The sequence below is a fragment of the Holtiella tumoricola genome, from assembly GCF_027857615.1.
Taxonomy (GTDB): domain Bacteria; phylum Bacillota; class Clostridia; order Lachnospirales; family Cellulosilyticaceae; genus Holtiella; species Holtiella tumoricola.
This window is the reverse complement of record NZ_JAQIFT010000025.1, coordinates 1-57,671: the sequence shown is the minus strand read 5'-3', so window position 1 is coordinate 57,671 and position 57,671 is coordinate 1. Positions and strand designations below refer to the sequence as shown.

Below are 57,671 nucleotides of genomic sequence, written 5' to 3'. Positions count from 1 at the left end.
TCTAATAATGCATAGAAGATCATCATGATGCGCTCTGTTAAAGTGTAATGTTCATCTTGCATAAGTGTGAACATCATCTCACGAACAACATAAAGTAATGAAGACTTGCCTTCTTCTTCATGATAAAACTGGACTGGATTTTCATTTAGTAAGTCAATTACTACAGGGCAGGCTGTAGAAAGTGAATACTCTATTCTATCTTCAAATTGATTGATTTGTCTTGGAAAGGTTGTACATGTTTTAGATAAAGTTTCTTCTCCTAATTCTATAACCAATCTACAAAGCTTCTGAGTATTTAAGAATGGACATTTTTTCTCTTTGTTTAGGGTAATAATTTGACCATCCTCTTCTTTTTCTAAGCAATTACATAAACTCAACTCAGGTAACGTCTCACCTTCTAATTGCGTTTGATTTAGCCTTAACCCTTCCCAATTTTTAGCTGTCTTATCATCTACTGCAATACGCCATTCTTGGCAACAGCTGAAAGAACATTTATCTGCAATACAACGAAACGTTTCATAATCATTTACTTTAATTGTATGACTCATAGTACCTCCTAGGCTTACTCATAAAATTGTCTTTTGTCATTATAATACAAACGTGGCAGATACTCCATATAGAATATCTGCCACTCTTCATTTTTATCTATTGATTAGCTTAGTTGACCTTCTCTTACCTCTTTAATTTTTGGAGGAAATGCTTGATCAAATGCCGCTACATCCTCAGCGGATACTTCAAAGCCAGAAGAAAATCTAAAAGTTCCTGAAACATTTTTTAAAGCCTCTTGATTCAATAATTTCACCATAAAAAATGGTGCTTCGTCTTCTTGTGGTATGTCCTCTAAATGTATTCCATATTTACTTGCTGATTCAAATCCAAATTTATGATAATATGCTGGATTCCCTGTAATAAACACAACCTTATAACCTAACTGGGTAGCCACCTCTAGAGAATGTTCTATAAGCTTTCCACCAACACCTTTACCTTGGCACTCTGGCGCTACACTTAATGGTCCAAAAGCAACACATTCTATTGCATTCCCCTTATCATCAATAATTGTACCTTTGCTATATGCAATATGTCCTACTATTTCCCCTTTATGCCCTGCAACTAAATCTAATTCTGGGATAAAGTCCCCATGACCACGTAATTGATTTAATATAAAATGCTCATCACATCCTGGTTTATAGACATTCCAAAAAGCTTCTCTTGTCAAGTTTTCTACCGTTCTATAGTCTGCTTCTTGCTCTCTTTTGATGGTTAGATTCATTCCATTTCACTCCTATTATAATCTACTAATTACTTCTTGATTTAACGTCTTAATATACTCTACCGCAAGTTGAATGGATGCTTTGTAGTCTTTCATTGCTGAATACCCATAATGTGTATGTGCATAACGTACTGGTACACCAAGCACTAAACAAGGTACCGCACCTAATTCTAAATGAATTGGACCAGCATCTGTGCCACCCCCACTACGCACTGCACATTGATATGGAATTTGATGTGCTTTTGCTACATCTTTAGACTGTTGTATAAGGCGTGGATTGGCGATAAAACTCCTATCAAAATGTCTAATCTGTGTTCCTTTTTTCAAGCTACCTTGTGCACTGTAGCTGTCCATAAATGTATCATCTGCAGGAGAGCCTTCAAATATAATCGCTAAATGAGGTTTTATCGTTTTTACATTAACCTTTGCACCTCTACATCCTACTTCTTCTTGTACAGAAATAGAGCCCACTACATCTACATCTAGTTCTAACCCTTCTAATGCAAGTAATGTTTCAATAACACATCCACACCCTAAGCGATTATCAAAAGCTTTTCCCAACATCACTTCTGTTACTTTATTATAACTAAAAGTCGCATCTGGTGTCACAGGCGCACCTGCTTCAATCTTAAAGAGTTCAACTACCTCTTCATAACTTGTAGCCCCTACATCAATAATCATATCTTCTAACTTCTGCCCATCTCCGCCTCCAAAATGAGGTGGTTTAGAACCTATTACACCTTCTATATATGTACCTTCACTATTCTTAATCCATACTTTATGCCCAGGTACTGTCTGGGCTACCCATCCACCTAAAGGTAAGAATTTGAGCGTACCATTTGGTCTAATACTTTGCACAATAAAAGCCACTTCGTCTGAATGCCCATCTAACATAATAACAGGCTTATTACCTGAATGATTCTTTCTATAAATAACAAGGTTACGCATGCTATCTTCTTGAATATCAAAGATCTGCCCATATTTTTCTTTAATAATCTCTACTACTTCATCTTCAAATCCTGGTGCCCCTTTGGCATTAGACAATACTTCAATTAAAGCTACTGATTCTTCTTGTGTATAGTTTATCATCATGTATCCCTTTCTACTTTCAGCTTAAAGTTCTTGAAAAATCATAGATTATTCTTATTTTTCATCATATCATATTGTCTCTTCTTATTGCCACAATTGAAATTAATTTAATACTTTTAGCAAAGTTAATAGCCCAACCGTCGGTATGGTAGCAAATGTGGCACAAATCATAATAAATAGTGCTATATGCTTTTCTTTCTTCAGAACTTTTTCAATCATCATATAAAACCCAATACCAATAAGTCCTCCTAAGCTATTCATAAGAAGATCTGTTATATCTGTTCTACCAATTGCAAATATAAATTGGCTGATTTCATATAACAAACTTAGGTTTATACAAGCTATTAATTGCTTCCTAAATGACCACTTCTTACACAATATGCCTATATAAATTCCTAAAGGTACAAAGATAATAATATTATTAAGCGCTTCATTCATATGCCCTGTTCCTTTAAATGGAACTAAATTCAAACTTCTTACACCTACTATTTCATGTAAATTAGAAGGTAATGACATTTTAAAAACGATAATCCAAGTCATAGCAATGATATAAATAACAAACAATATTTTTAAACCTACATTAAGGCTTTTCTTCTCCATAGGATACCTCTTTTTCCATCTATTATATCTACATTTTATCTTTCACTTCTTAAATCTCTACAAATACTATTCTTAAGTTTTCGTAAGAAGTATATATTTGCGCTCGCAAATTAATTATTGCGCACGCAAACTTTTAGGTATATAATTAACAATCGAGGTGATTATATGGAACTTTTAAAATGGCTTTCTATTTCTGACCGCTATACTAAAATGCATCTAGACCGTGAACTTGCTCCTCTCGGACTTAATAGTAGTCAGCATATGTATATTCTGAAAATTTGTCAGGAACCAGGTATAACACAAGATAAATTTATTAATGTATTTTACATTCATCCAAGTAATGTAACACGTTCTATTGCTTATTTGGAAAAGGCTGATTTCATTAGAAAAGAACCCCATCCAAAAGATAAGCGTACCTGTTGTCTCTATCCTACTGAAAAAGGATTAGCAGCTTATGCTGATATTTTGAATATACAAAGTAATTGGCATGAACGACTTCTTGCCGATTTTTCTCCAGAAGAAAGAGAACTTTTCCTTGCCTTTCTTCATAAAGCAGGAAAAAAAGCTATTCTTGAAGTAACAAAAGAAATAGAAAATCAATAAATAAGAAAGGAAATATTATGAACACGTTAAAATCCGAAAATCCTCTTGGTTATGAAAAACTTCCTACGCTCTTAAGAAACTACGCTGTACCTAGTATCATAGCTATGTTAGTAAGTTCTTTATACAATATTGTTGACCAAATCTTCATAGGTCAAGGTGTTGGATACCTTGGAAATGCTGCAACTAATGTAGCTTATCCTCTTACCACCATTTGTCTTGCCATTGCCTTATTAATTGGTGTTGGTAGTGCTGCTCGCTTTTCTATGGCATTGGGTGCAAAAGAAAAAGAAAAGGCAGAACTTGCTGTAGGTAATGCTATTAGTATGATGGTCCTATTTGGACTTGTCTACTTAGTATTTATTCAGCTCTTTTTACATCCACTCTTAACTTTATTTGGTACTACACCTGATGTTATGCCTTATGCCAGAAGCTATACACGTATTACTGCCATTGGTATGCCACTCCTTATTATTACAAATGGGATGAGCAACTTAGCAAGAGCTGATGGAAGTCCTAAATTCTCCATGACTTGTATGATCGTTGGTGCAATTATCAATACCATCTTAGACCCTCTTTTTATCTTTGTCTTTAATATGGGGATTGAAGGTGCTGCCCTTGCTACTATTATTGGACAATTTATTTCTTTCTTAATGGCTATTAGTTATGTGCGCCGCTTTAAACATATTGACTTAAAGAAAAAACATTTTAAATTACAAAAAGTAGAATGTCTCAAGATTGCTTCTTTAGGTATGAGTAATAGCCTTAACCAATTAGCCATTACTTTTGTACAAATTGTTCTTAATAACTCTCTTACATACTATGGTGCCTTATCTATCTATGGTAGTGATGTACCTCTTGCATGTAGCGGGATTGTTATGAAGACAAATGCTATCTTACTTTCTATTATTATTGGGCTTGCTCAAGGCTCACAACCAATCATTAGCTTTAACTTCGGTGCTAAGAAGTATGACCGCGTAAGAGGCATTTATAAGTTAGCCATCTGTTATAGCTTGGTGATTTCACTTATCGGCTTTATTGCCTTTCAGTTTTTCCCAAGACAAGTCATCTCCTTATTTGGAACAGGTGATGAACTCTACTTTGAGTTTGCTGTAAAATTCATGAGGATCTTCTTATTTATGGTTCTCATCAATGGTATTCAAGTTATTACTTCTAACTTCTTTGCTGCAACAGGCAAAGCTATTAAGGGCGTGTTCTTATCACTTTCTCGTCAGGTAATCTTCTTAATACCACTTATTCTCATTCTTCCTATTTTCTTTGGAATCGATGGAATCTTATTTGCAGCTCCTATAGCAGATGCGCTTGCATTCTTTGTAGCTATCTTCTTAGTTAGAAAAGAACTTAATCATATGAAAACATTAGATACACCAGAAACGTTAAATACGCCAGCGTAAGTGTATTTGTAACATAAAAAGAAGGCACCTTCGTCATTACGGAAGGTACCTTCTTTTATTGATGAATATAAATAATCTTATATGTTGATTTCTATAATGTATAAGCTGCTTCAAATCCTTGCCTTACTGCCCCTTCAATACGGCCAACTTTAGCGGCATCTCCAATGACAAAGACACGGTTACAAATGCCCTTTGTAATTTCTTCTAATGGATTAACAGAGTGTACACCTAGCGCAAGCACTGCATAATCCACTGGATACATTGCTTGTTTGTTCTCTTCTATATTCTCTAAAAGTACACCTTCTTTTTGAATAGATATGAGTTTTGTTTTTGGCATATATGTTACATTATAATGAGATAATTTATCCATTGCATCTAAATAATGTTGTACATAAACACCTTTACCAATAGAGTCTAGCATTTCAACTATAGTAACTTCATTACCTTTACTACATAGAAATTCAGCTGTTTCAAGTCCTGTTGCCCCAGATCCAATAACAGCTACTTTCTTGCCTTCTAACTCCTTATCTTGGCAAAGCACTTCTTTAAAGGTCAAAGCTTTTTCTAGTTCTATACCTGGAATAGTGGCTGGTTTAATAGGTTCTCCACCTGTTGCTAATATAATAGCATAGGGATTAAATGCCTCTAGTACCCCTTCGGTGACTTCTGTATTGCATACAATACTTACCCCTAACTTTTGAAGTTGGTTAAGTTCATATTCTACAATCCAATCTATCTTTCTCTTATGAGGTGGTTTATCAGCAATATTAATCTGTCCCCCCACTTTACCTTCTTTTTCTACTAGGATAACTCTAAAGTCTCTCTCTGCCAACACTCTTGCTGCTTCTAATCCAGCTACTCCTGCTCCAACAACAATGACCGTACGTCCATCCCCATCTCTTTTATAGGCTGGGTAAAGTGATTCACGACCTGCTCTTGGATTCACTGCACATTTTACTGGTCCCTTTCCTGCAATAGCATCACTTACTAAGGTTTCAAAACAGAAGGTACAAGAAATACATCTATTAATTTCACATTCACGCTCTTCTAATGCCTTTATTGCCCACTCTGGATCTGCAACTACTGCACGACCTAGCCCAACAAAGTCAACCAAATTATCCTCTAACATCTTCTCTGCAAACCAAGGTTCTTTAATCATATTTACTGCAATGATTGGAATATGGACGGCTTCCTTAACTGCCTGAATAAGTGATGATCGGCAACCTTGAGGATAAGTCATAGGTTCTGATAGTGCGTTAAAAGATTCATAGATACCATTTGATACATTGATATAATCTATTCCTAAGCTTTCTAATGCCTGGCATACCTTAATACCCTCTTCTAATTTCAAATATTCTTCTACCCCATTTGGAGCTAATAATTCATCCACTGTAAGACGAACACCTACTACGAAATCTTGGTTACATACAGTACGTATACCTTCATAAATCTCTTTTACAAACTGAAATCTCCCCTCAAAAGAACCACCAAAACGGTCTGTACGTTGATTGGTATAAGGACTTAAAAATTGTGAGATTAAGTAACCATGTGCACCGTGTAATTCTACCCCATCAAGCCCTGCTTGGGTGGCACGCTTTGCTGCTTCTACAAATTTCCCTATTACTTGTTCCACTTCTTCTGTTGTCATCTCATGCGTTTCTTGATTACATACACCACAAGATTTATTTGAAGAAGACCATACTGGCTCATTACTATTTAAATTAGAAAATGTTTCACGTCCAGGATGATGTAACTGTGCCAGTACTTTTACATCATAGCTATGAATTTCTTCTACAACTTGCTTCATGGATGCGATTTGCTCATCTCGTGCAAGGCTCGCCTGCCAAGGCGCTGCAACGCCATGTTCATCATCTACTCTGGTATTTTCCAAAATGATCATACCTACGCCACCTTGTACACGTTCCATTAAATATGTACGAAATGCCTCACCTACACATTGCTTATCATCTGATATCCCCATTGCTAACGAACACATTACAATACGATTTTTAAGTTCTAAACTTCCAATCTTACCTTTTTCAAATAGCTTTGGATACTTCATCTTTTTTTCACCTCTATGACAGAATTATATCAATCTAGATACATCTCTATCTTACGTAGAAAATCTAGTGAAAATCACAATTTTTTCATATTTTCCTCATATTTACAATTAAAATATATTTATTCTTCTTTATGTCCACCAATTACTTATAAAAATAGAGGTTGGTATGAAATGATGTTTTCATACCAACCTCTATTACGATTTATTCTAAATTAAGATAATTTCTTAATATATAATTTGTTGCTTCAAACATACCTACTGTAAGTATTAATACAATGAGATTACCTATAAACATATTCATATTAACATTCGCTGTAAAGTCTCCTGCAAATATCGCTAAGCCTAATACCCAGTTGACTACTAGGTTAATCACAAAGAAAGCAATAAATGATGCTGCTGTACGATGCTTTTGGAAGTTAGGGAACTGTCCAATAGCTAATGCTAAGTAAATAGAAACAATAAATTGGATATAGCTTAAAAATCCTGCAACGATAAATTGTACAATAACGAGTATACTCACCCTACCAACTTCTTCTTGTAGAAGGTATATAGCTTCTGACATAAACTCTGATAAAAGAGGCATGAGTTCTGTTATAAACTCTTTGCTTATAAATAAGATTCCAAAAGCTGCTATTCCTACTAATCCACTTAAAATAATCCATACTATAGCTACAATCATTTTAGAAAGTATTAAACTTCTTGTTTTAACAGGTAAGGTAAACATGAGATAACCTTCATCTGATAAAAGATTCTTTTGGAAGCGTTGGATTGTTGCAACAATAGTTATGACCCCTAATGCTATAAATAATGCTACTAAAGCAACAACTGTGAAGTCACCTACTTTATTGAGTTCTTCAAATACACCTTGTGTATTTCTTCCTAAGAATCTATTTAATAAAGCTACTACCAAAATTGCCCCATATAAAGGTAAGAAAGTTCTTCCTGTAGCCTTAAATTCATATTTCATTAATTTCCCTAACATCTAAATACCTCCCTAAATAATGAATCAATAGATTGACCTTTTTCTGCTCTAATATCATCCACATTCCCTTGTAACATCACTTCACCATAACCTAAGAAAATAATATCATCGCAAATATTTTCCACTTCTTGAATAAGATGTGTTGCTATAATAACTGAACTATCTTCAGAGTAATTTTTAATAATCGTATTAAGAATATAATCTCTTGCAGCTGGGTCTACACCCCCAATTGGTTCATCTAGAATGTATAGTCTTGCTTTTCTAGACATAACAAGTATCAATTGAACTTTTTCTTTTGTTCCTTTTGATAACGTCTTAAGCTTACTCTCTTCATCAATTTTAAGTACACCAAGCATTTCACGTGCTCTATCTTTATCAAAGTCTTCATAGAAATCATCAAAGAATCCTAATAAGTCTTTAACTTTCATCCAATCATTTAAGTATGTTCTTTCTGGCAAATAGGAAATCATTTTTGTCGTTTCAATTCCTAGTGTCTTGCCTGCTACTATAATCTCACCACTTGTTGGTTGGATAAGCCCATTAATTAATTTAATTAATGTACTTTTACCACTTCCATTAGGTCCTAATAATCCAATAACCTTACCTGGTTCTATTCTTAAGCTAACACCTTTTAGCGCTTCCTTATTACCATAATTTTTTCTTACATCGATAATTTCTAATATAGGTTGCATTACTTCATTCCCCCTAAATAATGTTGGATCAATGTGATCACTTCATCTTGCTTGTATCCAAGTTGCATTAATGACTCAATAAATGATTTGACTTTTTCCTCTGCAAATTCATCTCTCATTTTTGCTAATAACTCCTTATCCTCTGTTACAAATCTTCCACTCGTTCTTTGACTATAGACTAATGCATCACGTTCAAGTTCTGCTAATGCTCTTTGCATTGTATTTGGATTGACTCCAGCTTCTTCTGCTAAATCTCTTACAGATTTAAGCTTACTTCCACTTGGTAACTCACCCGTTACTATCATTAGTTTGATACGTTCTACGAGTTGCATATAAATAGGTCTTGTTGTATCAAAATCCCATGGCATTGTATCACCTCTTTATTGTATTAATCACTTAATACAATAATATTATTGACTGATTGATTTGTCAACACAATTTTTTAAAATAAAAAGTGATTAGAAAGTAATGCCTTTAATTAGCTGTACTTTCCAATCACTTTTATTTGCTCAACTTTTATTATTTTTTATTGTTTTTTCATTACATAATAAAGTGGTCTAGCGCCATTAAATATATAATCTCCATTTTTGAATTCATAAAACATATATGTTTCTCCCTCTATTTCCTTAATGATACACTTAGATACTGTATCCTCATACTGATTTACAACCATATCTTGACTCCAATAAATTTCTTCACTCTCTACTAGTGAACCATCTTTAAACTTCGTAATGATTTCCCCGTTTTCCTTCAACTCCATCGATTTAATAAATAAATTTTCTTCTTGTTTATCATTAGGGTTAAAGACTTGTATTTCATCACTTCTTATATCTCAGAATATTTTTACTCTTTATCTAGCACCAATAGCCTAACTCTTTCATAATATAAAAATAATAAATGCGTGTGAGGTGAAACATGAACAATGCTCAAGCACAGCCCTCTGATCCTTCTAAATATACCTTGTCTAATACTAATCTTCTAGAAAGTGCTTCCTTTACAGCCCCCATTATAGCTGTCATACCTGCCAATGCTCTTGTCCAAGTTGTTGATAGTGCTGAAGACTGGTATTTAGTAACCTATGATGATCAAACAGGATACGTCCCTGCTTCTAGCTTATCAACTACCAAATATACCTGGTTAGATGTATTATTACGTTCCTATCCTTCTGCCGAATCTAATCCTATAGCGTCACTTCCTCCTAAATCTGAAGTAGAAGTTTTATCTGTAACTGGAGCTTGGAGTCTTGTTATGTATAACAGTGTAAAGGGCTATATCTTTAATTATTTTTTGACAGATGATGGAAACCCTCCAGCTGAATACGACTATACTTATTTCAATACCAATATGACTAGGTTTGTCAATGAAAACAATATTCAAAGTCCTACTGTGAACTTGATTACAACGGATTTAGAAAATAAGATTACCTATGTCTTTGAAAAAGTTAACGATGGCTCTTGGAAATTACTTTATCAATGGTTATGTACTGTTGGTAAACCTAGTACACCTACTATACAAGGTACTTTTTATGTAAGTGGGAGGAAGCCTTACTTTGGTACGGATAATTACAGAGCCAAATATGCCACTCGAATTAAAGGTAGCTATTATTATCACACCGTTTTATTTAATGCTGCCGGAACAGAAGTTATTGATGATCGCTTAGGAGTAGCTATAAGCCATGGATGTATCCGACTTGCAGTGGAAAATGCGCAGTGGATTTATGATAATGTATTAGATGCAAGTGCAATAGTCATTCATTAAGCAAGTAAGTTAATATAGAAAAAACATGGTATAAAGTTATTGATTAACTTTATACCATGTTTTTATTTAAAGATTTATATAGATTGATTATGCCATGCTATTTGCTACTTTATATTTATAAAGCATTTCAGCATGATTTTGTTCTTCTATTTGAATATCAGCTAATAATTTACGTACATCAGAGTCTCCAAATACAAATACATCTGTATTATATTCACCAGAAACTAATTTTTCAGTTCCTATACTGTCAGTAGCTAAGAAACAATCATGTTTTTTAGCATCTGATTCTACACCTGCTCCATAGCTTGCTACAGGAGTATACATTTTCCCTTTACTATCATTACAGTCACAACTTGGTACTTGTCCATTTAGTACTTGCCCTAAAGATTGATAGTGTTTTTCTTCATGTTGCTTTAAAGTAGTGAATAAGTCTTTAAGCACATGGTCTGTTGCTTCATTTGCATATTTATCGTATTTTTCAATACAAGCTTGTTCTTGAGTTTGTAAATCTTTAATTGCAGCTGTCTCTTTTTCTGTTAATACCATAAAGAATCACCTCACATATTATATTTCTTACACTTTTAATATGAGCAATTTTTATAGTTATATGCTGTTTTCTTTTATTTGGAATAAACTACTTAAGTTTTTTACTTATTCTTTCACTCGATAATTCTTAATCTCATCTATTTTTAGTGGCTTACTATAATAGTATCCTTGTATAGAAAAATTATCAGATGCAAATTTTTCTATTTTTTCTTTTTGCCATTCTTCTTCTACACCTTCTACTATTACTGCTATTGATAGTTCAATAGATAATTCATTGATTACTTTCATTACATTCTGTACTACTACTGACTGCTCTATATTATCAATAAAATGTTTATCTAGTTTAAGCTTATGAAAATCAAAGGAATCTAACAAAGAAATGTTAGAGTATTCTACACCAAAATCATCAATAGCAATGAGAAAGCCTACTCTTATTAACTCCTCAATATGTTCTTTCACACATTGCTCATCTATAATACTTGTATTCTCGGTAAGTTCTAAGCACAGGCATATTCCTCTCTTTCGTAATAGCTCTGCTTCTTTTTTTAGAATATCAATGAATTCTTTATGAGCAATTTCTTTATAAGATATATTCAGTGACACATAAAAATCTTTTGCATAGCCTTCTATTCCTTTAATCATAGAATAATTCTTTGTGATCTCCTGTATTTCCCAGAGTACTATTTCTTCCATCATATCTGTCTCTTCTATATCTGGAATCAATATATTTGGATAGACCATTTTGCCTTTATCCTCTAATCTTAACAAACACTCTAACCCCATAATCTGATTTGTTTTTGGATTTACAATAGGTTGATAGACTAAAAAATAATTATTATTTTTCATAAATCTTTTAATTTTTCTTTGCTTATATGCTCTTTTCCCCATTGGTAATAGACTGATCTTCGTCAATAGAAGAATAATACCTAATAAGATTACCAGATAAACCTGATTTTTTATATTCACTCTATTACTAGCTTGTTTCATTTGTGCTAATTCACATTTTTTATCTACATATTGATAGAGCATTTCAGCTTGGCCTTTTTTCCTCTTTTCACCTAGCTTTTCCCAATACTCTTCATATAAATAGTAATTCTCAAAATCTCCTTTCTTTAGGTAAATCTCTTTTATGCCATTAATGGCATTTTGATAATCACCATAGCTGCTACCCCTAAATCTTTGCTCTAAAATCTGTTTATAGTTTTCAATTGCCTTATCATAATCTCCTTGAGCTGTATAGAGCCTGGCAAGTACAGTCACATACTCCGTTTGGAATGTTTGATATGCCTGCGTACGGTCCCAAATATTAGAAACCTGTAATTCATCTAATAATACCTCAGCTTCTTCTATTTGTCCTTGTCCTATATAGATTTTAGCTTTATTCAAGGTACTAAAACAGGCAATTTCCTTTCTTTTTTCTAATGGAAGTTGATTTATATATCTATCTATTTGTCCTAAATCGTTAAGTGCCTTATCATAGTCTTCTAACTCTATTCTATTTTTCACCAAATTAAGTAACCTATATATTTCTAGGTCTGCCTGCCTAAGTTCGTCTATTGTATCTAGTTGAATATTCTCTAATATTTCAACTGCTGTCTCCATTGCACCTAAATGGTTCGCAACAATAGATAAATCGACTAATGCCTTGCCTCTATAATAATATTGTTCTGGCATTTCACTAAGTTCTAATATCTCTTCAATGCATTCGACTGCTTCTATATATTTCACGTTTAAAATACATAGGCCTGCCTTTTTTCTTAAAAAATATATTTCTGCATCTTTATCTAGTTGATTTGTGATTAAGATTACATCTAAATAGTCTATTAACTTATAGCTACTATTAGGAATCTTATTTAATACCATTAGAATATCCCATATACTTTGATAGCTACTGTTATATTCACTTATAGTGAATTCTTGAAAAGCCTTATCTATATATTCTAGCGCTTCTTGTATCGCTCCTTCTTGTATCTTACTTTCTGCTAAAGCTTTATACCTATATATTTCTTGTACTCTCTCAATGCTATTTTCTTTTTGTTCCCTAAGATACAAACTTCCCCCTAATACAATTATTAATAAACATATAATAATGATTACTTTTCTTTTAGTCATATTGCATTCTCTCTTTTTTCCCAGTATTTAGGTATCTTTAAGAATATCATACTTCTTCTATTTCATTCAATGCTTATATAATACTTTTATTTCCATCTTTCCACTTTATAATGCATTTTTAACTTAGTTTAATATAATCAATATTTCTTTTAAAATAAAAAATATGATATAAAATCATTAGCTGAATTTATACCATATTTTCCTTTAAGACCTCTTATTTAATTAGAACTAATAACTTATTTCTACTAGATGGAACATATGAAGCTTAGGTAAGCAAATAATTGTTTTACCATCTTCATATTCAACATGTATAAGTTGCTCTGAAGGTGTTTTTAGTTTTACGTCCTTGCATGCAAATGGTAATGTAATCGTAATTGCATCAATTGGATATACTGGTGATACTGTTTGTTGATTGATGATCCCTACATAGTCTTTATCCTCTTTATGCCAATGTGTAAGTTCTACAAAGGCTGGTGCATTACTTTCAATCTTTTTATTCTCTACTAATGAATTAATTAAACTAAATACTGCTTTTTTGCAGTAATGTGCATAAGCAAGTTCTAGAGGTGTAACAACCCAAAGAATTTTCCCTTCCCCTACTTGTTTTTCCATAACTGCTGGCATCTCTGTATGAATCCCTGGTGGATTAGAATGGATTGCAGAAAACTCTTTATCTCCAGCCTTTGTATATGGATAGGTAAGTGTTGCAAGGATTGTTGCCTCTTCCTTAAGCGTACACTCTATTGCTCTTCTCTCTATTGGATAAGGACTACTTGCATTAAAGGATTCAAATAAACCTTTGCCTGCTTCTGTAGGATTTAAATAGGTATAGCCATATTCGCTTCCTTTTAATTCTTTAATTCCTAATAATTCTTCAAAATGCTTATGTCCAAGCTTACCTGTAATAAATACTTTACCGCCACGTCTTACATAGGCTTCGATTGCATCCATCTCTTCATCTGTTATAGAATATGCACCATTGATAGCAAGTACCTCTGTCTTTATATCTTTCAAATTTTTACTACCTACTACATCGTAGAGCATATTATATTCTTGTAGTACTCTTGCAATTGCAAATGGAGACTGAATGAAATTGTCATTTGCCTTTAAGTTTGTATTATACCAAATAGATACATCCGCGATCATGTCTCCACTTACATACTGCTCATAATCACAACTGTTTCTAAAAACTGGTCCAATAGCATCGTGATAAACTTCTGTATTAATCGTTCCATTTGGATTCATCGCATCACACACAGAAAATGCACCATTATGTACTAATGCATTCATTGCATGGATGTACAAGTCTTCCTCACAACGACTTACAGTATGGGCATAGAGATTTGGATCACATCTAGATGTAATATATACAAAAGGCTTATTAGGTGTAACATTATTATAATATTTACACATAAAGGTCTGTTCTAGGTAGCCACCATAGTAATCCCCTCCTGCATAGTCACAAGATTCAAGTAAGTTTTCTGTATCACCATGAATCCACCCACAACCTACTGCTGCAAAATTATGTTCCACACTAACTGCACTCTTGACTTCTTTTATGGCTCTTGTGCTTTCTGCAACAAACTCTTCAAGCCATGCCTGTCTTCTATTTGCAAAATCTACCCATTGTGGGTCATTCCAATCTTCTCTACGTGGAATATAAGTCCCTGTTTCTTTCCAGTAACGTTCTCTACAGGCTGGACAATAGCAAGTACCTGGCCAGAATGGCATATCTAAAAACATCCCTCCAAAATCATAGGTAGCTACTAACTCTTGTAAGATTTCACGCACATAAGCACGGTATTCTAGATTATTAGGACATACAAGCCCATATCTTGTATTATTTTCTCTTGAAGTTGTACCTTCACTATTTACAATACGCCATGCTGGATGTTGCTCATAAGCATAATTATCATATATTTGTGAGAAGTACACGACAACACTAATATCATTTTCCTTACACTTTTTAATCATTTCTCCTACATAGTCAAGCCCGCGTCTTTTGAGTCCTTCATGCATTCTACCATATTTACTTGGCCAGTAATGTAAGCCTACATGTGACTTTGCCTTTACAACCACATTGTTTACATTTGCTTCTTTTAAAGTTCCTACAAAATGGTCTATATCTAATTTAGATAAATACTCCTCTGGTTGTGAATCATCTAAATGCATATCCATAAAAATACGTCTGTAATCTTCTTTATACCACATTTTTTAGTTTCTCTCTTTTCTTATATATATTTTTTAGTTATTAGTTTAATTATAACTCAATGTTATAAAATTTATCTTGACTTGCTGACTCTCTTGCATATAGGCACATCAATGCACTTAAAATACCATCTTGTAGTGACGCCTTCGATACACCTGTACCACTCATTACTTCCACAAAGTTCTCACATAATGCCTTATCTCCGCCAAAATGGTTAAGCCCTGATGTATCAACATAATGCTTTTCTACAGTACCAGTTGTATGAGAAAATACAGTCAATTCACTTGTTGCAAAATCAAATTCTAATGTACCCTTATAACCTATTAATCTTGCCCCTCTTTTTCCTGCTTTCTTTCTTACAACAAAATTCTGAGTATATACAGTGTGCATGCCTGTTTCATAGCGTGTTAATATACTTGCACTATCATGATTTCCAGTATCCTTTGCAAAGGCACACCCTTCTCCGTCTACTCCATCATGATATTGATGTCTAATGGTATAACTACTTTCTGGACATACTTTATACTCTTCACATTTACTACAAGTAATACCAGCGTCTTTATCACCCTTAAAGATTTGCTTAGACTCCATCGCACAAATTGCAACAGGCTTAGTCCCAAGTAAGTAATTAATATAATCCAGATCATGGGTACTCTTTTGTAAGAATAAGCCACCTGTTAAGCTTTCATCACGATACCAATCATGGTAGTACACTCTACCATAATTCACGTTATTGACTGCCTCTACATGTTCAATACGTCCTAATCTCCCACTATCTATGATTTCTTTTGCCAACTGACAAATAGGTGTTAATCTAAGTGGGAAGGAGACTACTGCCTCTGCTGTATATGACTTAGAGGCTTCTTCTAGTGCTTTAACTTGTTCCAGGCTAATGGCTACTGGCTTCTCTAAGAACATAGGAATATTGTACTTCATGACTTTAATTGCAATATCTGTATGAGACTTACAAAGTGTACCAATCATCACACCATCTAATTTCTCCTTTTGCATCATCTCATCTATATCGTCATAAAAAGTAACCTCTTGTGCCTTATAACCGCTGCTTTGAATACGTACCTTAGCTTTGTCAACGCAAGGGTCACATACACTGACTAGATTAACCCCCATCTCAAAATCATTAAAATTTCTAAGTACATATTCTGCTCTTAATCCATATCCTATAACGCCTATATTCATAGCTGTCTACCTTCCTATCCTTTAATTCCTGACGATGCCAGGCTCGCCTTAATATGTTTTGAAAAAATCACTGTCAAAAAGAGTACAGGGAGTATTGTTAATACCGATAATCCCATGACAAAGTTCTGCTTAACTGCTTTATTTTGCGAAATATTATAGAGTGCCACATTCAATGTCCATAAATTTTGCCTTTCTGTCACCATCCACGCCCAGAAGAAGTCACTCCAGTTAGACAGAAAGGTTTGTAAAGCAACAATGGAAATAATGGGCTTTGAAAGTGGCATACAGATCTTTGTAAATGTATAAAGGTTAGAAGCACCATCTATTCGAGCTGCTTCAAACAAGCTACTCGGTATACGATCAAAAAAGCCTTTATAGAGGTATACAAAGAAACCATAAGGTAATAAATGTGGCACTAAAAGTGCCCAATAGTTATCATAAAATCCAAGTCGTTTAAACATAGTAAACTGAGGAATCATAACTGATACAAAGGGAATCATTGTTGTTCCTAAGAAGAACAGTAACCAGAAGTTTGCTGCCTTCTTACTGAGTATCCTAGAAAGAGGAAATGCTGTAATAGCACCTAGCACCACTTGAGTAATAATTGCCCAAGATACTACGATTAAAGTATTAATAATAAAAATTAAAAAGCTATACTTAGCAACTGCTTCATTTTTGGGGTACATCCATGAAGGTAATTGGAAATAATAAATAAAACTTTCTAAAAGAAGTAAGTTATTTTTCTTCACCTTAGTACCTTTTAATACACCATTCGTCTCATATTTATCAGCTAAATTTTTAGATACTTTATCATAGATCTCATCTTTTTCTACATTGGTAATATTATGTACCTTTTGAATTCCATTTCTATCAAATGTATAGCCTATCTTATTTGATGCACGTATGTAACGGTCTTCATATAATAAAACCTTTCTATTAATACTTGCATTGGCATAGACACCTGTATCTTTTTCTAGCTCTAATTTCATACGATGTGCCCTTGAATAGAATATATTCTCTCCGTTCATAGTGCCTACAAACTTAAGTTCAAATAAAGAATCTCTTGTTAACTCATAAACAGACGAAAACATAGCCAAAATTTGATCCTGCTGAATCTTGTCTAATAGCTGATCATCTGTTAAATGTTCGAAGACCGAGTAGTCTATCTCTATGGTTAAACTCTGTGCAGTATCTGGTAATAGTTTAGGTGGTATATCATAAATCTTTACATTATCTTTCATTGAATTACTTATAATGTAAATTAAAGGATACAAAATTAATAATGCAAAAAGAATTGATACAATATATGATGTAATAGTCAAACTGGATTTTTTCATATTCTTCCCCCTATTCAACCTCTGATTGATCAAGTTTCATTTGAACAATTGTTAAAATACCTATTACGATGAAAAGTACACAAGCTGCAGCTGTAGACTTACCATAAGACAAGTCCTTATTGACCATATCATAGATATAAATCCCCATAGAGGTTGCAGCACCACTTGGTCCTCCTGAAGTATATTGATAAGGTAAATCAAGGATTTGCATTGTAGAAATCGTAGCAAGAATTAATTGAATAATAATGATAAACTTAATGTTAGGTAAAGTAATATGAGCAATTTTCTGCCATCCTGTACAACCATCTATCTCACTAGCTTCATATATATCATAAGACACGCCTTGTATAGCAGCTAAATAAAGAAGTACGCCTACACCTCCACCTATAATACCTGGGAAGATAATTGCAAACTTGGTGAGACTTGGATCACTTAACCACATTTGTGGCTCTGCTCCAAAGAATTTAAGAACTTGATTGGCAAGACCATAGTCAGGATGCCAAATCCATTTCCATATGATAACATTAATTGAAATAGGAATAAGGGCTGTAGTCAGATACACTGTTGAAAAAAACTTCTTACCTTTCGTCAACTCATTTAAAAAGATAGCTTGGACTAGAGGTATAAAGAATATAAGTCCTATATGTAAAAGTAAGAAAATAAAAGTATTTTTCCATGCACCCCAGTAAAATCCTGACTGAAAAATATTTTGATAATTTTGTAGTCCTACAAATTTTCCTGGTGGATTAACAGGGTCATACGTAAACAAAGACATATAAAAAGATTGTAAAATAGGATAATATCTTAACCAAACTGTAAAAATAATACCTGGTAATAAAAATGCTGCTGCCGAAAAAAGATCTTTTCTTTTTAAGTAACTAGACTTTTTCATTATATTCCTCCCATATTCCTAGATCTGTTTAATAACATTATATATTTTTTTAATTTTATCTTTAATGGTACATTTTAAAGAAAAAGGTATCTCTTTTTAATCTAATTCTTTTTATAAGTGAAGATATTAATTTAAGATACTTTTTACTTAATTATCTAGGTCACTCTTATTATTCAAAATTATTTATAATATTATTATCATTTACTTAGGAGGTATATTATGTTTAAAAAAGCAACTGCACTTTTAACAGCTACACTCATTGCAAGTATGGCATTTACTGGATGTGCATCTACTAATACCACATCTACTCCAACAGCAGACCCAAATACTAATCAATCCTCTACTAATTCCGATGATTCAACTTCTCAAGATGATCCTGTTACACTTACTCTCTGGCTTACAAGTAGAGAGCAAGATGATGTAGAGGAAAGCATTGAAGAAGAATTTCTTAAGCAGAATCCTAATATTAAATTGAATAAAGTCATCAAAGAAGGAGACCCTGGCAACGAATTTTATCAAGCTGTAGCTGCTGGCAATGCACCTGATTTAGTATCAACTTCTTTCACTATGATGGATAAATACATCAATGCTGGCATTTTAGAGCCACTTAATACATACTTTGATAACTGGGATGAAAAAGATAGCTATAATCCCCTTTATGTAGACCGTTTTACTAAAAATGATAATCTTTATGGTATCACGATTCTCTCAAGTACTTTCTATCTAGGCTATAATAAAGCACTATTTGAAGAAGCTGGCATTACTGCTGCTCCTACTACTTGGGATGAAGCCTTTGACGTTGCTAAGAAACTTACTAATCCTGACAAACAACAATATGGCTATGGTGTCCTTTCTTCTCAGTGGACCGAATGGTTCTTCCAATACTATGTATGGCAAGCTGGTGGAGACTTAACCGTTCAAAATCCAGATGATACATTAGAGCTTACCTTTACTGACCCTGCTGTTATTCAAGCAGCTGAGTACTACCAACAACTTAAACGTGAAAAAGTTATGCAAGCTGATCTTACCCTTACTTTTGATGATATGATTCAACAATTTGCACAAGGTAAACTAGCTATGATGCCATTTGCAGGTGACTGGATATCTTGGGCAACATCTCTTGGTGCAGATCCTGATAATATCGGCCTTGCTCTCCTTCCTGCTGGTCCCTCTGGTAAATCTGTAACAACAGATCTTGGTGCTTGCTATGTCATCAATGCAACTACCACTCAAGTTCAAAAAGATGCTGCATGGAAATACATTGAGTACTACACTTCTAGAGAAGTTATTGAAAAAAGACTTAAAAATCTAGAAAGTAAGGGCGCTGTAAATGCTGTTACTTATCCATATACTGATTTTGATATTTCCTCTGTTACATCTCTTAACCCTGAATATGCTCCTGTTATTGAAGCTGCTAGAGGTGGACGTCTAGAATTCTATGGTAAAGATATTATTGGAACCTATGTTGATCGTGTTGTTCAAAAACTTCTTTCTGATCCTAACGCTGATCCTCTTGTAGAATTTACAGCTGCTCAAGAAGCTGCATATAAAGAAGTTGTTAATGAATTTAATAAAGCTATTCTAGAAAATAAATAATTCCTCTTATTAATACAAAAAGGTACATCTATAGTTTGGACTTATAGATGTACCTTTTGTTTTATTTTTTATAATGTTATAATGTTATCAAAATCTACTTACAACTCTACTAGGAGGAGCTATGTTTAGTCCCAAAAATAGATTGGCTTTTACAATGTACAAGCTTATCTTTCAAATTCGTAAAGTAAATGTATTCAAGAGACTGATTATTTCTTTTCTTATCCTTATTACTTTACCAACCTTAGCCATTACCATCATTACCTATAATACATATACTGAAGAAATTGAAAACAATATCTCTACACTTTTATCTTATACAACACATAATGTAGCTCAATCTATTACCAAACAAATGCAGCATTATGAAAATCTAGTTTATAATCTCTATCTAGATGATAACCTTATGCAGCTTGTAATTGACTCATTAGCTGATAATTTGTCATTTGATGAACAACAGTCTATACAAGATACAATTAATAATTATCTTTATTCCTATATTCCCAACTCAGATAGTAAAATATTGAACTTACAAATTGTTACTCCAAAAGGTCAATTTACCCAAACCTCCTATTCTTCTAGCCAAAGAGGAGGATATCTTAAAGATCCTATGACTTTTGTTAATTCATCTTATTATACAAAGGCCAAAGCTTTTAAAGGCCATCCTATATGGTTTGATACCACACTAGAAGATAATCTCTTTTATAGACAAACAGTTAATAGGCCTATAGTTGACTCACTTTCTCTTATGCAATCTATTCCTAATTATTATTTAAAGGATTCTGTAGGTGTCATTGTAATGAATATTTATCTAAATGGGATTATTGAAGATATTAATGCATCATTACTTAACAGAAGTGGACATCTCGTACTGGTTAGTCCACAGGGTAGTTTAGCTTCTATCAACTCTAAGCTAAAAGGTCCTATTCCAACTAATGTGCCACAACTTATTTCAGAAATAGGCGATCAGCTTGAAGGCATCTTTTATACAGAAATAAATGATAGTACTTGCTTAGTTGCCTTTGAAAAGCTTTCTAATAGTGATTTTTACATTCTTAACCTTGCCTATTATGATGCTCTTATAAAAAATGCTAAAAGTATTAGAAACTTCACTCTTTTATCTATGCTAATTGTTATCTGTATTTCTATTTTAATTGCTTATATCGTAACACTAAGTATTACTGTTCCACTTAATAAACTTAAACATACCTTAGATAAATTACCTAGTAAAAGTTTTAATGCTACCTTTAATGATACTAATCATGATGAAATAGGTATACTTGGTCAACATTTCAATACAATGGTTAAGCAAATTCAAGATCTCATTCATAAGGTCTACTTATCTGAAATACAAGCAAAAGATTTAGCTTTTAAAAAGAAAGAGGCCGAACTCAATGCTCTTCAAATGCAAATTAATCCCCACTTTCTCTATAATACTTTAGACATTATTCGTTGGGAAGTCATTGCTCTAGAAGAAGGCAATGGTAAGGTCAGTGAAATGATTGAATCCTTTTCTGCATTTCTTCGACTTAGTATCCCTAAACATTCAGAACTGGTTACAATTTCCGAGGAAATAAAACATATTGAAAGCTATCTCCAAGTTATTAACTATCGCTATACATCTAAGGTTGTATTATGTAATAATTTAGACCATAATACCTTAAATCTTTATATACCTAAGCTTACCTTGCAACCTATTGTAGAAAATTGTATTGTACATGGGTTTAAAGGCCATTTAGATAATAAAATCATTACTGTAACAAGTCATATTACAACTGATATGTTACTTCTCTATATTACAGATAACGGAGTTGGTATGCCATTAGAACGTCTTAATCAAATAAATACACATCTATCTCATATTCATACTTCATCCCAAACAAGTATTGGCTTATATAATGTATGTGAGCGTATCCAACTATATTTTGGAGCTGAGTATGGTTTATGTATTGCAGAGAGTCCCTCAAAGGGAACAACAATAGAGCTTAAATTACCTCTTAACGGTATTATGCAAACAAAGGAGGCTCATCATGTTTAATCTTATTATTGTAGATGATGAAGATATCATCCTTAATGGTCTATCTAAATATGTTAATTGGAATATACTTAATTTCCAAGTTGTTGGAACTGCACATTCTATGGCCGAAGCCCTAGAAATTATTGAGTCTAATCCTGTAGATGTAGTCTTAACAGATATACGTATGGAATATGAAACTGGACTCGATCTAATTGCTCAACTTGCCAAAGATTATCCAGCTATAAAAACTGTTATTCTTAGTGGCTATGAAGAATTTGAATATGCTAGGCGTGCGCTTCAATATGGTACTTTTGATTTTCTCACAAAACCAGTTAATTTTAATACACTCCATGAAACATTTAGGCGTCTAAATGAAGTTTTAGAGGAGGATATGACTAAGCGTCAAGAAGATGAAGAATTTATAGAACTAAGAAAATCAACTTTCTTGAATAATCTTACTCGTAAAAATGCACTAATAGATCCTCTGCTTGCAAAGCAGCTAGAAATTCCCCTTACCTCAAATATGCTTCAAGTTGCTAGAATAAGAATAGAGCATATGGATGATGAGGATATGACTAAGGCTAAATCTATCTTAAGGCAAACACTCTCTGCTATCTTAATAGTGCCTTACTACATAAGTTTTAATAATACACTTAATGAAGTAACCTTAATCATCTACGATCTTCCTCAAGAAGTTGGCCTAGTCTTACTAGAGTCTTTCACCCAGGATCTACCTTATTTAGTTACTATAGGACTTAGCAAAAGCTTTACCCATTTAAATGCTTTTCATGCCGCCTACTTTCAAGCTGGTAAAGCTCTAGACTATAAAGTTATTAAAAAAAATTCTCTTATTATTGCATTTGAAGAGATTGAAAATATCCTTTATGTGGAAGATGTCATGTCTTATGAGCTAAGAGAAAAGTTACTCCATTATTTACTTCTCAAAGATATTTCTGCACTTACTCAACTGGTTATAGAAGAGATTAGACATATTGGTGAGCACAGCGATACATTGAACCTTGTTTACTCCTTTTGTATTGAGCTCTATCTACTCATCCATAACTTTTTAAAAAATCACCATTCAGAAATGGTGCATGACGAAATTCATGATTTATTAAGACAACTTATCTTTAGAGAAAATATTGAGGATATTATTGATTACACATTACTTTATATTGAAAATCAAAAACAATACATACAAGATATAAGTCCTTGCTCAGGAGATAGTATTAAGACAGCTCAAAATTATATTCATGAGCATTACGCCGAGAATCTTACACTTAATACTTTGGCAGACCTACTCTTTATCCATCCTATTTATTTAAGTAAGTTATTTAAAGAAAAAACAGGGCAAAATTTTATAGATTATCTTACTCATATTCGAATTGAAAAAGCTAAATACTTTCTTCGTGAAACTCATTTCAAAATTTATGATATTAGTGAAATGGTAGGTTATGAAAGTCCAAAATACTTTAGTAAGCTCTTTAAAGAAGCTGTGGGTACTACGCCAAAACTCTATCGTTGTAATCATCAACTTGATGCCTAGTACTAGGCATTAATATAATCTTGTAGCGAACCATGTTAAATTCTCGAAAGGAAATAAAGATGACATTAAAAGATAAGGATACGCCAATAATTGCAAAAATATTTGCAGCTATTACTGTTGGATATGCATTATCACCCATAGATTTAATCCCAGATTTTATCCCTATTCTTGGATGTCTAGATGATTTAATTTTACTTCCTGTACTGGTTACACTTACGCTACATTTCATACCTCATGAAATCTTTGAACGATGTAAATTAGAGGCTAAGGGGATCTGGAAAAATGGGAGGCCTAAAAAGTGGTATTACTCTATTCCTATTCTACTGATATGGTTATCCATAATTATAATGATTATAAATATTATTTGTTTCAATTAAAACACTGTACCATCGAGATCCTACAATAAATATAAACTCACTAAGAAAATATAACCTCCTCTTAAGATAATCCCTTAAGAGGAGGTTATATTTTCTTATATTTATCGTAAAATTGCTTCCATTCTACACTTTAAATCTAATATTTTCTCTTCTATCATCCTTGCTGTTTGAATAAATTCAGCATCTTCTTTTCCAGATGGATCATCAAGCCCCCAGTCTTCTCTGTGCTTACATGGTAAGTTTGGGCATTGTACATTGCACCCCATAGTAATAACAATGTCTACCTCTGGTATATCTTCTAAAAGTTTGCTTCTTTGTGTTTCATTCATATCTATATTATAAAGTTGCTTCATAATTCTAACCGCATCTTGGTTAATCTGACTTCTAAGCTGGGTTCCTGCAGAATAACTTTCAAATGTATCACTTGCTAAATGTTTTCCAAGTGCTTCAGCCATTTGAGACCTACATGAGTTATGTACACAGATAAATGCTACTTTTACTTTTTGCATATTGCTTTTTCCATATCTTTCTTTGAAAGCATTCTTCCTGATGAAATAACCTTTTCATCGACCATCAGCGCAGGCAAACTCATGATACCATACTTCATTTGTTCTTTAATATCTGTTACTTTATCAAGGGTTGCATCAAGGCCTTGCTCTTTAATAATCTCTTCTGCATAACCATACATCATTGTACATTTTGAGCAACATGCCCCAAACACTTTAATATTCATATCCCTATCACCTTTCCTATTTACATGATTAAAAATGAAAAAGCATTAAATCCATAACCAATCATCATGATACCTATTACAACAATCCCTACAAATATAGTAAGTAACTTGGGCTTGATTACATTTTTTAGCATAATGATTGATGGTAAAGATAATGCTGTTACTGCCATCATAAATGATAAAACTGTCCCTAGCCCTACCTCCTTATAGAGTAAAGCCTCTGATATAGGTATGGTTCCAAAAATATCCGCATACATTGGAACACCTACGAGTGTAGCAATAAGAACTGAAAAGATATTCTCCTGACCTAAAACTGCTGAAATTACCGATTCAGGTATCCAGTTATGAATTAATGCGCCTATTCCTACACCTATTAGTACATACTTCCATACTCTCACAAAAATTTCTTTTACTTGGTCTTTGGAGTAACTTAGTCTCTCTCTCTTTGTCAAAGTAGGGAGTGTAATATCTATTCTCCCTTCCACATGTTCAAAGACAAAAGGCTCTACGTACTTTTCTAATTTCAGCTTACTAATAATAGTTCCACCTACTACAGCTAAGATAATCCCAACGATTACATAAGCCATGGCAATATTCCATCCAAAAATACTGGCTAATAATAACACCGATGCCAAGTCTACTAATGGAGAAGATATTAAAAATGAAAAGCTCACCCCTATTGGTAATCCTGCTTGTGTAAACCCTATAAAAAGTGGAATACTCGAACAACTACAAAATGGAGTAACTGTTCCTAATAAAGCACCCATAACATTCCCGGCAATACCATTAAATCTACCTAGAATCTTTTTAGTTCTTTCGGGTGGAAAATAACTCTGAATATAAGAAATTATAAAAATTAGTGCTGCTAACAAAATAAAAATTTTTATAGTATCATATACAAAAAAGTGTATACTACCGCCTACTCGTGTTGCCATATCCAACTCAAATACATCTTCTACTAGCCATTGTATCAAATTATATAACCACTTCATCTGGAGCAACTGTTCATTGAACCATTCAAACACCATTACCCCTCCTCTATCTTACAACTACATTGTTCTTTATGTGATAATAGTTCATCCATAAATTCTTTATACTCTGTCACTTTAGTTTCATTAAGTTTATATTTCATCCATATCCCATCTTTTCTCGCAAGAACAAGATCACATTGTGTAAGCATCTTCATGTGATAGGATAAGGTTGGCTGTGTAATATTCAATCCTTCTAAAAGGTTACATGCACAAAGTTCACCACAAGAAAGCATATCTAAAATCCTCAATCTTGTTTCATCAGCTAGTGCTTTGAGTAAAGGGACATACTCACTATAACTATATTTCATCATCATTCCTCCTGTGTATAAAACACATAGATAACCATCTATATATCAATATATTATCCAACATATAGATAAATGTCAATATGTTTAAAATATCTATCTTTAAAACTTTGTTTATAATAAAAATATATCATTACATAGTATCTCTAATAAGTGCTATATTTCTATCCTATCCCATAATATAATTTAATCATTTTTGCACTCTATAAAAGCCATCCTAAAATGTTATTTTTAGGATGGCTTACTCTATTCTCTTTATTTTTTTATATAGTCTACTTAAATTGATAAAATCTTATTTCCTGCTTTTAGAGCTTCTGTCAATGGAATCCCCATTCCAATCACCTCTATACCTTGATTTATTAATTCTGCTTCTACACCATATCTAGAAGCACATGTTGCACATGCACGTACTTCTACGCCTGCGTGCTTAGCCATTTGAATTTCTAACTGAATATCTTCATCTATAGCTGTAAGTTGAGCCGATGGCCCCCATATAATCACTTCTACTTCTTCCCACCATCCTTGAAGTTTTGCATTTTTAGCATACATAAATACCATATGCAAGGCTACTTCTTTGTCTCTTGTTACCCATAGTACTGTTAGCTTATTATTCTCCATAATCCCCTCCATAAGTAATTTATTATAATTGATCTTTTTTCATGATATACATGGCATCATCAGCTTGTTTTAATATTGTATCTAGGTACTTCTTCGAAATTTTAAAGTTTTCTGTATAGGTATACCCCCAGTCAATATCTACATGACTTTGTTCCTTAGATTCAAGAGGTATCTTCCTTATTTCATTCTGTAGTAATTTCATTTTAGAAACAATCTGATCTTTTGGGTAATTCACTAATACTATTACAAACTCATCCCCACCTAAGCGAATAACAGAATCTTGGCTTCTTATATTTTTCTTAAATAGAGAGGCGACTTCTATTAATACATGATCTCCTGTTTCATGTCCCATTGTATCATTAATTTTCTTAAATGCCTTTAAATCTACCATAATAAATGCTACTTGCTTCGATACTTCATTATTATTGTGATAAAGAAAACGGAATTCTTCTAAATATCTTCGGTTGTATACTGAAGTGAGCGCATCCTCATAAATCTTACGATAGGTATCTGTTATAAGTTCAATAATTGTTTTATCTCCTTCAGCACTCATTCCAAACTTTTCAAACAGTGAATGATCTGCAACTCCATTAACAATTTCTAATATTAACTCATGGACCTTTCCCGTTTCATCCACTACCTTAACAGGTCTTGAAACAACGTGATAAACTTCATCATCTCGAAATTCGTATTTTTCTTTTGGACTTCCTGTTAAGAGAGCATTCATACTTGTACAATTCTCACAGCGTGCTTCCTTATTCCACATTTTATAACATTGATGTGTCTTCTCTATACTCTTTGTCTTTGCCCTAAAGGACATTACCTTTGTTTCCCTAGTGTCAACAAGACGAACTACATCAAAAAACGGTTCCATATATTGTATTGCTTCTTTTATTTTATTTATATTTTGTATTTCTATCATTTTTATAGTATCCTCTAGTCAAATTCCATATTTATGGTTATATACTGAACGCCTTTATATTTAACGGTTAAGAACTAGACATTTTATATTATTTATGTATTCTATTTATAAACTTATTATTTTTATTATACTAAACCTCACGATTGCATACAACTTATGATTATTTACTTCTATCCTACTTATTGTATTTTTAAGTATTAAGCTATGGTATCTATATGATGAAATGATTATATATGGTATTGAACCTCCCAAATACATATTACTTCAAAGTACTAGAAATATTAAAAAGCATAAATCCATGTAGATTTATGCTTTTTAATACTCAATATTCTTATTGCTCTTTTTAAAGTGATAAAATGGTTTTTTATAAATAATTTTTTCAATTGCTTACATAGAATTCCATCATATCATCTAATCTTAGACAGCCAAGTTTCTTAGATTCATATGATCCACAATCAATTCCTATTTTATCATTATATTGTTTTTCATCATCCTCTATATAGCTATACCATATTTTATGTTCATTACATAGAGACTGGGTAAAAGTATGACCAAATATAACTGTTATATCTTTTCTACAAGGGGCCTGAGTAAACTCATCCCTTATCCAAATCATATCCCTTCTACTTTGTTGATCTATAGCCTTTTCCAATTCATACTCACCAAAAGCACGAATTCCACCATGTACTAGCAAGAACTTTCTATTATTCACTTCTATGAATTTATATAAAACAGCCTGTGTTAAAAAATCTTTAATTTTTTCTTTTTCTTCTACTTTTAGCCTATTATATTGCTCTAATGTTACCTGCCCACCATTACAATCTCTTAACCAATTATTAAAGATTTTTTCTTCTCCCGTATATAGACTAAGCATCATATCTTCATGGTTACCTATAATAAATTCTATATTGGGATGCTCCATTGCTAATTTAAGGGTCTCTATAGACTTTTCTCCTCTATCTATTAAATCCCCTAGTATATATAATGTATCATCTACTTTTAAATTTATCCTTTCTAGCATTTTTTCAAATAATTCTAATTCCCCATGTATATCACTCATGACATAAATCATGGCTTTATCCCCCTTACACTATGCAATTATATATTGTAGTATATTTTTAAAATACATTTACTTTAATATATCATATAAATTTTTATAATGCATTATTTCATAACTTGTATCAATTTCTTTCCACTGGTGATGGTTCAATCCATATACTCTCAAAACTAAAAGACAAGGATTTTTTAAGAGTGAACCCCTAAAATATTTACTCTCCAATTATTAAGTAATGCCATTCGCTAGACTACGTTACGCTCATGATAGCTAGCGTCATATACTTTCCAAAGTCATATTGCTCACACTCAATAATATTACAAAAATCATGTAATATTACTGAGTGCACAGGCTTCGCCCTATGCTGACAAAATAAAAAAGTTCCAAATGAGAGCTAGCTCTCATTGGAACTTTTTTATTTTGTCAGCGCGTTGCTAGTAGCTTTCGCGACTATTCAAACTCAATAGTTGCTGGTGGTTTGCCTGTGCAGTCATAGAGTACACGGTTAACACCTTTAACTTCGTTTACAATTCTTGTTGTTACTTTCCCAAGTACTTCCCATGGAAGGTCAGCTGATTCTGCTGTCATAAAATCACTTGTTGTTACTGCTCTTAATGCGATAGCGTAATCATATGTTCTTTCGTCACCCATTACACCTACTGAACGCATGTTTGTAAGAGCTGCGAAGTATTGACCAATTTCTTTGTCGATACCTGCATTTTTGATTTCTTCACGATAAATCCAGTCTGCATCTTGTACAATGCGTACTTTTTCTGCTGTTACTTCACCAATTATACGGATACCAAGACCTGGGCCTGGGAATGGTTGACGGTATACTAAGTATTCTGGAATTTCAAGTTCAAGTCCTGCTTTACGTACTTCATCTTTGAAGAGAAGACGAAGTGGCTCGATGATTTCTTTGAAATCTACACAGTCAGGAAGTCCACCTACGTTGTGATGTGATTTGATAACAGCTGATTTACCAAGACCGCTTTCGATAACGTCTGGGTAAATTGTTCCTTGTACTAAGAAGTCTACTGCACCAATTTTTTGTGCTTCTTCTTCGAATACACGAATGAATTCTTCACCGATGATTTTTCTCTTAGTTTCTGGATCTTCTACACCTTTTAATTTTTCGTAGAATCTTTCTTGTGCATTAACACGGATGAAGTTAAGGTCATAGTTACCTTCTGGTCCGAAGATTGCTTCTACTTCATCACCTTCATTTTTTCTAAGTAAGCCATGGTCTACAAACACGCATGTTAGCTGTTTACCAATTGCTTTTGAAAGCATAACTGCTGCTACAGATGAATCTACACCACCTGATAATGCACATAATGCTTTTCCGTTACCTACTTTTTCACGAATAGCTTCAATTGTTGTTTCTACAAATGAATCCATTCTCCAGTCACCTTTGCAACCACAAATGTTGTTTACAAAGTTAGCAAGCATTGTCATACCTTCTTGTGTATGCATAACTTCTGGGTGGAATTGAACTGCGTAAAGCCCTTTCTCAGCATTTTCCATTGCAGCTACTGGACATACTGGTGTGTGTGCAGTAATTTTGAAATCTGCTGGTGCTGTTTCAATATAATCTGTATGACTCATCCAACAGATTGTTGAGTCAGAAACATTTTCAAATAATTTTGATGTTGTATCAACTTTTACTTCTGTTTTACCATATTCACTTACTGGTGCTGTTGCAACTTTACCACCTAAAAGGTGTGCTGTAAGCTGAGATCCGTAGCAAATACCAAGTACTGGTATGCCTAGTTCAAAGATCGCTTTATCACAGATTGGTGACTCCTTGGCGTATACGCTATTTGGTCCCCCTGTAAAGATAATCCCTTTTGGATTCATCTCTTTGATTTTTTCAATACTTAAGTTATAAGGATGTACTTCACAGTATACATTGTTTTCGCGAACACGTCTTGCAATAAGTTGGTTGTACTGTCCACCAAAGTCTAAAACGATAACTAACTCGTGGTTCATTTCTATTTCCTCCTCAGAATATGTGCTAATCTCTTGTTGTCTATATCTTTATATTACTTAACAAACTATAGCCTAGGCACCTATGTGCCTAGGTTATGTTTTCTTAGTATTCTACACTGTAGTTTGGAGCTTCTTTTGTAATATGAATATCATGTGGATGGCTTTCTTTAAGACCAGCACTTGTAATACGTACGAAAGTAGCTTTTTCTTGAAGTTCTTCGATTGACTCTGCACCTGCATAACCCATACCAGCACGTAATCCACCCATCATTTGGAAGATTGTATCTGCCACGCGACCTTTATATGCAACACGTCCTTCAACACCTTCTGGAACGAGTTTTTTCGCATCATTTTGGAAGTAACGGTCTTTACTTCCGTTTTCCATAGCTGCAATAGATCCCATACCACGGTATACTTTGTATTTTCTTCCTTGGTAAAGTTCTGTAGCTCCTGGACTTTCTTCACAACCAGCAAGCATTGATCCCATCATACATACGCTTGCACCTACACCAATTGCTTTAACGATATCTCCTGAATATTTGATACCACCATCAGCAATAACTGGTACACCGTAAGGTTTAGCTGCATTTGCACAATCTTCTACTGCTGTGATTTGAGGAACACCTACACCTGCAACAACACGTGTTGTACAGATTGAACCTGGTCCAATACCTACTTTAACTGCGTCTGCACCTGCTTCAATAAGTGCTACTGTAGCTTCTGCTGTTGCTACATTACCTGCAATAATTTGAAGGTCTGGATATTTTGATTTAATAAGTTTAACAGTATTGATAACACCTTGTGAGTGTCCATGAGCTGTATCTACTGTAATTACGTCAACTTTTGATTTTACAAGAGCGTCTACACGTTCAAGAACATCGCCTGTTACACCAACAGCTGCACCAACTAAAAGTCTACCTTGCTCATCTTTTGCTGCTTGTGGATAAAGAATAGCTTTTTCAATATCTTTAATTGTAATAAGTCCTTTTAAGTTACCTTCTTGATCTACAATAGGTAATTTTTCGATACGGTGTGTTGAAAGGATTTCTTTTGCTTTTGCAAGATCTGTTCCTTCCTCTGCTGTAATAAGGTTTTCACTTGTCATAACTTCTTTGATTTTACGATTATGATTTGTTTCAAAACGTAAATCACGATTTGTAATAATACCTACTAATTTTGTACCTTCGGTAATAGGAACTCCAGAGATTCTGTATTTTGCCATTAGTTCATTTGCATCATATACATAGTGGTCTGGTGTTAAGAAGAATGGATCTGTAATAACACCATTTTCAGAACGTTTAACTTTATCAACTTCTTCTGCTTGTTGGCTAATAGACATATTTTTGTGAATGATACCTATTCCACCTTGGCGAGCAATTGCAACAGCCATACGTGTTTCAGTTACAGTATCCATCCCTGCACTCATGATTGGAACGTTAAGTGTAATTTTTTTAGTAAGCTGTGTTTGAAGTGATACTTGATGTGGTAATACATTTGAGTAATTAGGTACAAGTAAAATATCATCAAATGTAATGCCTTCTTTAATAATTTTTGACATGTGAAGTTCCTCCTAGTGTTTGTTGTAATAATAGACGATATAAAAAAATTCCTCCAGCGTGCTTAGAGGAATGTACAGGCAACCAGCAACTTATGTTAACCCTATAAGCTACAGTATACCTTATTAACTTCCTCGTAGTCCACTTATTTACGGTAAGTGGGTAGATACTCTCGGCCCAATTGCCAAGTATATACGAAAAATGTTGTTTCTGTTTTTATTATCGACTATTATAGCATATCCTTTGTAAAAATGTTAGTAGTGTTTTTTAATATAATAATAACAAGTTTATACAAGAAAAATATGGACTATATACAACTAGTCCATATTTTTCTTAAATTTTTCAAACTATTCTTTTTATTAACCTCTATATTTAAAAACTTTATTAGGCGCTTGTTTGTACATAAGATTTAGCATTTCTTCATTTGGTGTAATAAGAATTTTTTGTAATTGACCATCTTTTGGGTACATAATCGCATAAGTTTCTTTTGTTCCATTACCATCACTTGCATTAATTACTTTTTGACCACGTGCAAGTTCATCTTGGTGACGTTCATCTTTAATACTAGCCATAGCATTCATCTCTTTTAAATCTAATTCTATAACACGTTTTCTTTTTTCTTTATTATAGATTACATCAATATCTAAAAGATTATTAGTTAAACTATATTCATGCTCTTTTTTTAATTTACTTGATAAAAATGTTGCTAACCAAAGTACTGCTAAAACTAAGATTGGTGCCATAAAAATAGGAAGTACAAAAAATAAAATTAAAGATACTAAAACTGCAACAGTCCATATAATTCCTTTTTGTGCTTTATCATTTTTACTCATTGTCATCGGTACTAATTGCTCTTTAAAAACATCACCCATTACTGTTTCTCCTTTTATTTTACTATGTTTTTTATTATTTTATTTTACCATAGCTTTATATTTTTTTCAAATTACTCTGCCTTTACAATTTGTCGAAATAAAGATGTTAAAAAACTTAAACTTTTTAAAATTAATGTCGTAAAATCAGTAATTTTATACTATAATATAAGAGATGTTTAATATCTAAATATTTTTAAGGGGAGTAGTCATGTCCAAATTTACAATGGAAAACGATCAATTTATCAATAATTATTTACATAGACATCTATTGATTATAACCACATTTACGTTACTACTTATTTTTCTTTATACTTTTAATTCAGCACTGTTTATATCAACCAGTAAGTTTATTATGTTTGTTATGGCAATCTATTTACTTATTAACTCACTTTCAACTAGACATATCACTCAAAACCCATTTCTTTCATATACATCTATATTTTATGGTGCCATTAATACATTACAAGGACTTCAATTTATTTTGACTTCTATTTTAGGCGTAAAAGTCAATAGCTACTACCTATCTATGGCAACTTATCATGCTGGGCGATTAAGCTTTGCTTTTATTCTCGTATTGCTTGCCTATTATTATGTACATCGTAAAGATCAATTAGAACGGGTAAGTTGGTACCTCATGGTAGTATTTATTCTTACTTGTATTGTAGCAATCCCTGCCATGATGACAGACAACTTTATTCTATTTATTAAAGGAAATTCTCTAGGTGCACTTTTCTTTAATTTACTAACTAATCTCTTTACACCTGTTGCACTCTTTATAACCTTTAAAATTTTATTTCCTTTACGCCACCAATTTCCATATACGCATAAATTGATTATGATTATCTTTTTAGTACTTGCTAGTATTATGGAACTTATTGATTTCTTATATTTTGAACCCTTAACTGCACCCCGTATTATTCCATATCTTTTCAAAATCTCTACACTTTACCTCTTTATCATTGGTCAAATTGATTGCTGTATTTTAAGACCTTTTAAAGAACTATATTCTGAACATAAGATACATGAAAAAGATATAGAAGACACACATAAAGAACTTTATCAATATTCTATCTACGCTAAACAACTAGAACATAATTTAAAAGCAAAAACGACTCATTATGAACGTATACTAAGCTTATTTCCTGAGCCATTTCTTCTTTGTATAGATGATAAAATTTTAGATACGAATCAAGCTGCTTTAGATCTTTTCCATTCTGTTAATAAACATGATTTAACAGGAAGTAGCTTATTAAGTTATTTGAAATTAGATGATGATTTGTTAGAAGCCTATAAACAACTTCCTGCTCATCCCGGTAGCCTTCTAAAAGGTGAAACCTCTCTTATTACTTTGAATAATGAAATTTACGACATTGAGTATTTGTTTACAACTACATATTTGCATGAATCTATAAATATAGTATGTATTTTGCGTAACATTACAGAGAAAAAGCAAAAAGCATTAACAGAAAAAGCTCTTGAAAAACAAAACTTAAAACTAAGCTACTTTTCTAATATTTCTCATGATATTAAGATGCCTATTAATATTATTTATAGTGCACTTCAAATGCAGTCTCATGCTACTACATTGACTGAATGCTTACATTATACTGATATGATGCAAGCCAATTCTCTTAGATTACTCAAATTAATTAACAATATCTTGGATGTCACCAAACTTGAAAATAACATGATTAATTTCGCTCCACAAATATTTAATGTAGTCGATGCCGTGGAAACGCTTTGTGAAATGTCTTATTTGTATATGCAAGAAAAAAATATTACGTACGTTTTTGATACTGACTTAGACGAGAAATTTATCCGTACCGATGCTGCTGCATTTGAACGTATTATTTTCAATCTACTTTCTAATGCCATTAAATATACACCTAATAATGGTGAACTATTTATTGCGATAATAGATTTAAATGAAAACATTGAAATTCATATCAAAGATTCTGGTATTGGTATTGCATCTGATAAAATAGATAATATTTTTGATAGATTTATCACTGCTGACCAAGGTACTAGTTCTAAAGAACATAGCTGCGGCATAGGCTTATCTATAGTAAGGGATCTTATCCACCTCATGGGAGGATCTATTCACTGTGAAAGTGTATTAGGTGAAGGTACTACTTTTATCATTCAGCTACCTACTCCTACTTTAGGGGATATAGAAATCGATTATCCTTACCAAGCAACTTATACATCACATAACATTAAAATTGAGTTCTGTGATATTGCTTAAGTTACATGTACATAAGGAGGTTATAACTTGGATTTTCTAATGATGCTTAAAGCGGGCATTCTTGGAATCGTAGAAGGTCTTACAGAGTTTTTACCTGTTTCTTCAACTGGTCACTTGATTATTTTTTCTAATCTTATTGACTTCTATAAGCACTCTGATAAAGCCTTTGTAGACTTATTCAACATGATTATTCAATTGGGTGCTATCCTTGCAGTAGTCGTTTATTATTGGAAAAAGATTTGGTCTACTGTGACTCACCTTTTTCCATCATCTAAAACGCCTTTAGCTGAAAGTGGATTATATTTCTGGGGTATGATTCTTATTTCATGTATTCCAGCAGCTGCTATTGGTCTTCCTTTTGATGATATGGTTCAGCAGTATCTTTTTAATCCTCCTGTTGTAGCCTGTACCCTATTCTTTGGTGCACTCTGGATGATTTACGCTGAAGGTAAATTTAAAGGAAATACAATTACACCATTATCTGCTACACCTGTTACACCAGGAAAAGCATTATGTGTAGGACTCTTCCAAGTTCTCTCAATTATTCCTGGTATGTCTAGGTCTGCTTCTACTATCATTGGTGGTTGGGCATGTGGTATGTCTACTGTAGCCGCTGCTGAGTATTCTTTCTTCCTTGCTATTCCCGTGATGGTAGGTCAAGCTCTTCTTCACTTTATTAAGCTTCTTAAAATGCCTACACCGCTTAATGCGAGTCAGTGGGGAGCCTTAGGCGTAGGATTTATTGTATCCTTTATCGTTGCCTTACTTGTCATTGATGCCTTCTTAAGCTTCCTTAAGAAGAAACCAATGCGTTACTTTGCTTTCTATCGTATTATCTTTGCATTTGTTGTGCTAATTGCCGGTCTATTTGGTCTTCTTGCTATTTAGACAGTACATATTAATAAGTCCCCAAGCAATACCATCTCCATAAAAGAGGCAAGAGCTAACACTTTCTATAAGTGTTCTCTTGCCTCTCATATTTATTCTAACTATTCTTACTATCTGCTACTCATCTTAGCTATTGGTATCTATATTCTTGCGTCTAAGTTCTTCTATCATCATCTCATATTGTAAATCTCCAAGTCCATATTGAGAAAATGTTGTTAACAATTCCCTTAATAATTCCTTTGTATCTTTATTGATGTTTTTGATAATATATCTACTTATTTCACTTGTTTCATCCCTATACTCTAAATATAACTTAACCATTTGATAGGTAACAGGTAATAGCTCTAGAGCTGGCATTTTGCGCTTACATACTATATCTCTATATCGTTCTAGACTTCCTTCTAATTCAAGCTCATAAGCCTCTGGTAATATTTCATCCATACTTTCGCAAGCCATACACAGCAACAAATCACCTGTATAACTTATTTGTTCTAAAAAACCTATTACTGTCAACATATTGATTTGGCAAAACATATCGTCGCCAAACCATAAGACTATCGTATCAAACTTCTCTTTAAATAGCGGTTCTAATGGTTTGAGTACAATATCTTCATACTGTTCTTTGGTTCCCTTTAAAGACCTTACTCTATTCTTGATAAAGGCCTCACTAAATATGACTTCATCAGCTTCTCCCCAGCACATGGCTTCATTAAATGAGATATATGTACACCCTTCTCGCATTTTACCTTCTCTTTGAAACCGTTCTAACATACAACCGCCATTTAGTATATGTAATACCTTACTAGAGTACTTTGCCTCTACGTCTTCTTGAAGTTTATCAATTACATAAGTAGTGATCATTTTTTCTTTCATCCCTTCATCTGGATTAGTTCCAACATACTTAGAATAGTATCTAGAAATAGGTCTTCTTTTTTGTCTATATTCATAAGGTGAGATGCCATAAAAAGTTGAAAACGCTCTTGAGAATGCTTCTTGAGAGGAGTAGCCATATTGATATGCAATATCTATAATTCTTAAATTGGTATTACATAAGGATTCTGCAGCATATTGCAATCTCTTTTTTAAAATATAACTTTTTATGGAAGTTCCTATGCTCTCCTTAAAACATACTGAACAATAATAAGGTGAATAATTAACATGCTGAGCAACATTTGTTAAAGAAATATGGTCGGTTATATGTTCATCAATATACTTCACCATTTGCCTAATATCCAATTCTTTCATGTCATCCCTCCTCTTTGCTGTATTGTATATAATTTAGACTCATCTTATATGATATTACTTGTGATTATTAATCACTTTATTCAGATTCCTAATATCCAAAAATATTCGGCCCCTCTATTCCCTTTCTCTATCCACTCTGTAATCGTTGTAAAGAATTTATCTACTGATGCATTATCCTCATAATCTGCTCTACATCTTTTCTCAATTTCTTGCCATTCTAAAAGAGTTATCTTTTGATCACCATAGTACGCATACACTTTAAAAATATCATCAAAATACGGGCTAAGTACACCTATTCCATCTTCTTCATCTGCAAAATATAAAGAGTCTTTTGACCAATGTTGCTTAGGATAAGAATGTGCATAGGCTATTTCATAGGTATCTCCACCTATTACTTTATCTGGTGTAAATACTCTTAATTCTACCATTTTATCTTCCCCCTTATTATATTACTAATATAATTTTGCTATCTCTCAATTCGTCCTAAGATATATTTTATAGTAAACATTTCTTTACCACATGGTATCACTTCTGAATCATTTATACAATTACTCATTCTCTAATCTAAATGATTGCACAAAAAAAGGACTGTATTATACAGTCCTTTTACTTTTATTACATCATACCCATTCCGCCCATGCCTGGCATTCCGCCACCTGCTGGCATAGCTGGTTCATCAGATTTGATATCTGCAACGATACATTCTGTTGTAAGGAATGTAGCTGCTACAGATGTTGCATTTTGAAGTGCACTTCTTGTTACTTTAGTTGGGTCAATGATACCACCATCGATCATATTAACATATTCTTCTGTAAGGGCATTGAAACCAACACCTACTTCTGAAGCTTTAACTTTGTCAATGATTACAGCTGCTTCAAGACCTGCATTTGCAACGATTTGACGAAGTGGTGATTCAAGTGCTTTTAAGATAATACGTACACCAGTTTTTTCATCACCTGTTGTTTCTTCAAGAAGTGGTTCTACTGCTTTAATGATGTGGATGTATGTGCTACCACCACCTGCAATGATACCTTCTTCTACAGCTGCACGTGTAGCTGCAAGAGCATCTTCAATACGAAGTTTTCTTTCTTTCATTTCTGTTTCTGTTGCAGCACCAACTTTAATAACTGCTACACCGCCTGCAAGTTTAGCAAGGCGTTCTTGAAGTTTTTCACGATCGAAATCTGAAGTTGTTTCTTCGATTTGACGACGGATAAGACCTACTCTATTAGTGATTTCTTCTTTATTTCCAGCACCATCTACGATTACTGTATTTTCTTTTGTAATTTTAACGCTTGCAGCACGTCCAAGTTGTGCTACTGTAGCATCTTTAAGATCAAGACCTACTTCTTCAGAAATTACTGTACCACCTGTAAGTGTTGCAATATCTTGAAGCATTTCTTTTCTTCTATCACCAAAACCTGGAGCTTTAACAGCTACACAGTTGAATGTTCCACGAAGTTTGTTTACTACTAATGTAGCAAGTGCTTCACCTTCTACATCTTCTGCAATGATAAGAAGTTTTGCTCCTGATTGAACGATTTGTTCAAGAACTGGTAAAATTTCTTGGATGTTTGTGATTTTCTTATCTGTAATAAGGATGTATGGATTTTCCATTACAGCTTCCATTTTTTCTGTATCTGTAACCATGTAAGCAGATAAGTATCCACGGTCGAATTGCATACCTTCTACAACATCAAGTTCTGTTGTCATAGTTTTTGATTCTTCTACTGTGATAACACCATCATTTGATACTTTTTCCATAGCATCAGCAATTAAGTTACCTACTTCATCATCACCAGCAGAGATTGCAGCAACTCTTGCAATATGTGTTTTGCTATTTACTGTTTGGCTCATACCTTTGATAGCTTCTACAGCTTTTGCTGTAGCTTGTTGCATACCACGACGAATAATGATTGGGTTTGCACCAGCTGTAATATTTTTAAGACCTTCTGTAATCATTGCTTGAGCAAGTACTGTAGCTGTTGTTGTACCATCACCAGCAACGTCATTTGTTTTTGTTGCAACTTCTTTTACAAGTTGTGCACCAATGTTTTCAAATGGGTCTTCTAACTCAATTTCTTTAGCAATAGATACACCATCATTTGTAATAAGTGGAGTACCATATGTTTTATCTAATACAACGTTACGACCTTTTGGTCCAAGTGTTACTTTTACTGCGTTCGCTAATTGATCTACACCTGATTGAAGTGATTGTCTTGCTTCCATTCCAAAACGAATTTGTTTTGCCATTTTTAGTACCTCCCTGTGCTCTTTCTATATAATAAAGATTAATTATTCAACGATTGCTAAGATATCGCTTTGTTTAACGATAATATACTCTTCTTTATCTAAAGTTACATCTGTGCCAGCGTATTTTGAATAGATAACTTTGTCGCCTACTTTTACTTGCATTTCAACTTTTTCACCGTCCACGATTCCACCTGGACCTACTGCAATAACTTCAGCTTCTTGTGGTTTTTCTTTAGCGGCACCTGTTAAGATAATACCTGATTGAGTTTTTTCTTCAGCCTCTAAATGTTTAAGTACGACTCTGTCGCCTAATGGTCTTAAATTCATAAAAATACCCTCCTTCTATAGATAAAGTATATGATTTTTTAATTGTTAGCACTCACCTATCTAGAGTGCTAATTACATCTATAATATTATGCCATTCTCTCAAAGATTGCAAGTCTAAATTTAATTATTTTCTAATTTATTTACTACAATTTTTCATTCTTACTATGGCTTCCTTTAATTCTCTTATTCTTTCGTGAATTTTTTATGTTTATATCTATTTTTAATAGATATAACTTCTGTAAAAACATAGGTATTCTGCTAGGTTTTGAATAAAAATCTACTTTTATTAGAAAGCGTAGACCTTATTCTATATTTACATATATGATTAAGCTATCTCATTACTTATTTATATAAGTTGTTCTCTCTACCATAGAAGAAGAGATACTGTTGTGCATAGCCTGCTAAGTCACCATAGTACTCTCTTGCAAAAGTTTGAATCGCCTTTAAAGAAATTTCCTTCCCTTCAAAGTACATACCTTCTATAACACGCTTAATCCATACATCTGTAGGGAACAAATCCATTTTACTGTAGGCAAAAAGTAAAATACAATCGGATACCTTAGGTCCCACTCCCTTAATTTGCATAAGCTTCTCTTTTGCCTCACTAGCAGATAAGATATAGAGTTCATTAAGATCTACTTCACCACTTGTTACTTTCTTGCAAGCATCTACAATATAAGGTGCTCTAAATCCTACCTTACATTCTCTAAGTTCTTCCTCTGTAGCTCTTAAAAGTTGCTCTGGTGTTGGAAAGGTATAGTAAGTCTTATCAGTATCATGGTCATAACCAATCTCATCACCATAGCGTTCTGTAATGTTAGCAATACATTGCTTGATATGAGGAATTGCTTTATTTTGAGAAATGATAAATGAGATAAGCATTTCCCAAGGATCTTGTTTTAATATACGGACACCGTAACCAAATTCTATCGCGGCTTTCATATAAGCATCCTTATCAGATAACGTTTTACTTATTCCTTTATAATCCGTATCTAAATCAAAGTATGCTTTCCAAATCTCATCAAACTCACCTACTGTTGTATGATGGATCATAAGATTATTACTACCTGGCTGCTGAACTAACTTAATGCGCTTTTGCTTAGCTATAAGGATATAACTATTTTCATTAATTTGTTCAAACCTAAAAACCTGTCCACTTTCTAATATCTGTCCAATATCAAAACACTCTACTTGTTCTACTATTAGATTACTTACCATCGACTCACATCCTTCAGTAAAATGCTTGAAAATACTTTTCATATTATTACCATTTACTACTCTTTTATCCAAAATAATCTTTTTTAAATTTGACTTTAATATTCTTAATAAGTCTATTCAATATGTTATAATAGGGCTATACCCTAAATACCATATAGAGTTGAGTTCTAGAGCAGATTAATATACTTACTTTACTCAAACTCTGTTTATTATACTATGATAGGAGACCTTTATGAAAGATAACCTTTATACCATACCTCTAACAGATGCTTTTACTGCTCATGATGAGTGCCCTTTTTGCTTTATTCATCGTACTCTTGAACAAGATGCCATTAGCTTTACTCTAGGTGCCTCTTATATGGAAGATGATATACGTGCTGAAACAGATCACCTAGGCTTTTGCAAAGACCATTATAAAAAACTTTATGACTATGGTAACCGTTTAGGTCTAGCTTTTATTTTGCACACTCATTATCAAAAGCTCGAAAAAGATTTAGATAAGCTTCTTAGTAGCACTGAGCTGCCAAGCCCTGGTTTCTTTGAACGTATGAAACGTTCAACGCCAGCTTCTTCACCTACTACAGATTCTTTACACAAACAATTAGATAGTTGCTATATTTGTGAACGTATTGACCGTAACTTTACACGTTATATGGAAACTTTCTTCCACCTTTTACAAACGAACGATGAGTTTAAAGCACTCTTCTTAAATAGTAAGGGGATGTGTCTAGAGCATTTCACTATGCTTCTTGAAATGGCACCTTCACAATTAAAAGGAGAAAATAAAACATTCTTCTTAGAAACAAGTAAAAAAATGATGAAAGAAAATCTTAAGCGTATTGAAGATGAAATTGGTTGGTTTATCGACAAAAACGACTACCGTAATGCATCTGCTCCATGGAAAAACTCACAAGATGCCCTTCCTCGCGGTATTCAGAAGCTAGCTGGCATTTATGTACAAGATGAGCCTTTCAAAAAAGCACATTAAATGCTTCTATAAAATAATCCCTAGTTACACTTCTATATAGACCTGTAACTAGGGAATTTTTCATTTACCTGCTTATTTTGTTTGGTAATGTCTAGAAGCAAATCTCCATGTGTCTTCACACATTTCATCGATATTTTTCTTAGCTTCCCAACCTAATAATTCTTTTGCTTTTGTAGCATCAGCATAACATGTACCGATGTCACCTGCACGTCTTGGAGAAATTTGATAATTTACTGGGTGTCCACAAGCTTTTTCAAAAGCTTTAACTACTTGAAGTACGCTGTAGCCATTACCTGTACCTAAGTTAATTGCTTCTACACCTGTGTGTTTGATTGCATAGTCTACTGCCGCAATATGGCCTGCTGCAAGGTCACATACGTGGATGTAATCTCTTACACCTGTACCATCTACTGTTTCGTAGTCATCTCCAAATACACTAAGTTTTTCAAGTTTGCCTACTGCTACTTGAGCAATATAAGGAAGTAAGTTATTTGGAATACCATTTGGATCTTCCCCGATTAAACCTGACTCATGTGCACCGATTGGGTTGAAGTAACGAAGTAATACAACACTCCAATCTTTGTCTGCTACATTAAGATCTGAAAGAATCATTTCTGTCATAAGTTTAGTACTTCCATAAGGGTTAGTTGTACTAAGTGGCATTGTTTCTACGAATGGTGCTTCGTTGTTCATGCCGTATACTGTAGCTGAAGATGAAAATACGATTTTTTTACAATCATATTTTTGCATCATTTTACAAAGAATTAATGTACCTGTAAGGTTATTGTGATAGTAAGTTAAAGGAATTTGTACTGATTCTCCTACTGCTTTAAGACCTGCAAAGTGGATAACTGCATCAATTTTATTTTCTTTAAATACTTGTTCTGTTGCTTCTTCATCTAATAAGTCTGCTTTGTAGAAGGCTGGACGTTTACCTGCAAGTTGTTCGATATAGTCTAATACTTCTACTTTTGAATTACATAAGTTATCTAAGATTACAACATCATATCCTGCTTCAATAAGTTGTATTGTTGTATGACTTCCGATATAACCCATACCACCTGTTACGAGAATTGCCATTTGATTCACTCCTTAAGTTTACATGAATTTTTTAATGATATTTTCTAGTTGTTCCCATTGTGCTTCCATATCTTGAACTAATTTAAATTGTGTTCTTGCACGATCTAAATTATGGTTTTCTCTATGAAGTTTGAAGTAATGGTCCCCTTCAAGGTAATCCGTTAAGAAACGCATACCACATTCTAATGTCATTACTTTTGATCCTACTAATAATGAATAGATTTCTTCTTTATCAAAGCTATCTCCAACTGCTTCTAAGAATCCTTTTGTAAAGGCTTCAAAGCGATCAGGCATAAATCTAATAAGGCTTAAATCTCTTTCATCTTCTTCTCCAGAAGTTGCACCTGTACGGATACAATCACCAAAATCATAAGCTGCAAGACCTGGCATAACTGTATCTAAGTCAATTACACAAATACCTTCATGTGTTGTTTCATCTACCATAACGTTATTAATTTTTGTATCGTTATGTGTAACACGAAGTGGTAATTTGCCCGCTTCATATAAATCTAACAGTCTTTCTGTATCTGCTTTATGATCAAGCACAAATTGAATTTCATCTTTTACAAATTCACTACGTCCAAGTGCATCTTTTTCATAAGCTGCCATAAAGTTTTTGAAACGATTCTTTGTGTTATGGAAATAAGGAATTGTTTCATATAAACTTGATGCATCAAAATCTGTTAAAAGCTTTTGGAATGTACCAAATGTCTTTGCACAGTTATAGAAAATTTCATTACTTGGAACTACATCATAAGATACTGAATCTGTGATGAATGCGTATGCTCTCCAATAGTAGCCTACTTCATCTTGAACGTAAGTTTTATTTTCTACAGTTGGAATTAATGTAAGTACCTCGCGAGATACATCTCCACCTGTTGCTTCGATTTTTGCACGTACATGATTACATACTTTCTCAATATTCTCCATAAGTTCTATAGGTTGTTTAAAAATATGGTGATTGATACGCTGAAGAATGTATCTTGTGCCATCTTCCATTGTTACTAAATAAGTATCATTGATATGCCCATTTCCTGTTGGTTCTGTACCCTTAACAGTACCTTCAAATTTAAATTTACTTACCATTTGATTAAGAACTTCTGATGTGACTTCTACTTTCATACTATCTCTCCTCCCAAAGTTTTAAAGGATAAATGCCTTGTGCTTGGAAACCTTGGATAGCTGCTACTACAACTGGTTTATCTTCTTTGTAAGTTACACCATACCATTTATCCTTTGAGTGTAATACGGTTACGGTAGCTTGATCCTTTTGAATAAGTGCATCCACTACAGAAGGTAAGAAGAATTCTGATTTAAGAGGATTATTTGTAAGCTCTCTATCTAAGAACTTTATAAACTCTTCTTCTAAAGTATTAAAGATACTTGGTGTAAATCCCCATAAATTCATAGATACAATAGAATCTTTATCTACTGGTGTCCAAGTCTCACCTTCTAAAAATTGTGATTGCCCTTCATGATAAGCAATGTGTGTACGTTCACAAATAGATTCAAGTTGGTCCCCTATACAGCTACAAACCCCTCTCGCTACATGACCGTGCTCTGTAAGTGTATTACTTAATGTATATCCTACCATTGCATAGCGGTATTTGTCATCATCTTCTGCTTCTAATAAGAAATTATAGATTTTCTTAAAGGCTTCTGGTCCATAGTAATCATCTGCATTAATAACTGCAAAAGGTTGATCTACCTTTTCTTTACAAGAAAGAATAGCATGACCTGTTCCCCATGGTTTTGTACGCTCACTTGGTGCACTATAACCTGCAGGTATATTTTCTAAATCTTGATAAACATATTCTGTCTCTATGTATTTTTCAATACGATCTCCAATAGCTTCTCTAAATGCTTCTTCATCTACTTTTTTAATAATAAATACAATTTTTTTAAATCCAGCCTGAATAGCATCAAAAATAGAAAAATCAATAATAAGTTCTTTGTGTGCTCCTACTGGATCAATTTGTTTTAATCCTCCATAACGACTTCCCATCCCTGCTGCCATGATTACTAAAATAGGTTGTTTTTCCATTGTTTCTTCCTCCCTTGGTATACTTTAAAGTATTGCTTTTTCTGGACATCCTACAATAAGCCTAGTCCCATCTGAATAACCTTCTCGTCTATCTTTGAGCTCTTGAATGAGAATATTACGTAATTGTCCTATTCTTTCTTGATACTCAGGTGTATCTATATGATTAACCACTTCATGTGGGTCATCTTTTAAATCAAAAAACTGTTCTTTGCCTGATTGGGTATACCAAATATATTTATCACTTTCTGTAACGATATATTGATTCCCCATATGACCACCTGAATGCTCACCATGAATATAAGTTCTCCAGGATGTCTTACTTTCTTTTACCTTGTCTTTAGGTTGTATTCTGACACTTTTTCCATCTACACTATCTGGAATATCCGCTCCAGCAAAATCAAGTAATGTTGGCATTACATCTCTTAGTTCAACTAAGTTCGTCGTAACTTCACCATTTCTTGGCACAAGCCAATCTGGTCCTGATAAGATAAATGGTACTTTAATGCTTCCTTGATAAGGTCTTGTTTTTCTAAACATATGATGATCGCCTAATAATTCACCATGATCCGATACAAATAAGATTATCGTATTATCATAAATTTGCTCTTCTATTAAGGCTTGAATCAATCTACCTATTTGATGATCGATATGGGTAATACATGCATAATATCCTACTTGTGCCTGCCTTAATAATTCTGGATCGGCAATACCTTCTGAAGAATCATACACTCTTCCCCATTTCTTATAGCTTTCTTGATCTGCCCATTCTCCTACATATGGTGTGGCTAGTTTTTTATCTCTATACATATCGAAATAACATTGTGGTGCATCAAATGGTGGATGTGGGCGTACAAATGAAGTCATTAAGAAGAATGGTTTTTGACGGTCTCTTCTTCTTAAGAAATCCAATGAACGATTGATTACCCAATTGGTTGGGTGAAGCTGTTCATCATACATCCAAGGTCTTGCTACCCATGAATTACATTCAATACCTGTATCTATTATGTCACAAGAAATACCTTTTTCTTCTTTTAACCAATAAAGATAATCATCTGCTACTTTTTGATTTTCATAATAAGGTGTTGATGCATAACGGTTATGATGTAAATATCCGTCATGTAATTCTATATGATGAAATCCTAGTAAATTTCTTAATGGACTCACATGCATCTTTCCGACACATTGAGTATAATAACCCGCTTTTGAAAGTTCTCCTGCTAAAGTATGTTCATAATCCCATGTTACTCCATCTTGATAGCCTACACGCTTATGATTTTCCTGAGACATTCCAGTCATAAGTGCTGCTCTAGCTGGTATACATGTTGGACATGCACTATAAGCATTCTCAAACAATATCCCCCTCTGAGCTAAACTATCGATGTAAGGTGTTTTAACATCTGGATGTCCTGCTATCCCTAGACAATCACCCCGGTGCTGGTCATCTACTATTAGTATAATATTAGGTCTTGTCATTTCATTCCCTCTCTCAAATTGATCTGAACTTACCTTTACTAAAGGAGGATTTGTTTTTTTACTTTCATCCTCTCTTATATTATAGTTGAATTAATCTGAAATTACTACTCATTAAGTAAATTTTTTTTCATTTTTTTAGTGTTTTTTACTTATATGTAAAATAAGGTATGAAAGTCTCCTTTCATACCTCTATTTGTATACCTATTTAATTCTGTTTTAACCCTTTAAACCACCTATACTAAGACCTGATGTTAGTCGTTTTTGTACCAATGCGTAGAATAACATAGTAGGTACCATAACTATTACAAGTCCTGCAAACATTGCACCCCAATCTGTTGCATACTTTTGAACTTCCATCAAGTTCTTAAGCCCTACAGGTAAAGTATATTTGTCTGGTTTAAGTACAGTTAATGCCATAATGTATTCATTCCAATAAGACATAAATGCAAAAACACCTATTGTTACAAAACCTGGTTTTGACATTGGAATAATTACCTTGAATAAAGTTCCCCAATAACCACATCCGTCAATCTGTGCCGCTTCCTCGTACTCCTTTGGAATACCTTGCATAAATCCAGTAAGAAGATAGGTATTAAACGGCATGGTTGTTGCCGCATATACAAAACATAAAACCCATAATTTATTTAATCCACCAAGATCTTTTAAAATCATAAAGATTGGAACAACAATATAATTGGAACTAATGAATAACCCTGCCATAAAAAGCATGACAATCCATTTATTTAATTTAAATTCAAATCGTGACAAAGCATATGCTACTGGTACTATTAGGATAAATAATAAGATTAATGACCCTAATGTAACCCCTATAGAATTGATGAAATAGCTTCCCATATTTGCTTTATCAATAGCATTTGCATAGTTTTGCCAATTCAGTGTGCTTGGAAGTGCCCAAGGATTTTTGAGGAATTCTGCACTTGTTTTGAAAGACGTGTAGATTACCCAAGTAATAGGCAATATGACAAGTACACTTGTTATAATAAGCACACATCGAAGTAGTGTGGTATTCATTATTCTCCCAAGGTTATGTGTCTGTTTCTTTTCCATAAGGTCACCTCCTATGCCCCTTTATTTTTAGTTAAAAGATTACTAATGATTGCAAGTGTAAAGGCGATTACAAAGATAATTACTGCAATTGCCATCGCATACCCAAAGTTTGAATTTGTAAATGCCTGTCTGTACATATATGTAAGAAGTACTTCTGATTGACTATTAGGCCCACCATCTGTCATAACATTTACAAATAAGAAACTCATATTAAGTGTTGAAGTAATGAAGAATACCATAGTTACACGAATGATACTCCAAATCATTGGAATGGTGATTTTAAAAAACTGTGTTGCTTTACCAGCTCCATCAATATCTGCAGCTTCATATAACTCAGGTGAGATACCGTCCATACCAGCCATGTACATAACCATATAGTAGCCAACTGCTTGCCATACCATAGCAATTGCTATTGCCCACAGTACCGTGCTCCCTGATCCTAACCATGGTTTTGCTAAGTTATCTAGTCCTATCCCTCTTAATAATGAATTTAAGATTCCTGTATTCGGTTCATAAATATTACTAAAAAGTACACCAATAACTACGATAGATAGAACATTGGGGAAGAAGAAAAGTACACGGTAGAAATTTTTCTCCTTAAGTTTTGTTTGTGTAAGTGCTGCTGCAAAAAATAAAGATAAAAACATTGTAATAATCGTACATACGACTAATAAGAACAATGTGTTTTTAAGTGCTAACCAAAATTTGGGATCATTAAATAGCCTGATAAAGTTATCAAATCCTACAAAAGTCTTAGTTGGTGATAATCCACTCCATTGAAAAAGAGAGGTTTTAAATACATCAAACGTTGGATAAATCACAAATAAAGTGTAGAGGCATAACGCAGGTATTAATGATAGCGCAATGGCTATGTTATTGCGAGTACGTTGTTTTTTAGGCATAAGCTTTTTTAGACTGATCATATCGCTATCTCCTCCATTAAACTTAGTATTCTGGGCAAAAAAAGGAGAGGTGGCAAAAAACATACCTCTCCCGTTACTTGCTCCGATAAATTATTGTTATTTTACTACGTAATCTCTAACTGAATCAGATACACTTTCCATATGCGCTGCCCACTGTGCTCCTGTCATTTCACCATTCATAACAGATGCTGCTTGACCAAATAATTCATTTCTTGGGCTAACTTCTGTACCTTGAACACTACCAAATCTTAAGATAGATGGTTCATACCCTTGGTCAAATAATTTGTATGTTTCATAAGTTGCTGGTGATACAACATCTTTAAGTTGTTCTGCTGCATCTTTTACTGGTGGAATACCTTTAGCATTTTGTGCATTAAGTGCTACTGCTTCATCTGAATATTGGAATTTTAAGAATTCCTTTGCAAGAGCTACATTATCAGATGCTGCTGGAATAAACATTTCTTCTACTGTAGTAAATACATATTTTGTATCATTTTTATCAAATACTGGTGCAGCTGTGAATCCCCATTCAAATCCATCTTCTCTTGGAGAATCTGCCATTTCACCTTCTAACCAACTACCACATGGAATGAAAAGAGCATCTCCTTTTAACCATTGTTGTTGAGCTTGTGTATGGCTAAGTGCTACTGTACCATCCATTAAGTAACCACCTGTTGCAATCTGAGCAATTTTATCCATTGCTTCTACAATACCTGGTTGTTCCCAAGCACCATCTTCATAGTTAAGTGCTTTGATAAAGTTATCTGGACCAACTTTAGCTGTAATAGCTGGTAAAAGTACAGCTTCTAAGTAACCTGGTGCAAGACCTTGGTATGTAAAGAGTGAGCGTCCTGCTTCTTTCGCTTTATCTCCAAGAGCGAAGAATTCATCCCATGTTACTGGTACATCCCAATTATTTTGTTCGAATACTGTTTTGTTATAGAAAAGACCTGTTGTTGAGTAATAAAGTGGTGCTAAATAAACTTTACCATCTCCATAAGGTTGTGTTGCTACGTTATCAATAAATCCTGGTAACATTTTATCTTTAATCTCAGAATCCGCAAATACGTCTGAAAGATCTGCTAAAAGTTTATCTTTTACTAATGCATCTGTAATACCTGATTTATTAGTTGATGGTAAGTAGATAAAGTCTGGTGCATTGCCTGATAATAAGTCTGGACGAATGATTTCACCAATTTCAGGATTGGCATTTACTACTACATCTACATTTGGATTTTGTTTTTCAAAAGCTTCTGCTACTGCATCCCAGTAAGCTCTACCATATCCACCTTCAAATACTGCAATATCTAATACTTGTTTTTCTGCTGAATCTGCTGGCTCTTCTGTTTTTGGAGCTTCCTGAGTTGTTTGTGTATCTGGAGTTTGACTTGGTGTCTCTGGTTGTGTCGTACTTGAACATCCTGTAAACATTGATCCCATAACTGCTGTTGCCATTAAAGTTGCAATAAATTTTCTTTTCACAGTAATTTCCTCCTTAGATGAAGCTGTTTCGCTTTTCTAATTAGATTATAGTAAACATTAGGTTAATTTTAAATAAACTTTATTTACTACGTTTTGTATAATTTTTACACTGCACTTCATATAATGGTTATGTATTTGTACATTTTTTATACTCCTTTGGATTTACACCAAAGTATTTATTAAACATCCTATTAAAATAAGATTGTTCCTCAAATCCTAATGCATAAGCTACATCCTTAACAATCATATTCTTTTCACTTAAAAGTTCCTTGGCTTTTTCCATTTTGCGTATGTTTATATAGTTAATAATATTCATGCCTGTTTCATTCTTAAAAAGCCTACTTATATAGCTCTCATTCATATTTACTTGGCTGGCTATAGAGGCCAAAGTAATCTTTTCACCAATATGCTCTTCTACATAATCCATGATTTCTACAATCTCTTTGCGATAATGTTTATCCCTCACTTGTTCCATATAAGTACAAATAGTATAAATAAGTTCATTAATCAATGCATGATATTCCTCTAATAAGGTACTCTTTCTATATTTATCAATAATATTTTCTAAGTGCTCCTTATTTTTATCTAAGTAAATGCCATAGTCTAATATAAATCTATGCAAGATATTATTTAGAATCTGCTCTACTTGTTTTTGCGGAATATAGTATTCTCTTAACTTCTCTATATAGGCTTCTAACGTATGTATTGCTTCTGCATAGCTTCCCTTTTTCATAGCACTATGTAACTGCTTTTCATAGGTACTTTTATCTTTAAATTTATAGTCTTTAAGTCCATGAACTTTTTCTTCTTTTAATACATCTTGATACCCACAGTAAAAGGCCATTCCCGCAACTTGCATACATTTTTCTATAGAGTCTACCAAGTCATGAGTTGTATAGATAGACCTGCCAATTACCCCTATAACCTTTATGTTAGTATATAGTTTAATCAAATTCTGTATCTGTAGGCTAATCTTAAGGACCTCTTGATGACTCATCTCACTTGATGTTGGCAAACTATATAAGCACCAATCCCCTTCAAATACTAAAAAAGGTTTGCCTCTCTTAGGTAGAACCTCTGATATAATATTTTGTATAGCTGTACCATAATCTTTAAGTGTTCTATCCATATTTCTTTCTTGTTCAAACTTACTTTTGATATGTTTAATCACTAAAAATTGATAGCTCTTTCCAAATGCTGCTACTGGTGGTGTAAAGGTTGTATCTTTTAGTACCTTTGGAATAATCTCTTTTATAAGTTCTTGTTCTTTTTGCTTTCCTTCTTGGTCTACTTCTTGTGTCTTCGCTACTCTTTTCTTTAACTTAGGCTGTACAGCTTCTAAGGCCTGAGCAAGTTCAGAGGAACGTAATGTTCCTTTTAATAAATAATCATGCACACCATATCTAAGGCACTCACGTGTTAAGTCGAATTCGCCATAGCTTGTAAGCATAATAATTTGTCCTTCAAACTCTCTCTCTTTAAGTGCCTTCACTAGCTGTATACCATCCATCTTAGGCATTTTAATATCTGTTATAACTAAATCAATTTCTTGATTTTCTATAATCTCTAAAGCCTGCTCTCCATCACTTACAATTTCTGCTACCCTAAATCCATAAGCTTCCCAATCTATAATCGTTCTCATACCTATACGAATAATCTTCTCATCATCTACTATTAATACGTTATACATTTAAACCTCCCCCAGTTTTGGTATATATAGTTTAACCTGTGTACCTTCTCCTATTTCACTGTTAATTTGTACGCCATATGGTTCTCCAAAGTTAATACGTATACGATCAATAACATTATTAATACCTATACCTGATAATCTAATATCCTTTCCTTCACTACCCTCCATCTGTGTGATATCAAAGCCTTTACCATCATCATTTACTTCAATAAATAGCCCTTCTTTTTCTTCTTTTATGCTTATACTAATAGTCAATAAACTTTCATCTGAACGAATACCATGAATAATGGCATTCTCAACAATAGGTTGTAAAATAAATTTTAATGTATTATAGTTCATTAATGCTTTATCTACATGTAGATCTAATTTAAAAGAATCACCATAACGTAGTTTCTGAATAAGTATGTAGTTCTTAACATTTTCTAGTTCATTTGCAATAGTTATGTACTGTGCTTTTTGAATAATTGTATTTTTTAATAGGTCAGAAAGTGCTAAAATACCTTCACTTACACTATCTGCCCCACTCATCATAGCAATCCATCTTAGAGAATTTAATGTATTAAATAAGAAATGAGGGTTAATCTGAGCTTGTAACATATTTAACTCTAGTTCTCTACGCTCTTTTTCATCCCTTGCAATCTTCTGAATCATCTCATGCATTTCATTAGTAATCTGGACATAGTTTCTTCCAAGTACTCCTAGTTCATCTGGACTATCATCTATATAAGCTGTATTAAACTTGTCCTCCATAGCACTACTAATATAACCTTTTAGCTTTTTCAAAGGATCAATAATACTTTTACAAATAATCTTAGACGAAACTATGGATAGGAAAAAGCATATAATAATGATACCCACTACACTTCTTTCCATTTCTTTAATCTCTGTTAAAAAATGATCATTAGGGATAGTAGCTATACAATCTATTCCAAATGTCTTTATACTTCCTCCTACAACAGTATAGTGGTTTTTCCCTTCTACATACTCAAAATAATCCTGTCCCTGCTTTTTAGACTCTCTATAGCTCTTTAATAATCTTTCACTAAATATATCTTCTTCTACTTCATATTGTGATGAAATAATTTGTTGGTTGTTATCTACTAAATAAACATTTGCTCCTTTTCCTAAATCTATTTCCTCATAGATTACTCTAACAGCATCCTCTTTAATAATAAGAACAATATATCCTACTTCTTTTTGGGTATAGGCTGAATTAATCTTTTTAGATAGTACAATATAGTCTTCTCCATAAATCGATTGCTTGAAACATTGTACACCCCCACCTATATGATTTATAGAGTTAACAATACTTTTTATATGTGTATCATCATTTAACAAATAGCCACGTTGATAAATGACTTCTCCTCCTAGATTAATCATTTTCATATCTCGTATATAAGGATAGGATGACATCTTTGTAATAAGCATGTCATTAATTTGATTATTCATTTTCGCCTTATCTGCATTAGTTGCTATATCATCCACTTGAAAACTACGCTGTACTAATGAATTGACCATTAATTCATTTAGAAAACCTTCATACCCTTTTAATTTGTTTTGTAGATTATCTTCTACTGCATCCATGAGCTGAACAATATAATTGGTGCTCTTCTCAATAATAGAATGTTTAGCTATGGTCGTTGATAACATCCCTACAAATAATATTGGAATTAATGAAAGTAAAAAAAATGCATATGCTAACCGTTTTTCAATAGATATATTTCTCAATTTTAATTTAAGTCGTTTACGCAAAGTATCTTCCCCCAAGTTATACATTTTTACATAAATCTATTTATATATAATTTAAATTCTTTTATACAATTATATTCACCCTTAATTATACTTTATAAGCTTAAAATTAGCAAAATTTTATTATTTTATATTTATTTTTCTATAAATTACTTATAAATCCAAAAAAGCTATAACCTAATCTTTGTTAAGTTATAGCCTTTCTCTTTTTTCTATTTACTTATTTATTTAATTTTAGATATTAAACCATTTAATGCCCATTGGTTCAAGTGTAATTTCTTGCTTATTGCCGCCCTCAAAATATACCGTTGTTATTTGTTCTTCATAAGTGTTATTAATAACTGCCATTTTCTTCGTCTCTGGATAATATGTACATTCTGTATATGGGTTAGTCGTACTCCAACTATTAAATAACGCTTCCTTAGATGCTGCAAAGTAACATGCACGTAATAACAGTCTTGTATTTTGAGCACTATATGGCAATCCTGATATATAAATGCCTCTGCCTTTACCATATTGATTAACTGCTAATCCTACATCTTCTTTTTCTATATTAAGAACTGTAGCATTTGGCTTAGCATAGATATTCTTCATACCTTCTCCAAAATCTAAAGGCTCTGTTACATCTTCTAGAAGGAAATGATCTTTAATTGGTGTTTGATTGTACTTTCTTGTACTTAGTGTAAATCCTACTTCTTTATCTACACCAAGTAAATCAGCTAACTGGAAGAAATGACCACCCTTTAAGTAAGCTGATGGTTCTCCTACACCAATAAAGCCTCCACCATTATATACCCATTCACGGATTGTAGTAATAACCTTCTCATCATTCCAATTTTCTCCGCCACTCCATGCTGTACCGGCGTCACCAGCATTAATAATAACACCCACTCCTTCTGGTATACCTTCTTCTTTAATTTGATCAAAGCTAATAAATTCTACATCTACTGCCATACCACTTAAAGCTTCAATAATTCCAATATAAGAATAAATTTGTTTGTACCATAATGCATGAGCAACCATATGTGTTTGCCAACTTCTGAGTTTACCCCAAGAGTTTAATACCGCTACTTTAAATGGTGCTACATAAGGTTTTGTTCCATTAATATTCTCATAGATTTCTCTAAATTCATTACATACATGCTCTACATACTCTACAAAGTCAGGGAACTGTGCAGCTAAGCTTAAATAACCACCATACCCAATACGGTCAACAGGCTTACGCATAATCGCGCGTCTTGCACAAAGCCAGTTTTCTCTGGCCTCCTTTACCGGATCTCCCCCTTCATGGAATGTATCTGGGAAGAAATATGGAAGGAAACGCCCTTCTGTATATTTAACATGAGGAATATCTGAAATCATACGAAGTGTTGCACCACTTCCTACAGACCCAACTACTGCATCTAACTTAATTTTTTCAAAATGTTTACCATATGGTTCTGTTCCAATCCAGTTATCACCCAAAAACATCATGGCTTCTTTACCTCTTTCATGTGCCATTTCTACACATTTAGCTGCAAGTTCACATACAAATTGTTGCTGGAAATCTAACAAATCTAAATAGGCTTTTGAAGGTACACAAAATGGTGAATTATAGTATCCTTTGTTAACAATATCTTCTGGTGTTAATTTGTAACCTCTTTCTTGTTGAAAAGCTTCTAAAGCATCTGGACTAATACTTGCACTATATCCAAACCAGTCTACAAACTTCTCCTTAGCTAAATCATTAAATACTAATGTGAAATGATAGAAAAATGTTGTGAAACGAACTACTGTACAATCTTCATTTTCATTCAACCATTCTTTAAGAATTTTAAGCATGTGGTCACGTGTTTTAGGTTTTCTTGCATCATATGGCATCTCATGAAGCTTATCGCCCCAATCATTTGTAATATGATTATACATTTGAGTCGGATCCCAAATAGCATAAGATAAAAAGCTTACTGTATATTCATGCCAAGGAATAGCATTCTCAATGGTTACTTTTCCATTATTATAAGACCAGCTTTCTTTTGCTACACGTTCCTCTGTTGTACGGTCTATAACTTCCCACCATTCTTTAGCATCATGTAATTCATCAATACGAATTTGCTGCTCAAAAAAGCCCTTTAATAAATCAATTTCTAATGTATTCCCTTCAGCTAAGGTATATTCACTCATTAAATAAAATTGTTGTAGATCTTCTTGATTACTATAAGCCCATTCTTGGTCACCTCTAGTTAAGAAGTAAGTTGTATATACTTTTTCAACTTCCTTTTTAATAGAGTCTGGTAACTTAGTACCATCACAATCTCTTATTGCATCCGCTCCCCATCTAGCAATCAGCTCTATTGTTTCTTGGTCAAATCCTACTTGTGTAGGAATTGTAACTCTTCCCATTCTCTTTGTATTTTCCATATAGGCCTCCATATGCTTCATATAGATTTATTTAGTTTATGTTCTAATCATACTGGTAATCTCTATACTTGGAAATGCAATTTATTGACCTTAATATATATTTTTTTTACTTTCTCTCGATGTAGGCTTAAAAGTAATACTAACAAGATAAACGAAAAAGAGGAATTAAAGTAAATTCTACTTTAATTCCTCTTTTATATTAAGCCGACGATCGGACTCGAACCGATAACCTGCTGATTACAAGTCAGCTGCTCTGCCAATTGAGCCACGTCGGCACTTTTCTTACTTTTTGAGCAAAAAAATAACGTGCACAGAAGGATTCGAACCCTCGGCCTTCTGATCCGTAGTCAGACGCTCTATCCAGCTGAGCTATGCGCACATGATATTAATTATATATTCTTTTATATTTGATTAAAAGAAACGTGCACAGAAGGATTCGAACCCTCGGCCTTCTGATCCGTAGTCAGACGCTCTATCCAGCTGAGCTATGCGCACATAATATTATTTTTAATCTTTTTGGTAAATATGCCCGAGACCGGAATCGAACCGGTACGAGGGTTAGCTCGCAGGATTTTAAGTCCTGTGCGTCTGCCAGTTCCGCCACTCGGGCATATTAATGGTCGCTATAGGGCTTGAACCTATGACCCCCTGCTTGTAAGGCAGGTGCTCTCCCAGCTGAGCTAAGCGACCAAAACGACCCAGAAGGGACTCGAACCCTCGACCTCCGCCGTGACAGGGCGGCGTGCTAACCAACTGTACCACTGGGCCTTGCTGAAATATGTAATTTAATAGTTTTACAGTGGGCCCTCGGGGACTCGAACCCAGGACCGTCCGGTTATGAGCCGGATGCTCTAACCAACTGAGCTAAGGGCCCTCACTGAAGCCGACGATCGGACTCGAACCGATAACCTGCTGATTACAAGTCAGCTGCTCTGCCAATTGAGCCACGTCGGCGTATTCTGTGAACTGTTGCTATTAACTTACAATGACCCATAGGAGAATCGAACTCCTGTTACCGCCGTGAAAGGGCGGTGTCTTAACCGCTTGACCAATGGGCCTTATTAAACTCCCCGAGTAGGGTTCGAACCTACGACCCTTCGGTTAACAGCCGAATGCTCTGCCGCTGAGCTATCGAGGAATACTTGATAAGTATATCATTTCACTTGAACTATGTCAAGTAATTTTTTATACTTTCAAAACTAAACATAACCATTTTTTTAACCT

Annotated in this window: 50 protein-coding genes, 10 tRNA genes and 1 riboswitch (1 of these 61 running past the window's edge); of the genes, 10 read left to right on the top strand and 50 right to left on the bottom strand. The window is 33.5% G+C overall.

Features of this window, described 5'->3' with window-relative positions; genetic code table 11:
* The 4 genes from fliB to PBV87_RS06205 form a co-directional block, all read right to left on the bottom strand.
* Positions 1-548: the 5' portion of a flagellin lysine-N-methylase gene (gene fliB, locus PBV87_RS06220; protein WP_271011535.1), read on the bottom strand. Its footprint begins 610 nt before the window's first position; only the first 548 of its 1,158 coding nucleotides appear in the window; it begins with the start codon at positions 546-548; its stop codon lies off the left edge, out of view.
* Between the two features lie 104 nt (positions 549-652).
* On the bottom strand, positions 653-1,270 hold the full coding sequence (locus PBV87_RS06215) for a GNAT family N-acetyltransferase (RefSeq protein ID WP_271011534.1): 618 nt from the start codon (positions 1,268-1,270) through the stop codon (positions 653-655).
* A gap of 15 nt (positions 1,271-1,285) precedes the next feature.
* The gene (locus PBV87_RS06210) at positions 1,286-2,359 is read right to left on the bottom strand and encodes a M42 family metallopeptidase (protein ID WP_271011533.1); all 1,074 of its coding nucleotides are present in this window, start codon (positions 2,357-2,359) and stop codon (positions 1,286-1,288) included.
* A gap of 102 nt (positions 2,360-2,461) precedes the next feature.
* Positions 2,462-2,959, bottom strand: a complete 498-nt coding sequence (locus tag PBV87_RS06205; protein WP_271011532.1) for a VanZ family protein — start codon at positions 2,957-2,959, stop codon at positions 2,462-2,464.
* A gap of 165 nt (positions 2,960-3,124) precedes the next feature.
* On the opposite strand from PBV87_RS06205, the gene PBV87_RS06200 reads away from it, so the two are divergent.
* Together PBV87_RS06200 and PBV87_RS06195 are read left to right on the top strand one after the other, a co-directional pair.
* Entirely contained in the window at positions 3,125-3,562 is a 438-nt protein-coding gene (locus tag PBV87_RS06200; protein WP_053984852.1) for a MarR family winged helix-turn-helix transcriptional regulator, read from the top strand.
* A gap of 17 nt (positions 3,563-3,579) precedes the next feature.
* Positions 3,580-4,974 carry an MATE family efflux transporter gene (locus PBV87_RS06195; protein ID WP_271011531.1) on the top strand — a complete coding sequence of 465 codons (1,395 nt, stop codon included), beginning with the start codon at positions 3,580-3,582 and terminating at the stop codon, positions 4,972-4,974.
* 91 nt (positions 4,975-5,065) lie between these two features.
* Here the strand turns inward: PBV87_RS06195 and PBV87_RS06190 are convergent, their stop codons facing one another.
* From PBV87_RS06190 to PBV87_RS06170, 5 genes are all read right to left on the bottom strand, one after another.
* The gene (locus tag PBV87_RS06190) at positions 5,066-7,036 is read right to left on the bottom strand and encodes an NAD(P)/FAD-dependent oxidoreductase (RefSeq protein ID WP_271011530.1); all 1,971 of its coding nucleotides are present in this window, start codon (positions 7,034-7,036) and stop codon (positions 5,066-5,068) included.
* 202 nt (positions 7,037-7,238) lie between these two features.
* A complete protein-coding gene (locus tag PBV87_RS06185) occupies positions 7,239-8,018 on the bottom strand; it encodes an ABC transporter permease (RefSeq protein WP_271011529.1) in 780 nt (259 codons plus the stop codon).
* Positions 8,012-8,710: an ABC transporter ATP-binding protein gene (locus PBV87_RS06180; RefSeq protein ID WP_053984856.1), complete on the bottom strand. Its 699-nt coding sequence runs from the start codon at positions 8,708-8,710 to the stop codon at positions 8,012-8,014. The genes PBV87_RS06185 and PBV87_RS06180 overlap by 7 nt, the downstream gene beginning before the upstream one ends.
* Positions 8,710-9,078, bottom strand: coding sequence for a GntR family transcriptional regulator (locus tag PBV87_RS06175; RefSeq protein WP_053984857.1), 369 nt, complete (start codon positions 9,076-9,078; stop codon positions 8,710-8,712). The genes PBV87_RS06180 and PBV87_RS06175 overlap by 1 nt, the downstream gene beginning before the upstream one ends.
* A gap of 158 nt (positions 9,079-9,236) precedes the next feature.
* On the bottom strand, positions 9,237-9,464 hold the full coding sequence (locus PBV87_RS06170; RefSeq protein WP_271011528.1) for a hypothetical protein: 228 nt from the start codon (positions 9,462-9,464) through the stop codon (positions 9,237-9,239).
* Between the two features lie 161 nt (positions 9,465-9,625).
* Here PBV87_RS06170 and PBV87_RS06165 point away from each other — a divergent pair, with 161 nt between their 5' ends.
* Positions 9,626-10,468: a L,D-transpeptidase family protein gene (locus tag PBV87_RS06165; RefSeq protein ID WP_271011527.1), complete on the top strand. Its 843-nt coding sequence runs from the start codon at positions 9,626-9,628 to the stop codon at positions 10,466-10,468.
* An 87-nt stretch (positions 10,469-10,555) separates the two neighbouring features.
* On the opposite strand, the gene PBV87_RS06160 is transcribed toward PBV87_RS06165, so the two are convergent.
* The 6 genes from PBV87_RS06160 to PBV87_RS06135 form a co-directional block, all read right to left on the bottom strand.
* Complete coding sequence (locus PBV87_RS06160) at positions 10,556-11,014, bottom strand: ferritin-like domain-containing protein (RefSeq protein WP_271011526.1); 459 nt, start codon at positions 11,012-11,014, stop codon at positions 10,556-10,558.
* A gap of 105 nt (positions 11,015-11,119) precedes the next feature.
* Positions 11,120-13,126, bottom strand: a complete 2,007-nt coding sequence (locus tag PBV87_RS06155) for an EAL domain-containing protein (RefSeq protein WP_271011525.1) — start codon at positions 13,124-13,126, stop codon at positions 11,120-11,122.
* 228 nt (positions 13,127-13,354) lie between these two features.
* The gene (locus tag PBV87_RS06150) at positions 13,355-15,337 is read right to left on the bottom strand and encodes a family 10 glycosylhydrolase (protein WP_271011524.1); all 1,983 of its coding nucleotides are present in this window, start codon (positions 15,335-15,337) and stop codon (positions 13,355-13,357) included.
* Between the two features lie 49 nt (positions 15,338-15,386).
* On the bottom strand, positions 15,387-16,532 hold the full coding sequence (locus tag PBV87_RS06145) for a Gfo/Idh/MocA family protein (protein ID WP_271011523.1): 1,146 nt from the start codon (positions 16,530-16,532) through the stop codon (positions 15,387-15,389).
* A gap of 14 nt (positions 16,533-16,546) precedes the next feature.
* The gene (locus PBV87_RS06140) at positions 16,547-17,869 is read right to left on the bottom strand and encodes a carbohydrate ABC transporter permease (RefSeq protein ID WP_271011522.1); all 1,323 of its coding nucleotides are present in this window, start codon (positions 17,867-17,869) and stop codon (positions 16,547-16,549) included.
* A 10-nt stretch (positions 17,870-17,879) separates the two neighbouring features.
* Positions 17,880-18,761 (bottom strand): carbohydrate ABC transporter permease, encoded by an 882-nt coding sequence (locus PBV87_RS06135; protein WP_271011521.1) that lies wholly within the window; start codon positions 18,759-18,761, stop codon positions 17,880-17,882.
* A 219-nt stretch (positions 18,762-18,980) separates the two neighbouring features.
* Here PBV87_RS06135 and PBV87_RS06130 point away from each other — a divergent pair, with 219 nt between their 5' ends.
* From PBV87_RS06130 to PBV87_RS06115, 4 genes are all read left to right on the top strand, one after another.
* Positions 18,981-20,357, top strand: a complete 1,377-nt coding sequence (locus PBV87_RS06130; protein WP_271011520.1) for an extracellular solute-binding protein — start codon at positions 18,981-18,983, stop codon at positions 20,355-20,357.
* A 121-nt stretch (positions 20,358-20,478) separates the two neighbouring features.
* Positions 20,479-22,392, top strand: a complete 1,914-nt coding sequence (locus PBV87_RS06125; protein WP_053984867.1) for a cache domain-containing sensor histidine kinase — start codon at positions 20,479-20,481, stop codon at positions 22,390-22,392.
* Positions 22,385-23,917, top strand: a complete 1,533-nt coding sequence (locus tag PBV87_RS06120) for a response regulator (RefSeq protein WP_271011519.1) — start codon at positions 22,385-22,387, stop codon at positions 23,915-23,917. The genes PBV87_RS06125 and PBV87_RS06120 overlap by 8 nt, the downstream gene beginning before the upstream one ends.
* A gap of 32 nt (positions 23,918-23,949) precedes the next feature.
* The gene (locus PBV87_RS06115) at positions 23,950-24,294 is read left to right on the top strand and encodes a YkvA family protein (RefSeq protein ID WP_271011518.1); all 345 of its coding nucleotides are present in this window, start codon (positions 23,950-23,952) and stop codon (positions 24,292-24,294) included.
* A gap of 101 nt (positions 24,295-24,395) precedes the next feature.
* Here the strand turns inward: PBV87_RS06115 and PBV87_RS06110 are convergent, their stop codons facing one another.
* The 10 genes from PBV87_RS06110 to PBV87_RS06065 all read right to left on the bottom strand — a co-directional run bounded on the left by PBV87_RS06110 (position 24,396) and on the right by PBV87_RS06065 (position 33,377).
* Entirely contained in the window at positions 24,396-24,803 is a 408-nt protein-coding gene (locus PBV87_RS06110) for an arsenate reductase ArsC (RefSeq protein WP_053984870.1), read from the bottom strand.
* Positions 24,791-25,027, bottom strand: coding sequence for a thioredoxin family protein (locus PBV87_RS06105; RefSeq protein ID WP_271011517.1), 237 nt, complete (start codon positions 25,025-25,027; stop codon positions 24,791-24,793). The genes PBV87_RS06110 and PBV87_RS06105 overlap by 13 nt, the downstream gene beginning before the upstream one ends.
* 20 nt (positions 25,028-25,047) lie before the next feature.
* Positions 25,048-26,055, bottom strand: a complete 1,008-nt coding sequence (locus PBV87_RS06100; protein ID WP_271011516.1) for a permease — start codon at positions 26,053-26,055, stop codon at positions 25,048-25,050.
* A complete protein-coding gene (locus PBV87_RS06095) occupies positions 26,055-26,366 on the bottom strand; it encodes an ArsR/SmtB family transcription factor (RefSeq protein WP_053984873.1) in 312 nt (103 codons plus the stop codon). Before PBV87_RS06095 ends, PBV87_RS06100 begins: the two co-directional genes overlap by 1 nt.
* Positions 26,367-26,639: 273 nt before the next feature.
* Positions 26,640-26,981 carry a DsrE family protein gene (locus tag PBV87_RS06090; RefSeq protein ID WP_271011515.1) on the bottom strand — a complete coding sequence of 114 codons (342 nt, stop codon included), beginning with the start codon at positions 26,979-26,981 and terminating at the stop codon, positions 26,640-26,642.
* Between the two features lie 22 nt (positions 26,982-27,003).
* Positions 27,004-27,903, bottom strand: coding sequence for a GGDEF domain-containing protein (locus tag PBV87_RS06085; RefSeq protein ID WP_271011514.1), 900 nt, complete (start codon positions 27,901-27,903; stop codon positions 27,004-27,006).
* Positions 27,904-28,282: 379 nt separating this feature from the next.
* Positions 28,283-28,975 carry a metallophosphoesterase gene (locus tag PBV87_RS06080; RefSeq protein ID WP_271011513.1) on the bottom strand — a complete coding sequence of 231 codons (693 nt, stop codon included), beginning with the start codon at positions 28,973-28,975 and terminating at the stop codon, positions 28,283-28,285.
* 432 nt (positions 28,976-29,407) lie between these two features.
* Positions 29,408-30,949, bottom strand: a complete 1,542-nt coding sequence (gene guaA / locus PBV87_RS06075; protein ID WP_271011512.1) for a glutamine-hydrolyzing GMP synthase — start codon at positions 30,947-30,949, stop codon at positions 29,408-29,410.
* 103 nt (positions 30,950-31,052) lie between these two features.
* Entirely contained in the window at positions 31,053-32,507 is a 1,455-nt protein-coding gene (gene guaB, locus PBV87_RS06070; protein WP_053984897.1) for an IMP dehydrogenase, read from the bottom strand.
* Between the two features lie 115 nt (positions 32,508-32,622).
* Positions 32,623-32,723: riboswitch (purine riboswitch) on the bottom strand.
* Between the two features lie 141 nt (positions 32,724-32,864).
* On the bottom strand, positions 32,865-33,377 hold the full coding sequence (locus PBV87_RS06065; RefSeq protein WP_053984898.1) for a hypothetical protein: 513 nt from the start codon (positions 33,375-33,377) through the stop codon (positions 32,865-32,867).
* 208 nt (positions 33,378-33,585) lie between these two features.
* Between PBV87_RS06065 and PBV87_RS06060 the strand changes: the two genes are divergently transcribed.
* Both PBV87_RS06060 and PBV87_RS06055 read left to right on the top strand, forming a co-directional pair.
* Positions 33,586-35,622, top strand: coding sequence for a PAS domain-containing sensor histidine kinase (locus PBV87_RS06060; RefSeq protein ID WP_053984899.1), 2,037 nt, complete (start codon positions 33,586-33,588; stop codon positions 35,620-35,622).
* A gap of 27 nt (positions 35,623-35,649) precedes the next feature.
* On the top strand, positions 35,650-36,510 hold the full coding sequence (locus PBV87_RS06055; RefSeq protein ID WP_053984900.1) for an undecaprenyl-diphosphate phosphatase: 861 nt from the start codon (positions 35,650-35,652) through the stop codon (positions 36,508-36,510).
* Between the two features lie 126 nt (positions 36,511-36,636).
* On the opposite strand, the gene PBV87_RS06050 is transcribed toward PBV87_RS06055, so the two are convergent.
* The 5 genes from PBV87_RS06050 to PBV87_RS06030 all read right to left on the bottom strand — a co-directional run bounded on the left by PBV87_RS06050 (position 36,637) and on the right by PBV87_RS06030 (position 41,625).
* Entirely contained in the window at positions 36,637-37,755 is a 1,119-nt protein-coding gene (locus PBV87_RS06050; RefSeq protein ID WP_082238787.1) for a helix-turn-helix transcriptional regulator, read from the bottom strand.
* 80 nt (positions 37,756-37,835) lie between these two features.
* Entirely contained in the window at positions 37,836-38,183 is a 348-nt protein-coding gene (locus PBV87_RS06045; RefSeq protein ID WP_271011511.1) for a hypothetical protein, read from the bottom strand.
* 187 nt (positions 38,184-38,370) lie between these two features.
* Positions 38,371-40,008, bottom strand: coding sequence for a chaperonin GroEL (groL, locus tag PBV87_RS06040; RefSeq protein WP_053984902.1), 1,638 nt, complete (start codon positions 40,006-40,008; stop codon positions 38,371-38,373).
* Positions 40,009-40,050: 42 nt separating this feature from the next.
* Positions 40,051-40,335 carry a co-chaperone GroES gene (groES, locus tag PBV87_RS06035; protein WP_053984903.1) on the bottom strand — a complete coding sequence of 95 codons (285 nt, stop codon included), beginning with the start codon at positions 40,333-40,335 and terminating at the stop codon, positions 40,051-40,053.
* A gap of 342 nt (positions 40,336-40,677) precedes the next feature.
* Positions 40,678-41,625 carry a DNA-3-methyladenine glycosylase family protein gene (locus PBV87_RS06030; RefSeq protein WP_271011510.1) on the bottom strand — a complete coding sequence of 316 codons (948 nt, stop codon included), beginning with the start codon at positions 41,623-41,625 and terminating at the stop codon, positions 40,678-40,680.
* Positions 41,626-41,785: 160 nt separating this feature from the next.
* On the opposite strand from PBV87_RS06030, the gene PBV87_RS06025 reads away from it, so the two are divergent.
* Positions 41,786-42,541, top strand: a complete 756-nt coding sequence (locus PBV87_RS06025; RefSeq protein WP_053984905.1) for a DUF6062 family protein — start codon at positions 41,786-41,788, stop codon at positions 42,539-42,541.
* 72 nt (positions 42,542-42,613) lie between these two features.
* Here the strand turns inward: PBV87_RS06025 and galE are convergent, their stop codons facing one another.
* The 20 genes from galE to PBV87_RS05925 form a co-directional block, all read right to left on the bottom strand.
* On the bottom strand, positions 42,614-43,621 hold the full coding sequence (galE, locus tag PBV87_RS06020; RefSeq protein WP_271011509.1) for a UDP-glucose 4-epimerase GalE: 1,008 nt from the start codon (positions 43,619-43,621) through the stop codon (positions 42,614-42,616).
* A gap of 18 nt (positions 43,622-43,639) precedes the next feature.
* On the bottom strand, positions 43,640-44,743 hold the full coding sequence (locus tag PBV87_RS06015) for a phosphotransferase enzyme family protein (protein WP_271011508.1): 1,104 nt from the start codon (positions 44,741-44,743) through the stop codon (positions 43,640-43,642).
* Position 44,744: 1 nt separating this feature from the next.
* A complete protein-coding gene (locus PBV87_RS06010; protein WP_053984908.1) occupies positions 44,745-45,665 on the bottom strand; it encodes a nucleotidyltransferase family protein in 921 nt (306 codons plus the stop codon).
* A 24-nt stretch (positions 45,666-45,689) separates the two neighbouring features.
* A complete protein-coding gene (locus PBV87_RS06005; RefSeq protein WP_271011507.1) occupies positions 45,690-47,138 on the bottom strand; it encodes an arylsulfatase in 1,449 nt (482 codons plus the stop codon).
* 216 nt (positions 47,139-47,354) lie between these two features.
* Entirely contained in the window at positions 47,355-48,206 is an 852-nt protein-coding gene (locus PBV87_RS06000; protein ID WP_271011506.1) for a carbohydrate ABC transporter permease, read from the bottom strand.
* Positions 48,207-48,217: 11 nt separating this feature from the next.
* Positions 48,218-49,129: a carbohydrate ABC transporter permease gene (locus PBV87_RS05995; RefSeq protein ID WP_271011505.1), complete on the bottom strand. Its 912-nt coding sequence runs from the start codon at positions 49,127-49,129 to the stop codon at positions 48,218-48,220.
* A gap of 96 nt (positions 49,130-49,225) precedes the next feature.
* Positions 49,226-50,611 (bottom strand): carbohydrate ABC transporter substrate-binding protein, encoded by a 1,386-nt coding sequence (locus tag PBV87_RS05990; protein ID WP_271011504.1) that lies wholly within the window; start codon positions 50,609-50,611, stop codon positions 49,226-49,228.
* 127 nt (positions 50,612-50,738) lie between these two features.
* A complete protein-coding gene (locus PBV87_RS05985) occupies positions 50,739-52,301 on the bottom strand; it encodes a response regulator transcription factor (protein ID WP_271011503.1) in 1,563 nt (520 codons plus the stop codon).
* The gene (locus PBV87_RS05980; protein ID WP_271011502.1) at positions 52,302-54,053 is read right to left on the bottom strand and encodes a sensor histidine kinase; all 1,752 of its coding nucleotides are present in this window, start codon (positions 54,051-54,053) and stop codon (positions 52,302-52,304) included. It abuts the gene before it with no gap.
* Positions 54,054-54,284: 231 nt separating this feature from the next.
* Positions 54,285-56,447 carry a 1,3-beta-galactosyl-N-acetylhexosamine phosphorylase gene (gnpA, locus tag PBV87_RS05975; RefSeq protein WP_271011501.1) on the bottom strand — a complete coding sequence of 721 codons (2,163 nt, stop codon included), beginning with the start codon at positions 56,445-56,447 and terminating at the stop codon, positions 54,285-54,287.
* Positions 56,448-56,649: 202 nt separating this feature from the next.
* Positions 56,650-56,722: transfer RNA gene (locus PBV87_RS05970), tRNA-Thr, on the bottom strand.
* Positions 56,723-56,752: 30 nt separating this feature from the next.
* Positions 56,753-56,826: transfer RNA gene (locus PBV87_RS05965), tRNA-Arg, on the bottom strand.
* 42 nt (positions 56,827-56,868) lie between these two features.
* Positions 56,869-56,942: transfer RNA gene (locus tag PBV87_RS05960), tRNA-Arg, on the bottom strand.
* Between the two features lie 31 nt (positions 56,943-56,973).
* Positions 56,974-57,057: transfer RNA gene (locus PBV87_RS05955), tRNA-Leu, on the bottom strand.
* Positions 57,058-57,064: 7 nt separating this feature from the next.
* Positions 57,065-57,137, bottom strand: a tRNA-Val gene (locus PBV87_RS05950).
* A 4-nt stretch (positions 57,138-57,141) separates the two neighbouring features.
* Positions 57,142-57,215: transfer RNA gene (locus PBV87_RS05945), tRNA-Asp, on the bottom strand.
* A 32-nt stretch (positions 57,216-57,247) separates the two neighbouring features.
* Positions 57,248-57,321, bottom strand: a tRNA-Ile gene (locus PBV87_RS05940).
* 7 nt (positions 57,322-57,328) lie between these two features.
* A tRNA-Thr gene (locus PBV87_RS05935) sits at positions 57,329-57,401 on the bottom strand.
* A 32-nt stretch (positions 57,402-57,433) separates the two neighbouring features.
* Positions 57,434-57,505, bottom strand: a tRNA-Glu gene (locus PBV87_RS05930).
* An 8-nt stretch (positions 57,506-57,513) separates the two neighbouring features.
* A tRNA-Asn gene (locus PBV87_RS05925) sits at positions 57,514-57,585 on the bottom strand.
* Positions 57,586-57,671: the final 86 nt, after the last annotated feature.

Bases quoted from the DNA above. Each gene is read 5' to 3' on its own strand.
- PBV87_RS06215 (WP_271011534.1), bottom strand. From the start codon at position 1,270: ATGAATCTAACCATCAAAAGAGAGCAAGAAGCAGACTATAGAACGGTA.
- PBV87_RS06210 (WP_271011533.1), bottom strand. From the start codon at position 2,359: ATGATAAACTATACACAAGAAGAATCAGTAGCTTTAATTGAAGTATTG.
- PBV87_RS06205 (WP_271011532.1), bottom strand. From the start codon at position 2,959: ATGGAGAAGAAAAGCCTTAATGTAGGTTTAAAAATATTGTTTGTTATT.
- PBV87_RS06200 (WP_053984852.1), top strand. From the start codon at position 3,125: ATGGAACTTTTAAAATGGCTTTCTATTTCTGACCGCTATACTAAAATG.
- PBV87_RS06195 (WP_271011531.1), top strand. From the start codon at position 3,580: ATGAACACGTTAAAATCCGAAAATCCTCTTGGTTATGAAAAACTTCCT.
- PBV87_RS06190 (WP_271011530.1), bottom strand. From the start codon at position 7,036: ATGAAGTATCCAAAGCTATTTGAAAAAGGTAAGATTGGAAGTTTAGAA.
- PBV87_RS06185 (WP_271011529.1), bottom strand. From the start codon at position 8,018: ATGTTAGGGAAATTAATGAAATATGAATTTAAGGCTACAGGAAGAACT.
- PBV87_RS06180 (WP_053984856.1), bottom strand. From the start codon at position 8,710: ATGCAACCTATATTAGAAATTATCGATGTAAGAAAAAATTATGGTAAT.
- PBV87_RS06175 (WP_053984857.1), bottom strand. From the start codon at position 9,078: ATGCCATGGGATTTTGATACAACAAGACCTATTTATATGCAACTCGTA.
- PBV87_RS06165 (WP_271011527.1), top strand. From the start codon at position 9,626: ATGAACAATGCTCAAGCACAGCCCTCTGATCCTTCTAAATATACCTTG.
- PBV87_RS06160 (WP_271011526.1), bottom strand. From the start codon at position 11,014: ATGGTATTAACAGAAAAAGAGACAGCTGCAATTAAAGATTTACAAACT.
- PBV87_RS06155 (WP_271011525.1), bottom strand. From the start codon at position 13,126: ATGACTAAAAGAAAAGTAATCATTATTATATGTTTATTAATAATTGTA.
- PBV87_RS06150 (WP_271011524.1), bottom strand. From the start codon at position 15,337: ATGTGGTATAAAGAAGATTACAGACGTATTTTTATGGATATGCATTTA.
- PBV87_RS06145 (WP_271011523.1), bottom strand. From the start codon at position 16,532: ATGAATATAGGCGTTATAGGATATGGATTAAGAGCAGAATATGTACTT.
- PBV87_RS06140 (WP_271011522.1), bottom strand. From the start codon at position 17,869: ATGAAAAAATCCAGTTTGACTATTACATCATATATTGTATCAATTCTT.
- PBV87_RS06135 (WP_271011521.1), bottom strand. From the start codon at position 18,761: ATGAAAAAGTCTAGTTACTTAAAAAGAAAAGATCTTTTTTCGGCAGCA.
- PBV87_RS06130 (WP_271011520.1), top strand. From the start codon at position 18,981: ATGTTTAAAAAAGCAACTGCACTTTTAACAGCTACACTCATTGCAAGT.
- PBV87_RS06125 (WP_053984867.1), top strand. From the start codon at position 20,479: ATGTTTAGTCCCAAAAATAGATTGGCTTTTACAATGTACAAGCTTATC.
- PBV87_RS06120 (WP_271011519.1), top strand. From the start codon at position 22,385: ATGTTTAATCTTATTATTGTAGATGATGAAGATATCATCCTTAATGGT.
- PBV87_RS06115 (WP_271011518.1), top strand. From the start codon at position 23,950: ATGTTAAATTCTCGAAAGGAAATAAAGATGACATTAAAAGATAAGGAT.
- PBV87_RS06110 (WP_053984870.1), bottom strand. From the start codon at position 24,803: ATGCAAAAAGTAAAAGTAGCATTTATCTGTGTACATAACTCATGTAGG.
- PBV87_RS06105 (WP_271011517.1), bottom strand. From the start codon at position 25,027: ATGAATATTAAAGTGTTTGGGGCATGTTGCTCAAAATGTACAATGATG.
- PBV87_RS06100 (WP_271011516.1), bottom strand. From the start codon at position 26,055: ATGGTGTTTGAATGGTTCAATGAACAGTTGCTCCAGATGAAGTGGTTA.
- PBV87_RS06095 (WP_053984873.1), bottom strand. From the start codon at position 26,366: ATGAAATATAGTTATAGTGAGTATGTCCCTTTACTCAAAGCACTAGCT.
- PBV87_RS06090 (WP_271011515.1), bottom strand. From the start codon at position 26,981: ATGGAGAATAATAAGCTAACAGTACTATGGGTAACAAGAGACAAAGAA.
- PBV87_RS06085 (WP_271011514.1), bottom strand. From the start codon at position 27,903: ATGATAGAAATACAAAATATAAATAAAATAAAAGAAGCAATACAATAT.
- PBV87_RS06080 (WP_271011513.1), bottom strand. From the start codon at position 28,975: ATGATTTATGTCATGAGTGATATACATGGGGAATTAGAATTATTTGAA.
- guaA (WP_271011512.1), bottom strand. From the start codon at position 30,949: ATGAACCACGAGTTAGTTATCGTTTTAGACTTTGGTGGACAGTACAAC.
- guaB (WP_053984897.1), bottom strand. From the start codon at position 32,507: ATGTCAAAAATTATTAAAGAAGGCATTACATTTGATGATATTTTACTT.
- PBV87_RS06065 (WP_053984898.1), bottom strand. From the start codon at position 33,377: ATGGGTGATGTTTTTAAAGAGCAATTAGTACCGATGACAATGAGTAAA.
- PBV87_RS06060 (WP_053984899.1), top strand. From the start codon at position 33,586: ATGTCCAAATTTACAATGGAAAACGATCAATTTATCAATAATTATTTA.
- PBV87_RS06050 (WP_082238787.1), bottom strand. From the start codon at position 37,755: ATGAAAGAATTGGATATTAGGCAAATGGTGAAGTATATTGATGAACAT.
- PBV87_RS06045 (WP_271011511.1), bottom strand. From the start codon at position 38,183: ATGGTAGAATTAAGAGTATTTACACCAGATAAAGTAATAGGTGGAGAT.
- groL (WP_053984902.1), bottom strand. From the start codon at position 40,008: ATGGCAAAACAAATTCGTTTTGGAATGGAAGCAAGACAATCACTTCAA.
- groES (WP_053984903.1), bottom strand. From the start codon at position 40,335: ATGAATTTAAGACCATTAGGCGACAGAGTCGTACTTAAACATTTAGAG.
- PBV87_RS06025 (WP_053984905.1), top strand. From the start codon at position 41,786: ATGAAAGATAACCTTTATACCATACCTCTAACAGATGCTTTTACTGCT.
- galE (WP_271011509.1), bottom strand. From the start codon at position 43,621: ATGGCAATTCTCGTAACAGGTGGTATGGGTTATATCGGAAGTCATACA.
- PBV87_RS06015 (WP_271011508.1), bottom strand. From the start codon at position 44,743: ATGAAAGTAGAAGTCACATCAGAAGTTCTTAATCAAATGGTAAGTAAA.
- PBV87_RS06010 (WP_053984908.1), bottom strand. From the start codon at position 45,665: ATGGAAAAACAACCTATTTTAGTAATCATGGCAGCAGGGATGGGAAGT.
- PBV87_RS06005 (WP_271011507.1), bottom strand. From the start codon at position 47,138: ATGACAAGACCTAATATTATACTAATAGTAGATGACCAGCACCGGGGT.
- PBV87_RS06000 (WP_271011506.1), bottom strand. From the start codon at position 48,206: ATGGAAAAGAAACAGACACATAACCTTGGGAGAATAATGAATACCACA.
- PBV87_RS05995 (WP_271011505.1), bottom strand. From the start codon at position 49,129: ATGATCAGTCTAAAAAAGCTTATGCCTAAAAAACAACGTACTCGCAAT.
- PBV87_RS05985 (WP_271011503.1), bottom strand. From the start codon at position 52,301: ATGTATAACGTATTAATAGTAGATGATGAGAAGATTATTCGTATAGGT.
- gnpA (WP_271011501.1), bottom strand. From the start codon at position 56,447: ATGGAAAATACAAAGAGAATGGGAAGAGTTACAATTCCTACACAAGTA.